At 68.8% G+C, this 57,534-nt stretch carries 50 protein-coding genes, 1 tRNA gene and 2 pseudogenes (1 of these 53 only partly in view); 40 read left to right on the top strand and 13 right to left on the bottom strand.

Features of this window, described 5'->3' with window-relative positions; genetic code table 11:
- Positions 1–799, bottom strand: the 5' portion of a protein-coding gene (locus AB8K43_RS06200) for a DUF4439 domain-containing protein (RefSeq protein ID WP_370892541.1). The gene continues 137 nt to the left of window position 1, outside the view; 799 of the gene's 936 nt are visible here — the first part of the coding sequence; it begins with the start codon at positions 797–799; its stop codon lies off the left edge, out of view.
- 89 nt (positions 800–888) lie between these two features.
- Here AB8K43_RS06200 and rimP point away from each other — a divergent pair, with 89 nt between their 5' ends.
- The 4 genes from rimP (at position 889) to infB (ending at position 5,973) form a co-directional block, all read left to right on the top strand.
- Positions 889–1,395 carry a ribosome maturation factor RimP gene (gene rimP / locus AB8K43_RS06195; protein WP_370892539.1) on the top strand — a complete coding sequence of 169 codons (507 nt, stop codon included), beginning with the start codon at positions 889–891 and terminating at the stop codon, positions 1,393–1,395.
- Between the two features lie 14 nt (positions 1,396–1,409).
- Entirely contained in the window at positions 1,410–2,498 is a 1,089-nt protein-coding gene (nusA, locus tag AB8K43_RS06190) for a transcription termination factor NusA (protein WP_370892537.1), read from the top strand.
- Positions 2,432–2,848, top strand: a complete 417-nt coding sequence (locus AB8K43_RS06185; protein ID WP_370892535.1) for a YlxR family protein — start codon at positions 2,432–2,434, stop codon at positions 2,846–2,848. Before nusA ends, AB8K43_RS06185 begins: the two co-directional genes overlap by 67 nt.
- Before the next feature lie 128 nt (positions 2,849–2,976).
- The gene (gene infB, locus AB8K43_RS06180; protein ID WP_370892533.1) at positions 2,977–5,973 is read left to right on the top strand and encodes a translation initiation factor IF-2; all 2,997 of its coding nucleotides are present in this window, start codon (positions 2,977–2,979) and stop codon (positions 5,971–5,973) included.
- A gap of 79 nt (positions 5,974–6,052) precedes the next feature.
- Here the strand turns inward: infB and AB8K43_RS06175 are convergent, their stop codons facing one another.
- The 3 genes from AB8K43_RS06175 to AB8K43_RS06165 all read right to left on the bottom strand — a co-directional run bounded on the left by AB8K43_RS06175 (position 6,053) and on the right by AB8K43_RS06165 (position 8,477).
- Positions 6,053–7,249 (bottom strand): Dyp-type peroxidase, encoded by a 1,197-nt coding sequence (locus tag AB8K43_RS06175; protein ID WP_370892531.1) that lies wholly within the window; start codon positions 7,247–7,249, stop codon positions 6,053–6,055.
- On the bottom strand, positions 7,249–7,785 hold the full coding sequence (locus AB8K43_RS06170) for a copper chaperone PCu(A)C (RefSeq protein WP_370892529.1): 537 nt from the start codon (positions 7,783–7,785) through the stop codon (positions 7,249–7,251). Before AB8K43_RS06170 ends, AB8K43_RS06175 begins: the two co-directional genes overlap by 1 nt.
- A 104-nt stretch (positions 7,786–7,889) precedes the next feature.
- Positions 7,890–8,477, bottom strand: coding sequence for a hypothetical protein (locus AB8K43_RS06165; RefSeq protein WP_370892527.1), 588 nt, complete (start codon positions 8,475–8,477; stop codon positions 7,890–7,892).
- Between the two features lie 359 nt (positions 8,478–8,836).
- Here AB8K43_RS06165 and AB8K43_RS06160 point away from each other — a divergent pair, with 359 nt between their 5' ends.
- From AB8K43_RS06160 to AB8K43_RS06135, 6 genes are all read left to right on the top strand, one after another.
- On the top strand, positions 8,837–9,097 hold the full coding sequence (locus AB8K43_RS06160) for a hypothetical protein (RefSeq protein ID WP_370892525.1): 261 nt from the start codon (positions 8,837–8,839) through the stop codon (positions 9,095–9,097).
- Between the two features lie 44 nt (positions 9,098–9,141).
- Positions 9,142–9,753: a DUF4190 domain-containing protein gene (locus AB8K43_RS06155; protein WP_370892524.1), complete on the top strand. Its 612-nt coding sequence runs from the start codon at positions 9,142–9,144 to the stop codon at positions 9,751–9,753.
- Positions 9,754–9,783: 30 nt separating this feature from the next.
- On the top strand, positions 9,784–10,239 hold the full coding sequence (gene rbfA, locus AB8K43_RS06150) for a 30S ribosome-binding factor RbfA (RefSeq protein ID WP_370892523.1): 456 nt from the start codon (positions 9,784–9,786) through the stop codon (positions 10,237–10,239).
- On the top strand, positions 10,236–11,156 hold the full coding sequence (gene truB, locus AB8K43_RS06145) for a tRNA pseudouridine(55) synthase TruB (protein WP_370892521.1): 921 nt from the start codon (positions 10,236–10,238) through the stop codon (positions 11,154–11,156). The genes rbfA and truB overlap by 4 nt, the downstream gene beginning before the upstream one ends.
- Before the next feature lie 11 nt (positions 11,157–11,167).
- On the top strand, positions 11,168–12,124 hold the full coding sequence (locus tag AB8K43_RS06140) for a bifunctional riboflavin kinase/FAD synthetase (protein ID WP_370892519.1): 957 nt from the start codon (positions 11,168–11,170) through the stop codon (positions 12,122–12,124).
- Between the two features lie 119 nt (positions 12,125–12,243).
- The gene (locus AB8K43_RS06135; protein WP_370892517.1) at positions 12,244–14,103 is read left to right on the top strand and encodes a long-chain fatty acid--CoA ligase; all 1,860 of its coding nucleotides are present in this window, start codon (positions 12,244–12,246) and stop codon (positions 14,101–14,103) included.
- On the opposite strand, the gene AB8K43_RS06130 is transcribed toward AB8K43_RS06135, so the two are convergent.
- The gene (locus tag AB8K43_RS06130; protein ID WP_370892515.1) at positions 14,100–15,545 is read right to left on the bottom strand and encodes a GNAT family N-acetyltransferase; all 1,446 of its coding nucleotides are present in this window, start codon (positions 15,543–15,545) and stop codon (positions 14,100–14,102) included. The genes AB8K43_RS06135 and AB8K43_RS06130 overlap by 4 nt on opposite strands.
- Positions 15,546–15,622: 77 nt before the next feature.
- On the opposite strand from AB8K43_RS06130, the gene AB8K43_RS06125 reads away from it, so the two are divergent.
- The gene (locus tag AB8K43_RS06125) at positions 15,623–17,584 is read left to right on the top strand and encodes a TIGR03960 family B12-binding radical SAM protein (protein WP_370892513.1); all 1,962 of its coding nucleotides are present in this window, start codon (positions 15,623–15,625) and stop codon (positions 17,582–17,584) included.
- Between the two features lie 47 nt (positions 17,585–17,631).
- Here the strand turns inward: AB8K43_RS06125 and AB8K43_RS06120 are convergent, their stop codons facing one another.
- The 3 genes from AB8K43_RS06120 to AB8K43_RS06110 form a co-directional block, all read right to left on the bottom strand.
- Positions 17,632–18,951, bottom strand: coding sequence for an FtsX-like permease family protein (locus AB8K43_RS06120; RefSeq protein ID WP_370892511.1), 1,320 nt, complete (start codon positions 18,949–18,951; stop codon positions 17,632–17,634).
- Positions 18,948–19,742 carry an ABC transporter ATP-binding protein gene (locus tag AB8K43_RS06115; protein ID WP_370892509.1) on the bottom strand — a complete coding sequence of 265 codons (795 nt, stop codon included), beginning with the start codon at positions 19,740–19,742 and terminating at the stop codon, positions 18,948–18,950. Before AB8K43_RS06115 ends, AB8K43_RS06120 begins: the two co-directional genes overlap by 4 nt.
- 136 nt (positions 19,743–19,878) lie before the next feature.
- Complete coding sequence (locus AB8K43_RS06110; RefSeq protein ID WP_370892506.1) at positions 19,879–21,246, bottom strand: transaminase; 1,368 nt, start codon at positions 21,244–21,246, stop codon at positions 19,879–19,881.
- A 127-nt stretch (positions 21,247–21,373) separates the two neighbouring features.
- Here AB8K43_RS06110 and AB8K43_RS06105 point away from each other — a divergent pair, with 127 nt between their 5' ends.
- The 8 genes from AB8K43_RS06105 to AB8K43_RS06070 all read left to right on the top strand — a co-directional run bounded on the left by AB8K43_RS06105 (position 21,374) and on the right by AB8K43_RS06070 (position 29,844).
- Complete coding sequence (locus AB8K43_RS06105; protein WP_370892504.1) at positions 21,374–22,378, top strand: DUF368 domain-containing protein; 1,005 nt, start codon at positions 21,374–21,376, stop codon at positions 22,376–22,378.
- Between the two features lie 22 nt (positions 22,379–22,400).
- The gene (locus AB8K43_RS06100; RefSeq protein WP_370892502.1) at positions 22,401–23,153 is read left to right on the top strand and encodes a TIGR03936 family radical SAM-associated protein; all 753 of its coding nucleotides are present in this window, start codon (positions 22,401–22,403) and stop codon (positions 23,151–23,153) included.
- A 164-nt stretch (positions 23,154–23,317) separates the two neighbouring features.
- Positions 23,318–25,987, top strand: coding sequence for an Rne/Rng family ribonuclease (locus AB8K43_RS06095; RefSeq protein ID WP_370892500.1), 2,670 nt, complete (start codon positions 23,318–23,320; stop codon positions 25,985–25,987).
- 154 nt (positions 25,988–26,141) lie between these two features.
- Positions 26,142–26,474 carry a 50S ribosomal protein L21 gene (rplU, locus tag AB8K43_RS06090; RefSeq protein WP_370892498.1) on the top strand — a complete coding sequence of 111 codons (333 nt, stop codon included), beginning with the start codon at positions 26,142–26,144 and terminating at the stop codon, positions 26,472–26,474.
- Positions 26,475–26,504: 30 nt separating this feature from the next.
- Entirely contained in the window at positions 26,505–26,765 is a 261-nt protein-coding gene (rpmA, locus tag AB8K43_RS06085; RefSeq protein ID WP_370892496.1) for a 50S ribosomal protein L27, read from the top strand.
- Positions 26,766–26,885: 120 nt separating this feature from the next.
- A complete protein-coding gene (gene obgE / locus AB8K43_RS06080) occupies positions 26,886–28,403 on the top strand; it encodes a GTPase ObgE (protein ID WP_370892494.1) in 1,518 nt (505 codons plus the stop codon).
- On the top strand, positions 28,404–29,531 hold the full coding sequence (proB, locus tag AB8K43_RS06075) for a glutamate 5-kinase (RefSeq protein WP_370892492.1): 1,128 nt from the start codon (positions 28,404–28,406) through the stop codon (positions 29,529–29,531).
- A 121-nt stretch (positions 29,532–29,652) separates the two neighbouring features.
- Complete coding sequence (locus tag AB8K43_RS06070; RefSeq protein WP_370892490.1) at positions 29,653–29,844, top strand: hypothetical protein; 192 nt, start codon at positions 29,653–29,655, stop codon at positions 29,842–29,844.
- Here AB8K43_RS06070 and pdxY read toward each other — a convergent pair.
- Both pdxY and AB8K43_RS06060 read right to left on the bottom strand, forming a co-directional pair.
- On the bottom strand, positions 29,841–30,704 hold the full coding sequence (pdxY, locus tag AB8K43_RS06065; RefSeq protein WP_370892488.1) for a pyridoxal kinase PdxY: 864 nt from the start codon (positions 30,702–30,704) through the stop codon (positions 29,841–29,843). The genes AB8K43_RS06070 and pdxY overlap by 4 nt on opposite strands.
- Positions 30,705–30,725: 21 nt before the next feature.
- Complete coding sequence (locus AB8K43_RS06060) at positions 30,726–31,673, bottom strand: patatin-like phospholipase family protein (RefSeq protein WP_370892486.1); 948 nt, start codon at positions 31,671–31,673, stop codon at positions 30,726–30,728.
- Positions 31,674–31,843: 170 nt separating this feature from the next.
- Between AB8K43_RS06060 and AB8K43_RS06055 the strand changes: the two genes are divergently transcribed.
- The 7 genes from AB8K43_RS06055 (at position 31,844) to AB8K43_RS06025 (ending at position 36,525) form a co-directional block, all read left to right on the top strand.
- On the top strand, positions 31,844–32,674 hold the full coding sequence (locus tag AB8K43_RS06055) for a hypothetical protein (protein ID WP_370892484.1): 831 nt from the start codon (positions 31,844–31,846) through the stop codon (positions 32,672–32,674).
- Between the two features lie 79 nt (positions 32,675–32,753).
- A complete protein-coding gene (locus tag AB8K43_RS06050; RefSeq protein WP_370892482.1) occupies positions 32,754–34,058 on the top strand; it encodes a glutamate-5-semialdehyde dehydrogenase in 1,305 nt (434 codons plus the stop codon).
- A gap of 428 nt (positions 34,059–34,486) precedes the next feature.
- Positions 34,487–34,699, top strand: coding sequence for a hypothetical protein (locus tag AB8K43_RS06045; protein ID WP_370892481.1), 213 nt, complete (start codon positions 34,487–34,489; stop codon positions 34,697–34,699).
- Between the two features lie 11 nt (positions 34,700–34,710).
- On the top strand, positions 34,711–35,295 hold the full coding sequence (gene nadD, locus AB8K43_RS06040; RefSeq protein ID WP_370892479.1) for a nicotinate-nucleotide adenylyltransferase: 585 nt from the start codon (positions 34,711–34,713) through the stop codon (positions 35,293–35,295).
- Positions 35,292–35,672: a ribosome silencing factor gene (rsfS, locus tag AB8K43_RS06035; protein WP_370892477.1), complete on the top strand. Its 381-nt coding sequence runs from the start codon at positions 35,292–35,294 to the stop codon at positions 35,670–35,672. Before nadD ends, rsfS begins: the two co-directional genes overlap by 4 nt.
- Positions 35,669–36,355 (top strand): histidine phosphatase family protein, encoded by a 687-nt coding sequence (locus AB8K43_RS06030; RefSeq protein WP_370892475.1) that lies wholly within the window; start codon positions 35,669–35,671, stop codon positions 36,353–36,355. The genes rsfS and AB8K43_RS06030 overlap by 4 nt, the downstream gene beginning before the upstream one ends.
- Positions 36,356–36,452: 97 nt before the next feature.
- Positions 36,453–36,525 (top strand) — tRNA-Ala (locus AB8K43_RS06025).
- Positions 36,526–37,132: 607 nt separating this feature from the next.
- On the opposite strand, the pseudogene AB8K43_RS06020 reads toward AB8K43_RS06025, so the two are convergent.
- Positions 37,133–38,167: pseudogene (locus tag AB8K43_RS06020) on the bottom strand (recombinase family protein); the annotation flags it as partial.
- A gap of 401 nt (positions 38,168–38,568) precedes the next feature.
- A complete protein-coding gene (locus AB8K43_RS06015; protein WP_097850926.1) occupies positions 38,569–39,174 on the bottom strand; it encodes a TetR/AcrR family transcriptional regulator in 606 nt (201 codons plus the stop codon).
- Between the two features lie 200 nt (positions 39,175–39,374).
- On the opposite strand from AB8K43_RS06015, the gene AB8K43_RS06010 reads away from it, so the two are divergent.
- Together AB8K43_RS06010 and AB8K43_RS06005 are read left to right on the top strand one after the other, a co-directional pair.
- Entirely contained in the window at positions 39,375–40,241 is an 867-nt protein-coding gene (locus AB8K43_RS06010) for a hypothetical protein (RefSeq protein WP_370892472.1), read from the top strand.
- A complete protein-coding gene (locus AB8K43_RS06005; RefSeq protein WP_370892471.1) occupies positions 40,228–41,775 on the top strand; it encodes a hypothetical protein in 1,548 nt (515 codons plus the stop codon). The genes AB8K43_RS06010 and AB8K43_RS06005 overlap by 14 nt, the downstream gene beginning before the upstream one ends.
- A 456-nt stretch (positions 41,776–42,231) precedes the next feature.
- Here the strand turns inward: AB8K43_RS06005 and AB8K43_RS06000 are convergent, their stop codons facing one another.
- Positions 42,232–43,662, bottom strand: coding sequence for a DUF222 domain-containing protein (locus AB8K43_RS06000; protein WP_370892469.1), 1,431 nt, complete (start codon positions 43,660–43,662; stop codon positions 42,232–42,234).
- Positions 43,663–43,793: 131 nt separating this feature from the next.
- Between AB8K43_RS06000 and AB8K43_RS05995 the strand changes: the two genes are divergently transcribed.
- The 12 genes and pseudogenes from AB8K43_RS05995 to AB8K43_RS05940 form a co-directional block, all read left to right on the top strand.
- The gene (locus AB8K43_RS05995; RefSeq protein WP_370892467.1) at positions 43,794–44,714 is read left to right on the top strand and encodes a Dyp-type peroxidase; all 921 of its coding nucleotides are present in this window, start codon (positions 43,794–43,796) and stop codon (positions 44,712–44,714) included.
- A 110-nt stretch (positions 44,715–44,824) separates the two neighbouring features.
- Positions 44,825–46,951: a DUF6421 family protein gene (locus tag AB8K43_RS05990; RefSeq protein ID WP_370892465.1), complete on the top strand. Its 2,127-nt coding sequence runs from the start codon at positions 44,825–44,827 to the stop codon at positions 46,949–46,951.
- Entirely contained in the window at positions 46,948–47,637 is a 690-nt protein-coding gene (locus tag AB8K43_RS05985; protein ID WP_370892463.1) for an SDR family NAD(P)-dependent oxidoreductase, read from the top strand. Before AB8K43_RS05990 ends, AB8K43_RS05985 begins: the two co-directional genes overlap by 4 nt.
- Before the next feature lie 12 nt (positions 47,638–47,649).
- Positions 47,650–48,732 carry a low specificity L-threonine aldolase gene (locus tag AB8K43_RS05980; RefSeq protein WP_370892461.1) on the top strand — a complete coding sequence of 361 codons (1,083 nt, stop codon included), beginning with the start codon at positions 47,650–47,652 and terminating at the stop codon, positions 48,730–48,732.
- A gap of 53 nt (positions 48,733–48,785) precedes the next feature.
- Positions 48,786–49,553: an ABC transporter permease gene (locus AB8K43_RS05975; RefSeq protein ID WP_370892459.1), complete on the top strand. Its 768-nt coding sequence runs from the start codon at positions 48,786–48,788 to the stop codon at positions 49,551–49,553.
- A 9-nt stretch (positions 49,554–49,562) separates the two neighbouring features.
- A complete protein-coding gene (locus AB8K43_RS05970; RefSeq protein WP_370892458.1) occupies positions 49,563–50,183 on the top strand; it encodes a hypothetical protein in 621 nt (206 codons plus the stop codon).
- Between the two features lie 37 nt (positions 50,184–50,220).
- Positions 50,221–51,740 (top strand): annotated as a pseudogene (locus AB8K43_RS05965) (gamma-aminobutyraldehyde dehydrogenase).
- The gene (locus AB8K43_RS05960) at positions 51,737–52,390 is read left to right on the top strand and encodes a lysoplasmalogenase (RefSeq protein ID WP_370892456.1); all 654 of its coding nucleotides are present in this window, start codon (positions 51,737–51,739) and stop codon (positions 52,388–52,390) included. The pseudogene AB8K43_RS05965 and the gene AB8K43_RS05960 overlap by 4 nt, the downstream one beginning before the upstream one ends.
- Entirely contained in the window at positions 52,387–53,094 is a 708-nt protein-coding gene (locus tag AB8K43_RS05955; protein WP_370892454.1) for a vancomycin high temperature exclusion protein, read from the top strand. The genes AB8K43_RS05960 and AB8K43_RS05955 overlap by 4 nt, the downstream gene beginning before the upstream one ends.
- A gap of 199 nt (positions 53,095–53,293) precedes the next feature.
- Positions 53,294–56,197 carry a leucine--tRNA ligase gene (gene leuS, locus AB8K43_RS05950; RefSeq protein ID WP_370892452.1) on the top strand — a complete coding sequence of 968 codons (2,904 nt, stop codon included), beginning with the start codon at positions 53,294–53,296 and terminating at the stop codon, positions 56,195–56,197.
- Between the two features lie 22 nt (positions 56,198–56,219).
- The gene (locus tag AB8K43_RS05945) at positions 56,220–57,077 is read left to right on the top strand and encodes a DegV family protein (protein ID WP_370892450.1); all 858 of its coding nucleotides are present in this window, start codon (positions 56,220–56,222) and stop codon (positions 57,075–57,077) included.
- Between the two features lie 103 nt (positions 57,078–57,180).
- Positions 57,181–57,534: hypothetical protein (locus tag AB8K43_RS05940; RefSeq protein WP_370892448.1), on the top strand; the 354-nt coding region annotated here is incomplete at its 3' end.

The following is a 57,534-nucleotide window of genomic DNA, read 5'->3' as shown; positions in this document are numbered from 1 at the left end:
CCTCGAAGGCCGCGGTCCGGTCGGCGTCGACATGGGAGAAGACCTGCGCGTAGGAGGCGGTGAGCCGCTCGAGCGTGGTCCGCGCTAGCGCCGTGACCTCCTCCGGCGTGGAGGCCGGCTGGTCCAGGGAGTACCCGAGGGCGGCATCGGCCCCGTCGTCGGCCGAGGCAGTGATCTGGCGAGTCTGCAGTTCGCTGAGCGCCGTCACCATCTGCTGCGCGAGCTCGCGATCAGCGGGTGCGGACCGGGCGACCACGATCGTCGCCGCCCACAGGGCCGCTCGGGTCGCTTGCAGCGCGGGTTTGGCGGGCGCCGGGTCGGACCACTCGCGGGGCTCCTCGGCGCCGACCGACCAGAGGGTCATCATCTCCTCGGACTCGGTCATCGAGGCCGCGACCAGCGAACCCGTGAGGGGCAACAGTCCGATCGGGCAGTCGCTCAGCCCAAGGCGCAAGGCCACGATCTCTTCACCGAGGGGCGGGGGATTGGCCGTCTCCCGGCGTGCGGTGTCGAGGTCTGCCGCGGTAACGCCGACCCCTTCGAGGGCATGACGCAGACCCTCGGCGCGCTCCGGCAGCAAGGTCCGCAGGTCGCCGGTCGCGGACTCGGCGCGGGTCGCGAGCGAGCCATAGGCGGCGAGCAGAGCGATCTCGGCGGACGACGGACCTCGAGTCGGGATGAAGGGCAGAGCGGGAGCGTTCTCGTCCAGCCGCACCCCGCAGCCAGTAAGGACCGCGGTGAGGCCACCGGCCGCCGCCACGAGAGCGGCGCGGCGACTCAGGTGGGGCATCTCGGGCATGGGGTCGATGATCGCATGCGTTCGGCCGGTTAGAGTGGAGGACTGTTCGCGAAGCAATGTCAATATCGGCCAGGAAGGGCGTGGGGCTCATGGCACAAAGCGCTGCCGTCGCATCGATCGTCGAGCCCGCCCTCGGGGAAACGTTCGCGCTCGAGGACGTCACGATCACGCCCGCCGGCAAGCGGCGGGTCGTTCGGGTCACCGTCGACCGGCCGGTCGACGGGGTGGTCGGGGATACTCCCGTCGCGCCCCTGACCCTCGACGAGCTCGCCGAGGGGACCCGCCGGGTGAGCGCAGCCCTCGACGACAGCGATGTGCTCGGCAACCAGCCCTATGTGTTGGAGGTGTCCTCGCCGGGAGTTTCCAGGCCGCTCACCGAACCTGCTCACTTCCGCCGAAACGTGGGGCGCTTGGTAGAGATCACCGCCGCCGAGCAGCCCACGATCACGGCTCGCATCCTCGCGACCGATGACGGGGGCGTGGATCTCGAGGTGCCAGCTACCGACAAGGCGCCAGCGCGGCCCGAACGTCGTGAGTACACCGATATCGCCCGCGGCCAGGTCCAGGTCGAGTTCAACCGGCCAGACGCCATCTAAGGAGACGATCTGACATGGATATCGACATTCAGTCCCTCAAGGCCCTCGAGCGTGAGCGAGAAATCCCGCTCGATGTGCTCATCGAAGCCATCGAGTCTGCGCTGCTTAGTGCCTACCACCGCACCGAGGGCGCGAGCCGCACCGCCCGGGTCGAACTCGACCGCAAGAGCGGTCATGTTGTCGTCTGGGCGCGCGAGGAGTACCTCGTCGAGGTTCCGGCCGAGGAGCTGCCGCCGAGCGAAGAGGTCGGCGAAGACGGCGAGGGCGAGGACGAACAAGCCGCCCGCCCGCGGTATCGCAAGGAGTACGGACCGGAGTTTGACGACACCCCGACCGGCTTCGGTCGAGTCGCAGCGGCCACCGCTCGCCAGGTGATCGTCCAGCGCCTGCGCGACCTCGAAGACGAAGCGATCCTGGGCGATTTCCGGGGGCGCGAGGGCGACATCGTCGCCGGGGTCATCCAGCAAAGCCCCAACCCGCGGCACGTGAGCGTCGACTTCGGCACGGTCGAGGGGATGCTGCCGGTCTCCGAGCAGGTGCCGGGCGAGAAGTACGTCCACGGCGAGCGGCTGCGGACCTATGTGTTGAGCGTTCGGCGGGGTCTTCGCGGACCGGAAATCAACCTCTCGCGTACCCACCCGAACCTCGTGAAGAAGCTCTTCGCGATGGAGGTCCCGGAGATCGCCGATGGCAGCGTTGAGATCGCCGCGATCGCGCGCGAGGCCGGGCACCGGACGAAGATCGCGGTGCGCAGCAAGGTCCCGGGTCTTAATGCCAAGGGCGCGTGTATCGGCCCGATGGGGGCCCGGGTGCGGGCCGTGATGACCCACCTGCAGGGCGAGAAGATCGACATCGTCGACTTCTCGGATGATCCGCAGACCTTCATCGCGGCTGCGCTCTCGCCCGCCAAGGTCCAGTCGGTCACCGTCGTCGACCCGACCTTGCGCTCGGCTCGGGTCGTCGTCCCGGACTACCAACTGTCGCTCGCGATCGGCAAGGAAGGGCAAAACGCCCGGCTCGCCGCGAAGCTCACCGGGTGGCGGATCGACATCCGCCCGGACACCGCACCGGAGCCGACTGCGCCCCAGGAAGCATCGGGGTGAGCGGTGCCGGTACCGAACCCGCTAGACTAGGAACGACCGACCGGACTGGACTCCGCGACGCGTCGTCTCCAGCAGGTCCCGAGCGGACCTGCGTGGGATGCCGGGTGACGGATAGCCGGTCGGTGTTGCTGCGAGTTGTCGCAGGGACGGATGAGGGCGGTGGACCCGCCGTGATTCCCGACCCGCGGTGTCGTCTCTTCGGACGTGGAGCATGGCTCCACCCCCGGATCGACTGTCTCGATCTCGCGGTCCGTCGCCGGGCTTTTCCTCGCGCATTGCGGTGCAATGCGGGGAGTGTGGAGCCGGTCCGGGCCTACCTCGAGGCGCTCGCGCAGCAGCGTTGTCCATGACCGTAAGCAACAACCGAAGGCGGGTTTGACGCTGATGAGCACCCGATGAGTACTCAGCGATGATCACCCTTTTGCACTAACCACGGTCCGCGCCTTCTCTTTGGCACGCGGACCAGAGAAGGAGAAACGTGGCCAAGGTCCGCGTCCACGAGCTCGCCAAGGAGCTCGGGGTATCCAGCAAGACCCTGCTTGCTCACCTGAAAGATATGGGTGAGTTTGTCAAGGCTGCCTCGTCGACGATCGAGGCACCCGTCGTCCGCCGCGTCCGGGAAAACCCCCCGACGCCGGACCCCGCAACCGCCAAGCGCGCCGCGAAGAAGGCGGCTCCGACCCCCTCGGCGCCAGCCGACCAGCCCGCGCCGACCCCGTCGGCACCGGCTCCGGCCGCCCCCGCGGCTCCCGCACCCGGCCCGGCTCGCCCGGCCGCACCGGTCCCCGGACCGGCCGCTCCGACGCCGGCACCCGCCGCGCCGAGCGCACCGGCAGCGCCCGAGCCGGCCGCAGCCGAGCCCGCGGCTCCGGCTCCCACTCCCGCTCCGGCTCCGGCCGAGCCGGCAGCTCCCGCCGCTCCGGCGGCTCAGGCTGCTCCCGGCCCGAAGCCGGCGACTCCTGGCCCGCGGCCTGCCGCGAAGCCGGCGAGCCCAGCTCCTAGCGAGCGGCAAAGCCCGGGCCCGCGCCCGGGTGGCCCGCGCCCCGGGGGACCGCGCCCCGGCAACAACCCCTTCGCCTCTCAGCAGGGGATGGGCACGCGCCGCGAGGGCGGCCCGCGCCCCGGCAACAACCCCTTCAGCACGCAGCAGGGCATGCCCCGCCCGCAGGGTGGCCGTCCGGCCCCCCGGCCGGGTGGCTCGGGCGCTGCTGGTCCGCGCCCTGGCGCCCCGCGCCCGGGTGGCAACCGCCCGTCGCCGGGCATGATGCCGTCGTCGTCGGCCGTCGCTCGCCCCGGTGAGCGTCCCGCCCGCGCGGGCGGTCGTCCCGGTGGCGGGGGCTTCCGCGGCGGTCCCAGCGGCGGTCGTCCCGGTGGCGGGGGCTTCCGCGGCGGTCCCAGCGGCGGTCGTCCCGGTGGCGGGGGCTTCCGCGGCGGTCCCAGCGGCGGTCGTCCCGGTGGCGGTGGCTTCCGCGGCGGTCCCGGCGGCGGTCGTCCCGGTGGTGGCCCCGGTGGCTACCGTGGCGGCCCCGGTGGTCGTGGCGGCACCCAAGGTGCCTTCGGTCGCGGTGGTGGCCGGAGCAAGCAGCGCAAGTCCAAGCGCGCGAAGCGCCAAGAGTTCGAGCAGATGCAGGCGCCCTCGATCGGCGGTGTCATCGTCCCCCGCGGCGACGGCTCCACCGTGGTGCAGGTGCGTCAGGGTGCCTCCCTCACCGACTTCGCCGACAAGATCAATGCCAACCCGGCGTCGCTCGTCACGGTGCTGTTCAACCTCGGTGAGATGGCCACGGCGACGCAGTCGCTCGATGAGGACACCTTCAAGTTGCTCGGCGCCGAACTCGGCTACGACATCCGGATGGTCTCCCCGGAGGAAGAGGAGCGTGAGCTCTTCGAGTCCTTCGACATCGACCTCGACATCGACGTGGCCTCCGAGGACGAAGAGGACCTCGCGGCTCGCCCGCCGGTCGTGACCGTCATGGGTCACGTCGACCACGGTAAGACCCGCCTGCTCGATGCGATCCGTAATGCCGATGTCGTCGCTGGAGAGGCCGGTGGCATCACCCAGCACATCGGTGCCTACCAGATCCACCGCGAGCACGACGGTCAAGAGCGCGCGCTGACCTTCATCGACACCCCGGGTCACGAGGCGTTCACCGCCATGCGTGCCCGCGGTGCGAAGGTCACCGACATCGCGATCCTCGTGGTCGCGGCCGATGACGGCGTCATGCCGCAGACGATCGAAGCGCTGAACCACGCCCAGGCGGCGGACGTGCCGATCGTGGTCGCGGTCAACAAGATCGACGTCGAGGGCGCTGACCCGGCGAAGGTCCGTGGCCAGTTGACCGAGTACAACCTGGTGGCTGAGGAGTACGGCGGCGACACGATGTTCGTCGACGTCTCGGCCAAGCAGGGCTTGCACATCGATGACCTCCTCGAGGCGGTGCTGCTGACCGCGGACGCCGCGCTCGACCTGCGCGCCAACCCCGACCGGGACGCGCGTGGTGTCGCGATCGAGGCCAACCTGGACAAGGGCCGCGGCGCCACGGCGACCGTGCTCGTCCAGTCCGGCACCCTGCGGGTCGGCGATGCGATCGTCACCGGGAGCGCCCACGGGCGCGTTCGGGCGCTGCTCGATGAGCATGGCGAGACCCTCGACGAGGCGGGCCCGTCCCGTCCGGTTCAGGTTCTTGGCCTGTCCAGCGTGCCCCGGGCCGGCGACACCTTCGTGGTCGCTCCGGATGACCGCACGGCTCGCCAGATCGCCGAGAAGCGAGAAGCGGCCGACCGTCAGGCCTCGCTGGCCAAGGCGCGCAAGCGGATCAGCCTGGAGGACCTCAACGAGGCCCTCGCTGCGGGCAAGGTCGACACCCTCAACCTCATCCTCAAGGGCGATGTGTCCGGTTCGGTCGAGGCGCTCGAGGATGCGTTGCTGCAAATCGATGTCGGCGACGAGGTCGACCTGCGGATCATCGACCGCGGTGTTGGCGCGATCACGCTCAACAACATCAACCTGGCGATGGCCTCGGACGCGATCATCATCGGCTACAACGTGCGGGCCGAAGGACAAAACGCCGAGGTCGCCGAGCGCGAAGGCGTCGAGATCCGGTACTACTCGGTCATCTACCAGGCGATCGAGGAGATCGAGCAGGCCCTGAAGGGCATGCTGAAGCCGGAGTTCGAAGAGGTGGAGCTCGGGACCGCCGAAATCCGCGAGATCTTCCGCTCCAGCAAGTTCGGCAATATCGCCGGTTCGCTGGTCCGCAGCGGGACGATCAACCGAGGCGCGAAGGCGCGGATCACCCGCGATGGCGTCGTCGTGAGCGAAGGTATCGAGGTCGCCGGACTTCGCCGCTTCAAGGAGGACGTCACCGAGGTCCGCGAGGGCTACGAGTGCGGTATCAACCTCGGCAGCTTCAACGATCTGCAGGTGGGCGACCTCATCGCCACCTACGAGATGCGCGAGAAGCCGCGGGTCTGATCGAACCCTGGCATGACGAAGGGGGTGTGCCCGACCGATCTGGTCGGGCACACCCCCTTCGCCTATTCGGGCCGAGGCGTTAGGACTCCACGACGCGCTGGCCGAGATACTCTCCCTCGCGCGCTCCCGGCAGGATCGCCGCGACCGCCGAACCGATCGGCGTCGTCCAGATATTCATCAGGTCGACCTCGGCGAGCCGGCGCTGCACCGGGACGAACTGACGCACCGGGTCGGCGCAGTACGCCGCGAAGAGCAGGCCCTGGTCACTCACGCTCCCCCGCTCCGGCGGCATCTCGTAGGTATACGGACGCCGCAGGAAGCGCTCATGGGCCGCGCGTGGCATCGCCCGCCTCATGTGGGAGGCCTCGTCGATCACCGGCAGACCATGCTCATCGGTCGCCGCGAGATTGGGCGGGTCCATTTCGTGCGCGCCGGTGAGGGGCGCCCCGGTATCGAGCCGGCGACCGACCGCGACCTCGCGGGACGGTCGATCGAGCGCATCCCAGGTGTCGAGGTTCATCGCGATCCGCCGCAGGACGAGAGCGCTGCCGTCGCGCCATGGACCCGAGCCGACCCACAACAGTGGATCGTCGGCCCCATCGATCCGCGGCTGAACCGTCCCATCGACCTGGCCGAAGAGGTTGCGTCCGGCCTTCCACCCCGGGACCGCAGCCGGTTCCCGGTACCCCTGCTGGACCCACCGGGGCGTGAGGATCGTCCGCACACCCGTCATGAGCTGGCGGTGGGCGTGGGCGAGCGCGACGGGGGAGTCCGAGCAGATCTGCACGATCACGTCCCCACCGCTCCACTTCCGCTCGAGTTTGTCGATGGAGAAGGGGGGCAGAGCCTTCAGCCACGGTGGGCGCAGACCCGCGAGATCGCGGCCGGCGAAGAAGCCGGGCCCGAGGGCGACGGTCACCGTGAGCCGGTGTGGGTCTCGAGCGAGCTCCGGAGCCTGGTCGGTGAGCGAACCCTGGCCGCTCGTTAACCGGGCGATGTCCTCGCTCCAGATCCGCAGCAGCCGGATGGCGGTGGGCCGATCGATCGGGCCATCCTTGACGTCCGCGGCGACCCAACTGGCGTACTGCTGCGGAGCGGTGACGATCCCGGCCTGCCGCGCGCCGTGGAACGGCACGGTGGTCGGGGCGGGGCTTGTCGCCGCCGAGGAGGTGGGGGCCACCCCCGAGCGGACGGCGGCCGCGAGGCCGATCGCGCCCGCCGAGCCCAGGCCCCCGGCGACAACAGCGCGCCGCCGGGGGCCAGAGCCCGCGGTCATCAGTGGCTCATCGAGGAGGAGGAGTCACTCGGGGAGTAGGACTCCTTCGCCCCGTCGAACTCGCGCACCGGGAAGGTCAGTTCCTCGCTCGAGCCGTCCTTGAAGCTGACGGTGATCGTGATGTCGTGACCGGGTTCGACGGCGCCCTTCAGCCCCATCAGCATGAGGTGCGCCCCGCCGGGCTCCAGGGTGAGTTCCTTGCCCGCGGGGATCACGAGGCCGTCCTTGGCTTCCTGCATGACCATCTGGCCGGCGTCGTCCTTGACCATGACGTGAGCCTCGACGGACTCGGCGACGTCACTCGATCCGCCGGTCACCACGAGGTCACTCGACCCGGTGTTCTTCAAGGTGCCGAAGGCGGCGGTCATGTCCTTGGTGGCGGCCTTGGCCCAGCCGTCGCGCAGCTGAAGAGTTCCCTGCGAGGCGGAGGTCCCGGTCGCGGTGGACGGGCCACCGGCGGGCTCAGGGTCCGAGCCGCAGGCGGAAAGGGTGAGGGCAAGCGCGGCAATGGTGGCCGCAACGGTGAGGTGTTTCATGGCTTTCTTGGTCCTTCGTGACAAGGGTGGGCCGCCGCTTAACGTCGGGACGGCCCCACGAGCAGCGTTCGGCTCGTGTGCGGGAAAAGGGCGTGGAGGATGCTCTAGAAGGCGAGCGCGGCCAGCGCGGCCGGCGGTCCTCGGGCCGCCACGACGCGGTAGCGGTCACCCGGTACGAAGGGGGAAGGGGGCACGCTGACGTGCGTGCGACGGCTCGGCACGATCAGAGCGGGCGCGCTCGGGGGCTGGATCGCCCGCACTACGGCCCAGAGGGCGGCCTCGCCTCGGGCGTACAACGCCCCGACGATGCTAGCCGCGACGAGGTGGGCGAGCACCATCGTCAACGAGGGCAGGTGGCTCATCGCCGCGGCGTGCTCCGCGCCGTGAGCGGTCATCGCGTGCCCATGCCCGTGCAAGACCATCGTCTCGCTCACCGGGGCGGTCGCCGAGGCCGTCACGTGGACCAGAGCCTGGGCGGCCAGCAACAGAGTGCTCGCGCGAAACGCCCCGATCTGGCGGCGCGTGTACCAGATCGTCGGTCCCGAAAGAATCACCGCGAGCAACACCAGAGCGCCGACATGGATCGGCGTGCCCGACGCGGCGGAGTGGGCGAATGCGCCGAGGCCCATCGAGAGCGACAGCAGCGCCAGGGTCCGCAGACCCCGCATCGCTCGTCCACTCGCGTCGATCATGGCGCCCAGCGTACGGTGCGGCGGCGCGCGTCGATCAACCGGCCGCATAGACTGCCGAGACGCGCCGCACCTCGTAGCGTCGCGCCCGCAACGATCGAGTAAGGACCAGGGGGAGGGCCGTGAGCACGTCGAACGACCGCGGCGAAGACCCGTTGGACCCCCTGCGGGACGGCCCAGCCGATCAGGACCTGCCCTATCCCGTGATCCCTGAGGTTCCGTCTGCTGCCCCACCGCCAGCGGACCCCATCAGTGGTCCGCCCGCTGCCTACCCGCCACCGCCTGTTCCTTATGACCCAGTGCGGCAAGCACCCGCGCCGGGACTGTCGTACGCGGGTGGCCCGCGGAGCGCGGATACGACGATGCCCGCGATCTCCTTGGTCGCTGGAATCATCTCCACCGTCGCATTCTGCTGCTGCCCGCCGATCGGGTCTATTGCAGCGATCATCGCCCTGGTGACCGGCATCCTGGCCGTGATGCAGGCGAAGGAGCATCCGGAACAATCCAGCGCGCGGGTGATGGCGATCATCGGCATCGTGCTCAGTGCCATCGTGGTGATCCTTAGCATCGTGGGCTTGGCGTTGTACGCCACGGGCACCATGAGCTCGATGAGGACCTGGTAACCCCCTTCCCATGACACGTCACGATTGAGAGGTCATCGACTCTGATGTCCACCCCACCACCGGATCGACCCGAGTATGACCCGCTCGGGTCCACTCCCTACCCGACCAGCTCGGACCCGTACGCGAGTGCGCCGACGAGCGATAGCACGACGGCCTACCCGCCTTCGCCCGACTATCACGCCCCCACTGCGCCGGCCTACCCGACGTACCCGCCGACCGACAGCGCGTCGGGCGGGGCGCCGGTCCCGCAGTACCCGCCGGTCAACTATCCCGGACCTGGGTATCAGACGAGTTCCCCGGGGCCCTACCCCGCGCCGACCCCCGACCCCGCGAGCGGGATGGCGATCGCCGCGTTGGTTTTTGGTCTCCTCGGGATCACCGGGGTCTGCTTCTGGGGGCTCGGCGGCCTCCTCGGCCTCGGCGGGGTGATCTGCGGCCACCTCGCGATGTCGACGATCAAAAAGAGTGGAGATGGCCGCAGCCGGGGATTGGCCCGGGCCGGCTTGGTGACCGGCTACATCTCGGTCGCCATCTCCGTCGCCGCGGCGATCGTGATGATCGCCCTGATCGCGTGGTCGGCGAACAATCCGAGCACCCCTACTGACTACGACGCATCCGCCATGTCGCTGCTGGTCCTCGCGGCCAGCCCGGCGTGATCATCCCCAACCCCCTTAAAGGAGGCTGCTATGGCCGATCCGGCCCGCGCCCGCAAGATCGCCGATCGCATCAAGGAGGTCATCGCCGCGAATCTCGAGCAGGTCATTAAGGACCCTGACCTGGGGTTCGTCACGATCACCGATGTCCGAGTGACCGGTGACCTCCAACACGCCTCGGTGTTCTACACCGTCTTCGGCGACGACGACCAACGCCAACGAAGCTCTGAGATTCTTCAGGCCCACCGCGGCAAGCTCCGGTCCTTGGTCGGCCGGCATCTCGGGATCCGGCTCACCCCCACCCTCGAGCTCATCCCCGATGCCCTCCCGGAGACCGCGTCGCACCTCGATGACCTGCTCCGCTCGGCCCGCGAGCACGATGAGCAGGTCGCCCGGGCCGCCGCGGGAGCGGCACCGGCGGGGGAGGCAGACCCGTATAAGAAGCCGGCCGACGGCGAGGACGAGCATGACGGCGCCGACGCGCGGTGAGCGACGGTCTCGTCGTCGTCGATAAACCCTCCGGCTGGAGCAGCCACGACGTCGTAGGCCGCTGTCGGCGGCTCTACGGCACCCGCAAGGTCGGCCACGCCGGGACACTCGATCCGATGGCGACCGGGGTGCTCGTCCTTGGCGTGGGCCGCGCCACCCGATTGCTCACCTTCCTCGTCGGCTGCGACAAGGCATACGACGCGACGATCCGGCTCGGGCAGAGCACCATCACCGACGATGCCGAAGGGGAGGTCACATCGGTGGCGCCGGAGGGAGGCATCGGCGCGATCACCCGGGATGCGCTCGACTCGGCGATCGCCGGACTCACTGGATCGATCGAACAGGTCCCGAGTTCGGTGAGCGCGATCAAGGTGAAGGGCGAACGCGCCTACGCCCGGGTTCGTGGCGGCGAGGACGTCTCCCTTCCGGCCCGGCCGGTGACCGTCTCTCGCTTTGAGGTGACCACGTCCAAAGAGGTGACAACCGAACACGGCCTGGCGCTGGACCTCGACGTGACCGTTGAGGTGTCCTCAGGGACCTACGTGCGCGCGCTGGCGCGCGATCTCGGCGCGGCCCTCGGCGTCGGCGGGCACCTCACGGCCCTGCGCCGCACGCGCGTCGGGGGATACACCCTCGCCGACGCCCATGACCTCACGGCGCTCACTGAGCGTGCCGCGCTCGGCGAACCCCTTCCGCTGATGCCCCTCGCGGATGCCGCCGCGGCCGCGATGACGACCCGTCCGGTGAGCGCCGACGAAGCCCGCGCGATCGGGTATGGGCAGCGCGTTCCCTCAGCCGAGGCAGGCCGAAGTGAGCCGGTCGCGGCGATCGCGCCCGATGGCACCCTGGTCGCGATCCTTGATGAATCACGTCCGCTCGCGCGGGCTCACGTCGTGTTCGCGCCCGCGAGTTCGTAGAGTGTCCTACCGTGCATCGTTGGACTGACCCCTCCGCCACCCCCGCCGAGCTGCGGCCCTGCGTGGCGACCTTCGGCAACTTCGACGGGGTCCACCGCGGCCACCGAGCGATCTTGGCGGCCCTCTTCGACGCCGCGCGGCGCCACGAGGTGCCGAGCGTGGCAGTGACCTTCGACCCGCACCCGGTTGAGGTCATGCACCCCGAGCGCGCCCCCGAACTCATCGCTCCTCAGGCCCTTCGTGATGAACTCCTCGCCGATGCCGGTGTCGATGGCCTGCTGGTCTTGCCGTTTACCCACGAGTTCGCCCAGACCGAGCCCGACGACTTCATCGTCACGACCTTCGTCACCGGCCTGCAGGTCAAGGCACTGGTGGTCGGCGCGGACACCAAGGGATTCGGCGCGGGGTATACGGGCGACGTCGATCTCATTCGCGCTCTCGGGGAACGACACGGCTTCGAGGTGATCGTGATCGACGACGTTGGGGACGGCGAACGCTGGTCGTCCTCGGCGGTGCGCACGGCCCTGCGGACCGGTGATGTCCAGGCCGCCGCCGAGATCCTCGGCCGGCCCCACCGGATGGTCGGGACGGTCGTCCACGGCTTCCACCGGGGTCGGGAGCTCGGCTATCCGACGGCCAATATGAGCCACGACAGCCTCGGGCTGGTGCCCGCCGACGGCGTGTACGCGGGATGGCTCACCCGGCTGGACCTCGCCGACGATGCCCCCGACCGACGCCTTCCTGCGGCGATCTCGGTCGGGACGAATCCCACCTTCGATGGGGAGCGTCGCACGGTCGAGTCCTATGTCCTCGACCGCGATGACCTGGACCTTTACGACGAGACGGTCGCGGTCGACTTCGTCGATCGGATCCGCGCGACCCTGCGCTTTGACTCCATCGAGGAACTCCTCGACGCGATGAGCCGCGATGTGGAGCGGGCCAGGGCCGTCTGCGGGGTGGGTTACTAACCGGTCTCATTGGGAGAGAACGGGTATCGCCCCTTCATCATCCGTGGCACCCTCGTCGACTAGTTGAGCGCACCGCGCCGCTAGACCCACGAATCGTGACCACAAAGGAGTGGCCCCCCGTGACTCTCACCCAATGGCAGACCCCCGCCGAGGAACCCGTCGTCGTCGAACGGCTCGAAGATCGGGCCGACAGCGTCGGGGACATGCTGCGCCGCCGGATCGCCAAGACCCCCGATGGCACCGCTTACCTCTTCCCCGACGCCAACGAGCAGTGGCAGTCGATGACCTGGCGGGAGGTCGGTGACCGGGTGTGGCGCCTATCCGCCGGTCTCATCGCTCTCGGCGTGCAGGCCGAGCAGCGCGTCGCGATCGCCTCCGGCACCCGCTACGAGTGGGCCCTGGCCGATCTCGCCACCAACTGTGCTGGCGCCGCGACCACGACGATCTATCCGACGACGATCCCCGATGACGTCGCCTTCATCCTCTCCGACTCCGAGAGCGTCGTGATCTTCGCCGAGGACGAGGCGCAGGTTCAAAAGCTGCTCGATATCCGCGAGGCCGTCCCGCAGGTCCGCAAGGTCGTGACCTTCGACGACACCGACCTCGGCGCCGGCTGGGTGATGACCCTCGACGAGCTCGACGCCCTCGGCGCTAAGACGCTCGCCGACGACGGTGATGTCGTCGACCGCCGGATCGAGGCGATCACCCCGGACCAACTCGCGACCTTGATCTACACCTCCGGGACCACCGGTCGGCCGAAGGGGGTTCGTCTGCTCAACGACACCTGGTCCTACCAGGGATCGGCCGTGCACGCGATCGATCTGCTCGACGAGAGCGACCTGCAGTACCTCTGGTTGCCGCTCGCGCACGTCTTCGGCAAGCAGCTGCTCACGATCCCGCTCCAGATCGGCTTCCCGACCGCGATCGATGGCCGGATCGACAAGATCGTCGACAACCTCGCCGTCGTGCGTCCCACCTTCATGGCCGCCGCGCCTCGCGTCTTCGAAAAGGTCTACGGCAAGGTCACCCTCGGCATCCAGCAGGAGGGCGGGGTGAAGGAAAAGCTCTTCAACTGGGCGACTGGCGTCGGCTCGCAGGTCGGCGATGGCGAGCTCGAAGGCCGCGAGGCCGGTGGACTGCTCGGCCTGAAGCACGGCATCGCCGACAAGCTGGTCCTGTCCAAGGTTCGCGACCGCTTCGGTGGCCGGATCCGCTTCTTCATCTCCGGCTCGGCGGCCCTCAACGCCGATGTCGCGCGGTGGTTTAACGGTGTCGGTCTGAAGATCGCCGAGGGCTATGGCCTCACCGAGACGAGCTCAGCGGCCTGCGTCAACCGGCTGAACGCCTTCCAGATCGGCAAGGTCGGCTGGCCGCTCCCGGGCACCGAGGTGAAGATCGCCGAGGACGGGGAAGTCCTCGTCAAGGGCCCGGGCGTGATGGCTGGCTACCACAACAACCCGGAGGCGACCGCCGAGGTGATGACCTCCGACGGGTACTTCCACACCGGTGACATCGGCGAGGTCGACGAGCGGGGCTTTTTGAAGATCACCGACCGCAAGAAGGATCTCTTCAAGACGAGCAATGGCAAGTACGTCGCGCCGTCGCTCATCGAGTCCAAGTTCAAGGGTCTGAACCCCTACGCCAGCCAGTTCGTCGTGATCGGCAATGGCCGCAACTTCGTCTCGGCCCTGGTGACCCTCGACGAAGAGGCGATCCAGCCATGGGCCGAAGCCAACGGGCTCGGCGGGAAGTCCTACAACGAGATCGTCTCCTCGATGCAGGCCCGCGACATGGTCCAGTCGTATATCGATCAGTTGAACGCTGACCTGAACCGCTGGGAGCAGATCAAGAAGTTCACGATCCTCGGGCGCGACCTCACGATCGAAGATGGTGAGCTCACCCCGAGCCTGAAGTTGAAGCGCAAGATCGTCGCCGACAAGTTCAAGGACGAGATCGAGGCCTTCTACGCCGGGGCTTAACCTCCGGTCGCTGGAGCGTCCGGCATCACCGTGACCGGGAGGTCATGGGTGATCGCCCACTGCTCCCACCACGCGCAGTCCTGCTCGCCGAGCCGCTCGGCGAGCAGGACTCGTAGGGTCTCCTCGTCACCCGGCTCGGCGAGGTCGAGGGCAGCAAGAGCCCGCTCGCGGAAGTGGGGCTCGAGGGTCGCGATGATCACCCATCCGTCTCGGCAGCGATAGGGAGAGTAGGTCGCGAGGATGCCCCCGAGCACCCCGCCAGCCGTCGTGATCCGATGGCGGGCCGGGCCGCCGGCATCGCGCGCCGCATCGGCGAGACCAACGAACCGGGTGGTCGCCTGGCCGGTCCGCTCGCGCAGGAGCAGGCCCGCGAGGACCGCGGCGACAGCTTGCTCGGCGCCCGCCAGGTCGGCGACCGGCACCCGCGGCATCCCCGGAGGGCGCCAGATCCCGGCATCGGCCTGGTAGGTGAGGTCGTGGCCGGGGCGCTCGGGGCTGGCCGTGTCACCGACCACCCCGACGTGGATCAGGCGCGGGTGGCGGGCGTGGATCGCGTCCCACCCAAGGCCTAACCGGCGCAAGGAGGACGGGCGGGTCGAGGTGAGGAGCACGTCGGCGTCGTCGAGGAGGGCATCGAGCGCCTCCTCACCCTCGCTGGAGCGCAGGTCGAGTTGGACGACGATGTGGCCTCGCCGCAGGTCCTCGTACCACGCCGGGTTAAAGCGCGCCACGGCGTCCCCGCCGGGCGGCTCGATCGTGGTGACCTCCGCGCCGAGACTCGCGAGGCGGGTCGCGGCCCACGGTCCGGGGAGGTTCCCCGCGACCGAAACGATGCGGGTGCCCCGAAGGGGAGCGTCGGCGGTCGCGAGCGCGCTGGGGTCGAGGCGGGGGCGCACGGCGGCGAGGGTGTGTGGGTCGAGACCGACCGCACCGTGATCCCAGAACGCTTGCGGATAGACCACCCGGCCCGCGGGCCGCCGCTCGTGCAACGCGATGGCTTGGAACGCGTCGGCCGGGATGCGCCGCGATGGGCGTCCAAGGCGCATCCGAGCAGCAGGCACGAAGCCAAACCGTCGGTAGTACGCGGGATCGCCCTCGAGGACGACATACGGCTCGGTGCGCTGGCGGGCGGCATCGAGGGCATGCGCGATCAGGGCCGATCCGACGCCGCGCCCATGCCACCGCGGTGCGACGGATAAGGGGGAGAGGACGAGGATGTCGTCGGAGCTCTCCGGTCCATCCACGTGCCCGCCGGTCAGGAGCACGTGGCCGATCACTTGACCTTCCTCCAGCGCGACGAAGGAGAGCCCGGGCCGCCACGAGGGTGAGCGGCGCAGGTCGGCGACGATCGCAGCGACGGTATCCCCTTCGTCACCGAAAGCGGCGCGGATCACCGCCTCGACGGCCTCGACGTCCGCTGCTTGCTCGATCCGCAGTTCCATATTCTCCAGGCTGCCACGGGGTGCCGCTGACGTGCAGGGTTTGGGGAGGCGGTGGGGGTCACCTACCCTTGATCGCCATGTCCGGTGAGTCGCTTTTCGCTGCCCTCGAGCCCCTCCTCGAGCGGGTCAGCAAGCCCATCCAGTATGTCGGGGGAGAGCTCAACTCCACCGTCAAGGACTGGGATTGCGGGGGCCACGCCGAAGACGGAGCCGAACTCACCGTCCGCTGGGCCCTGATGTACCCCGACGCCTATGAGGTCGGGCTGCCGAACCAGGGCGTGATGATCCTCTACGAAGTCTTAAACGAACGCGAGGACACCCTCGCCGAGCGGACCTACGCTGTCTGGCCGGACATGGAAGCCCTGATGCGCGAGCACCAGGTGCCCCAGCTGACCGTCGATGGACACCGCCGGGTGCGGGACTTCGATGTCTTTGGCCTCTCCTTTTCCACCGAGCTCGGCTACACCAACATGTTGACCGCGCTCGACCTCGCGGGCATCCCTCTGCACGCCGCCGACCGGAGCCTTGACGACCCGATCGTCATCATGGGCGGGCACGCCTCCTTCAACCCCGAACCGGTCGCGGACTTCATCGACGCCGCCATCGTCGGCGACGGGGAGGCCGCCGTGCTGATGGCAAGCGATGTCATCGGGGAGTGGAAGGAAGAAGGGCGCCCGGGCGGTCGCCACGAGGTGTTGCGCCGCCTCGCCGAGACCGGCGGGGTCTACGTGCCGGCCTTCTACGACGTCAGTTACTTGCCGGATGGGCGCATTCAGCGCGTCGCCCCGGCGGAGTCCGGCGTGCCCTGGCGAGTGGCCAAGCACACGGTCACCGACCTCGACGAGTGGCCCTATCCGAAGCAGCCGCTCGTCCCCCTCGCTGAATCCGTGCACGAGCGGATGAGCGTGGAGATCTTCCGCGGGTGCACCCGTGGGTGCCGTTTTTGCCAGGCCGGGATGATCACGAGGCCGGTCCGCGAACGCTCGATCACCGGGATCGGGGAGATGGTCGAGCGAGGGCTCGCGACGACCGGGTTCGAAGAGGTCGGGTTGCTCTCGCTGAGCTCGGCCGACCACTCCGAGATCGCCGAGATCACCAAGGGCCTCGCCGACCGGTATGAAGGGAGCCAGACCGGGCTCTCCCTGCCGAGTACCCGCGTCGACGCCTTCAATATCGACCTCGCCAATGAGCTCACCCGCAACGGTCGCCGCTCGGGGCTCACCTTCGCGCCGGAAGGGGGCAGCGAACGGATCCGCAAGGTCATCAACAAGATGGTCTCCGAGGAGGATCTGATCCGCACGGTCGCGGCCGCCTATGGCGCGGGGTGGCGCCAGGTGAAGCTCTACTTCATGTGCGGGCTGCCGACCGAGACCGACGAGGACGTGCTCCAGATCGCCGAACTCGCGAAGAAGGTCATCGAGACCGGCCGCGAGGTCGCCGGGCATCGCGATATCCGGTGCACCGTCTCGATCGGCGGGTTTGTCCCGAAGCCGCACACCCCCTTCCAGTGGGCCCCGCAACTCTCCGCAGAGGAGACCGACGCGCGCCTGGCGAAGCTGCGCGAGGCGATCCGCTCCGACAAGCGGTATGGCCGCTCGATCGGTTTCCGCTACCACGATGGCAAGCCGGGGATCGTCGAAGGGCTCCTGAGCCGCGGCGATCGACGCCTCGGCCGGGTGATCGAGGCGGTCTGGCGCGACGGAGGACGCTTCGACGGCTGGAGCGAACACTTCTCCTACGAGCGCTGGATGCGCTGCGCCGAGGACGAGCTCGCTCAGGTCGGCGTGGATGTCGACTGGTACACGACGCGCGAGCGCGAGGAGAGCGAGGTCCTGCCCTGGGACCACATCGACTCCGGGCTCGACAAGGAGTGGCTCTGGCAGGACTGGCTCGACGCGTTGGACGAGACCGAGGTCGAGGACTGCCGCTGGACCCCGTGTTTCGACTGCGGCGTCTGCCCCCAGATGGGCACAGAGATCGAGATCGGTCCGACCGGCGCCACCTTGCTGCCCCTCCCGACCGTCCGCGCCGGAGCCTGACCCCCTTCGGCTTAAGGGGGCGGCGCCGACGGGTTGGCCGGATAGCGTCAGCCGATCCGCATCGACGCGCGAACGAGCCCGCGCGAGGCCGCGAGGCCTGCGAGCATCAGGGTGACCGCGGCGATGACCCCAGCGGCGAACCGGACGATCACGAGGGGATCGTTCGCCATCCCGAGCGGCAGGATCAGCAGTGAGGCGAAGCCTCCGATGAGCAGGATGGTCCCGGCGAGCGGGAGCATCACCTCGCGTCGGCGTACGCGGAGGATCGTGCGCGGTTCGACTCCGGCGTAGGCGAGAGCGCGGTACTGCGCCCGTTGGTCGAAGACCTTGGCGGCCTGGACCGCTCCCGACGACGTGGCGGCGAGGGTCATCACGATGATGAGCGTGATCGTGGTCCCGGTCGCGAGGTCGGCCGAGAGGTGAGGCATCTGGGGAGAGTCACTGCCGGAGAGGGCGGCCGCGATCCCCGACAAGGCGGCGAGGAGGACAGCGAGTCCGATAGCGCTCGTCGCCCGCCACGCCGATTTCGGATCATCGATGACCCGACGGGCGGCCAAGAGGGTCCGGGGGCTCTGCGCCGTCGAGGCGACCATCCGTCCGAGGATCATCATGATCCACGGCCCGATCACATTGATCGACGCGATGGCGGCGACGAGGACCGCGAGGACGATGACGATCCCGAGGTGCGGGGCATTGTTGAAGGCGATCGGCCACGCGAGCAGCGCTACGATCGCGATGCCGACGCGGATGAGCCGCAGGGGCGCCGGCGTCACGCGACGGGCGACTCCGAGCGGGCTCACGACGACCTGGCGCAGGCTGCTCGCCCCGGAGACCAGGGCGAGCAGGAGGACGGTGACGAGGGCGGCGAGGATCCATGGGACGCCGATCCAGAGGTCATCGACGCTGAAGGGGCGACCGTCGAAGGGGATCTGCGCGAGCGGCACGAGTAGGGCCGCGTACGCGAGGGTCCCGAGCGCCGCGCCGGTGAGGGCCTGGCTCGCTGCTTCGGCGAGGGTCATCACCGTCACCTGACCACTCGTCGCTCCCGCGAGGCGCATCGCGGCCAGCCGTTCGTCGCGCCGGGCGATCGCGAGGCGGGCCGCGATCCCGCCGAGCGTGATGATCGGGACGGTCATGAAGACGCAGGCGAGGATGGCGAGCACCGTATAGGTCGTTGCAGCATCGACGGCGAGCGCATCGGAGGGATCGACGTGACGGGCCCGCTCCGCGAAGGCGAGGTAGCCCGCGCCAGCGACGAGGGCCGCCGCCGTCGTGACCGCGAAGGCAATGACGGCGAGCAGTGTCGGGACGCGACTGGTCGCGTGCTCGTGTCGGCGCACGAGCCACCAGATCCGCAGGGCGGTCATCGCGACACCGCCAGGGTCTGCGTCGGCCCCTGGTGCTCGGCGACGATCCGACCGTCGCGCATCATCACGGTCCGCGAGCACCAGCGGGCGACCTCGGGGTCGTGGGTGACGACGACCAGGGACGCGCCGTGGGCGCGGGTTGCCGAGACGAGTTGGCCCATGACGTGCTCTCCCGTTTCGCGATCGAGCGCGCCGGTCGGCTCGTCGGCGAAGACCACGCCGGGGTTGATCGCGAGCGCTCGGGCGATCGCGACGCGCTGCGCCTGACCGCCGGAGAGTTCACCCGGTCGCCGGTGCCCCATGCCTCCGAGGCCGAGGTCGGTCAGGATGCGCAGGGCTCGCTCACTCGCGACCCGGCGCGAGGCGCCCGCCAGCATGAGCGGCAGCGCGACGTTTTCGAGAGCGGGAAGCTCCGGCAGAAGCTGACCGGATTGGAAGACGAAACCGAAGTCGGTGCGGCGCAACCGCGTCCGGGCCCGGTCCGAGAGCGCCACCAGATGGTGGCCGCGCCAGGTGACGGTGCCCGAGGTGGGGGTGAGGATCCCGGCCAGGACGTGGAGCAGCGTCGTCTTGCCCGACCCCGACGGACCCATCACGGCCAACGAGTCGCCGGAGCAGAGGTCTAGGTCTACCCCCGCTAACGCGGCCGGGGCACCGGGTGCGGTGCCGTAATGGTGGGTGACGCCCCGGGCGAGGAGCCCCTCGGCCGCCCCACCGACGGGCGGATGCGCTTGCCTCCTGGGTTGGTCCGCGGGTGGGTTGAGTGCCTTACCGAACTGGTGCCGAGTCATTGACATAACCCAACGTTCGCGCCGGGCACCCCCTCGTGTCGTCAGTCCCTGGTCTACGAGGTCGGCGCGCGTCTACGACCAGGGTCTGACAGGCCTGCGGACCCTCGGCACCGATCAGTCCGCGAGCGAAGCGGAGTTAGCCCACGAGTCGGGTGACGGCCTCGGCGAAGACCTCCGTGTGCCGATCCACATCGCCCTGGCTGGTCGTGGGGCACATGAGCGCCATGTTGTGGAAGGGGGTCATGAGGACCCCGCGGTTCGCGGTGGCGAGGTGCATGTACGCGTCGAGCTCGGGATCGGCGGCGGCCGCCGATTCCTCCCCGGTCCGCGGCGCGGGGGAGGCGAAGCGGTACTCGGCGCGTGCCCCGAGACGGCTGATCGACCAGGGAACCCCGGTTGCCGACAGCACCTCTTCGACCCCCTTCGTGAAGGACCGAGCGAGGGTATCCATCCGGTGGAAGGCCGCCCGCGTCAGCACCTCACCGAGCGTCGCGCGAGCGGCAGCGAGCGAGAGGGCGTTGCCGGCCAAGGTTCCGCCGACGCCGCCGACATCTTCGATATCGGCCTCACCGGCCCGCGACCGCCGGGTGACCTCTTCGGCCACCGCATCGGTCAGGCCATAGGCGCCGATCGGGATGCCGCCACCGATCGACTTACCGATCACGACGACGTCGGGATCCAAGCCCCACGCGGTGGTCGCACCGCCCCAGCCGGCCGAGAAGGTATGGGTCTCATCGATCATCAGGAGCGACCCGTGGCGTCGAGCGAGATCGCTGACGCCTTGAAGGAAGCCCGGCTCGGGCAGGACGATCCCGATATTGGTCAGGGCCGGTTCGGTGAGGATCGCGGCGACATCGCCGTGGGCGAGTTCGGCCTCCACGCTCGCGAGATCGTTCCAGGTCGCCACCCGCGTGGTGAGCGCCAGGTCGACCGGCGGCGCGACATTGCCGGGGCGGCTCACCGCGACGCCGCCCGGACCGCGCACGGCGAAGGTCTCATCGACCGACCCGTGGTAGCTGTAGGCGAAGACGAGGATCTTCGAGCGTCCGGTCACAAGCCGCGCCAGGCGGACCGCCCACCGGTTGGCGTCCGTTGCGCTCAGCGAGAAGGACCAACGAGGCACCGTGAAGCGCTGCGCCAACTCGGCCCCCACCCACTCGGCGTCCTCGGTCGGGAGCATCGTGGTCATCCCGCCGAGCTCGTCGGCCCGCCGTCGGATCGCCGCCACCGTCGGGGCGGGGGAGTGGCCAGCCATCGCGCCCGTGTCACCCAACGCGAAGTCGATCAGCTCCTCGCCATCGATGGTCGTGATCCGATTGCCACGCGCCCGCTCCAGGTGAAGGGGGTAACCGCCGGACCACATCGTCATCCAGGTCATCGGGACCTGCCCGAGGAGGTGCTGCGCGGCCTCGTGTTGCGCACGGCTGCGCGGGTGCCGCTCCTCGTAGGTCCGCTGCTCCTCGGCGAGCAAGGACTGAAGTCGCGCACGGTCGATCACGGTCATGGTGGACACGCTAGAGGGCGCCGACCTGCGTCGAGGGCGTTTTCGGGGCTCTCACTCCCGTCGACGGGCGGGCGGTGTCGCGGTCTTCACTTTGAGGTAAGGCACCCCTTATCGGTAGAATCCTCGGATGCCCCCCACTACCTCCACGTCGATGACGCCTGCCCGCAGTGGGTCGACGGCACGCGAGTCGCTCGCCCAAGTTGCCCGTGGTGGGCTAATGGGGGCGGCCGACCTGGTGCCCGGAGTCTCTGGGGGGACGGTCGCGCTGGTCGTCGGGATCTATGGCCGGCTGATCGACTCCTTGCACGCGATCGCGGCGGCGGGCGTGCGCTTGATCCGAGGCGATGGGCGCGGCGCGCTCGACGCCCTGCGGCACGGGCCGGTGCTCTGGCTCGCATCGCTCGGGGTCGGCATGCTCACCGTCATCTTGCTCGCCGCCGGGCCGCTCTCCGCGGCGGTCGAGGCGTACCCCGTGCCGCTTGCTGGGCTCTTCGTGGGCCTCGTCCTCGCCGCTGTCGTGCTCTGTTGGCGCCAACTGCGAGCCCCCTCCGGCAGCCACCGGTGGATCGCGGCCGTTGCCGCGGCCGCCACCTTCGTGCTGTTGGGGCTCAGCCCTGCCGGCGGGACCAGCCTGGACCAGGCGACTCCGCTCTGGTGGTTCTTCCTCGGCGGCGCGATCGCGATTACGGCAATGATCTTGCCCGGGGTGAGCGGCTCCTTCCTCCTGGTCCTGCTCGGCCTTTACACCCCCGTCCTCGGCGCGGTCACCGAGCGCAATGTGGTCGTGCTGATGGTCTTTGCTCTCGGCTGCGCCACTGGCCTTGCGCTATCCGCGACGACCTTGCGGTGGCTCCTCGTTCGCTTCCACGACGCGGTCCTGGCCGCGATGGTCGGGCTGATGATCGGCTCGATCCGGATCCTCTGGCCGTGGCCGGGCGGCTTTGAGAGCACGGCGCTCGCCCTGCCCACCGCATCGACCTGGCTCGTTCCCACGGTCCTCGCCGGCGCCGGTTTCGTGCTCGTCCTCGGCCTGGACGCGCTCGCCTCCCGGTTGCGGGGCAAGGAGATCGACCTGGCACCGGCACCGGAAGCCGAGGAGTCGCGCACCAGCGCCGGGGTGACGAGGCCGTAGGGCCCGTACGCTAGGACCCCTTATGGCACGACAGCGCACTCCTGACGGTCCCCCTCCGCCACCCCCGGTCCAAAAACTGCGGATCCGCTACGCCAAGCGGGGGCGGCTGCGCTTCTCCTCGACCCGGGACTTCTCTCGGGCCCTGGAGCGGGCCTTGCGCCGGGCGGATATTCCGATGGCCTACTCGGCCGGATTCCACCCGCACCCGAAGATCTCCTACGCCAACGGCGCGCCCACCGGCACCGCGAGCGAGGCGGAGTACTTCGAGATCTCGGTCGCCGAGCGCGTCGAGCCCGATGATGTCCGCGCGGCGCTCGACGACGCTCTCCCTGAAGGGATCGACATCGTCACCGTCATTGAGGCGCCCCCCGGAGCGCTCGCGGACCTGCTCCAAGCGAGCCATTGGCAGATCACCCTGCCCGGCACCACGACGGAGCAGATCGAGCCGGCGATCTCCGCCTTCCTCGCCGCCGAGGAGGTGGAGGTCACCCGGATGTTCAAGCGGGGCCCGCGCACCTTCGACGCCCGCGGTGCGGTGGCGCGTCTGCGCGTCGACGAGGACGCCGAGACGGGCTGTGCGATACTCGACATGGTCGTGCGGCACACCACACCTGCCGTGCGCCCCGATGATGTCTTGAGCGCGATCGCCGCCACGGCCCCCTTCGCGCCGCCGGTCACCCCCCAGGTGACGAGGCTGGCGCAGGGACCATGGGATGACGACACCGCGACGGTCGCCGATCCACTGGCGAGCGGAATCACCATCGTCGGCCCGTAACCGGTGCCGCGCTTCGCGCGAGCTGGCCGCGGGCAACCTAGGACTTTTCGTGGTGCCGCAGCGCGGACCACGGCTCACCGCACCGGCGGCTGAGCGCGTCCTCGCTACCCAGGCGAGGGGGACGGTGTGGCGCCCAGCCGGTCGGCGCAGGAAGGTGCCAGGAGATGGCCACCGACGAGACCACCGATGAACCCACCGGCGATGAACGCAGCAGCGACCCGGGCCTGAGCCCGGACGCGCCGACTCAGGACGAGCTCCTCGCCGTCGCCGCCGCTGAGGGTCCGACCGACGCGGATTCCGCCGAGCCCGAGGAGGCCGAGGAGCCGACCGAAGAGGTCGAGGAGGCCCCGGCCACTCCGACCGCTGCGGGGATGTCCTTTGGGCTCCTCTTCCAAGCCCCGGAGCCGGTCGCTGCTCCGCCGCGTCGCCGTGAGCCGGAGCCGCAGGACGAACCGGAGGCCGAGACCACCGAGGAAGACCAGAGCGCCGAGGGCGACGAAGGGGGCGGAGGCCGCCGCCGACGCCGCCGAGGTGGCCGCGGTCGCAACAAGGGATCCGAGGCCTCCGACGGCGACTCGGGCGAGACCGCCGACACCGCCAGCGAAGAGGACAGCGAGCCGAAGAAGACCAAGGGCCGCGGCTCCAAGAAGGGCCAGAAGGCCTCGGACCGCTCGGCGGACCAACAGAGCACCGAAGAGCACGACCCGGCAGAGGACGCGGGCGACGACTCGTCCGAGGGCGGATCACGCCGTCGACGTCGGCGCCGTCGCAGTGGTTCCGGGGCCGCGGAGAGCGACGACCCGCCCGGCACCGTGACCAAGGTCCGCGAGCCGCGCAAGGACCGCGATGAGCCGCAGGCCGTCAAGGGGTCGACCCGGCTGGAGGCGAAGAAGCAGCGCCGCCGCGAGGGCCGCGAGGCCGGACGCCGCCGGACGATCATCACCGAAGCCGAGTTCCTCGCCCGGCGCGAGAGCGTCGAGCGTTCGATGATCGTGCGGGCGCTTCAGGACCGCACCCAGATCGGCGTCCTCGAAGACGACGTCCTCGTCGAGCACTACGTGTCGCGCGAAACGACCTCGACGATGGTGGGCAATGTCTACCTCGGCCGGGTCCAAAACGTCCTCCCGAGCATGGAGGCCGCCTTCGTCGACATCGGCAAGGGTCGCAACGCGGTCCTCTACGCCGGCGAGGTCAACTGGGACGCCGCGGGCCTCGGTAACGGGGAGCCGCGCCGGATCGAAAACGCCCTCAAGGGCGGCGACTCGGTCCTCGTCCAGGTCACCAAGGACCCCATTGGTCACAAGGGGGCGCGCCTCACCTCGCAGGTCTCGCTTCCCGGCCGCTACCTCGTCTACGTGCCCGAAGGCTCGATGACCGGGATCTCGCGCAAACTTCCCGAAGGGGAGCGCGCGCGCCTGAAGTCGATCCTGAAGGAGGTTGTCCCGAGCGACGCCGGCGTCATCGTGCGCACCGCGGCCGAGGGGGCGAGCGAGACCGAACTGCGTCGCGATGTCGAGCGTCTCACCCTTGCGTGGGAGAAGATTCGGGACCGCGCCGAGTCGAAAAAGGACCGCAAGGCGAGCGCCGGCGGCGCGCCGACGCTGCTTCACGCCGAGCCGGACATGACGGTGCGCGTCATCCGCGACATCTTCAATGAGGACTTTGCCTCGATGGTGGTCTCCGGCGACGCCGCCTGGCAGGAGATCAACGGCTACCTCGGCGATGTGGCGCCCGACCTTGCGAGCCGCCTCACGAAATGGACCGGCGAGAAGGACATCTTCGCGGAGCACCGGATTGATGAGCAGCTCGCCAAGGCGATGGACCGCAAGGTCTGGCTGCCAAGCGGTGGCTCCCTCGTCATCGATCGCACCGAGGCGATGACCGTGGTCGACGTCAACACCGGCAAGTTCGTCGGTTCCGGCGGCAACCTCGAAGAGACGGTCACCAAGAACAACATCGAGGCCGCCGAGGAGATCGTTCGCCAACTGCGCCTGCGCGATATCGGCGGGATCATCGTGATCGACTTCATCGACATGGTCTTGGAGTCCAACCGCGATCTCGTGGTGCGACGCCTGTTGGAGTGCCTTGGCCGCGACCGCACCAAGCACCAGGTGGCCGAGGTCACCTCGCTCGGGCTGGTCCAGATGACCCGTAAGCGCGTCGGGTCGGGCCTCATCGAGGTCTTCTCCGAGCCCTGCGAGCAGTGCCACGGGCGCGGGATCATCGTGCACACGGAGCCGGTCGCGAGCGAGGCCAACGGCGGCGGCGGTGGCACCCAGGGCGGCAGTCGATCGCGGCGTGGATCTCGCGGCTCGAAGGGGGAGCAGCAGGCCAAGGAAACCCCGCAGCCCGAAGAGAAGTCGAGCAACGGGCCGACCGCGGCGCAGATCGCTGCTGCCGCCCATGCCGCGGCGGTCAAGAGCATGAGCGATGAGGACGTCGAGGCGAGCGAAGAGGTCTCGCAAGACGCCCCGCGCGAGGTCATTCGTGAGTCGGACGGCGACGATGACCGCGCCGAGGCGCGGCCCGAATCGGACGCCGGCCCCGTGGAGGACTCGCAGCCCGCTCCGGAACCGGCGCGTGAGCCGGCGCCGAAGCGCCGTCGCGGGCACCGCCGAGCTGGCACGTCGTCGGCGCCGGTCGCCCTGGAGCCGGTCGACCTCACCGCGGCGCCGACGAGCGCGCCCGCCCTCACCACCGTCGCGGGCGAAGCCAGCGATGGCCTCGTCGCCGATCCCACCCCCGAGCCAGCGACCCCGACGCGCCGCAAGCGGGCGCGAGTTGTCGCGCCGGCCGGCCCCCCGAAGCCGCTCGACGAGGCCGACGAGTCGTAGCGCACCGCCTCGCGCCCGCCGCCCGTCCACGCGCGTTTTGCGTGGGCGGGCCGGGCGCGGGTAACCTAGACCCTTGGTGCACCCACCGAGCGGATGCCCTGCGCCCTTGAAGGTCCCAGGTCCTATCGGCCGGTCAGACAGAGTGCGTCGCACCATGAACAAGGAAGAGAGTTCCACCGTGTACGCGATTGTTCGCGCTGGCGGCCGCCAGGAGAAGGTCTCCGTCGGCGACGTCCTGCTCATTAACAAGGTCAAGGGTGAGGCTGGGGAGCGCATCGAGCTGCCCGCGCTGCTCCTCGTCGACGGCTCCTCCGTCACCAGCGACGCTGACAAGCTCGCCAAGGTGTCGGTCACGGCCGAGGTCGTCGGCCCCGCCAAGGGCCCGAAGATCACGATCATGAAGTACAAGAACAAGACCGGCTACCGCAAGCGTCAGGGCCACCGTCAGCCGCTGACCCAGGTCAAGATCACCGACATTTCGGCCTGACGCCGACCCAACACGTTAGGAACCACTGACATGGCACACAAGAAGGGTGCGTCCTCGACTCGTAACGGGCGCGACTCCAACCCCCAGTACCTCGGTGTGAAGCGCTTCGGCGGCCAGGTCGTCGGCGTCGGCGAGATCATCGTCCGCCAGCGTGGCACCCACTTCCACCCCGGCAACAACGTCGGCCGTGGCGGCGACGACACCCTCTTCGCGCTCTCCGCGGGCGCGGTGGAGTTCGGCACCAAGCGGGGCCGCAAGGTCGTCAGCATCGTCCCGGCGGACGCCAGCTGACCTCAGCAGTCCTTTACCGCGAACGGGGCAGGTCGGCGTGACGCCACCTGCCCCTTTCGCTTTCCTTTTCGAGCACCTCGAACCACCGATCGACCCGATCAAGAACGTGAGGCAACAACCATGACCAGCTTCGTCGACCGGGTCGTGCTGCACGTCGAGGCGGGCAAGGGCGGCCACGGCGTCGCCTCGGTGCACCGCGAGAAGTTCAAGCCCCTCGGCGGACCCGATGGTGGCAATGGCGGCAATGGTGGCGATGTCATCCTCGTCGTCGACCCCCAGTCGACGACCCTGCTCGACTATCACCGCAACCCGCACCGCCGGGCCAAGAACGGCGCCCCCGGCGCGGGGGATGAGAAGAACGGCGCGCAAGGGGAGGACCTGATCCTTCCGGTGCCCGAAGGCACGGTCGTCTCGACGCGCGGCGGGGAGGTCCTCGCCGACCTCGTCGGTGCGGGCGCGACCTACATCGCGGCGAAGGGGGGCCGCGGCGGCCTGGGCAACAAGGCTCTGTCCTCCCAGCGGCGCAAGGCTCCCGGCTTCGCCCTCCTCGGCGAGCCGGGTGAGAGCGCCGAGATCATCCTCGAGCTGAAGTCGCTTGCCGATGTCGCCCTCATCGGATTCCCGAGCGCTGGCAAGTCCTCGCTCGTCTCGGTCTTGTCGGCCGCGCGCCCCAAGATCGCCGATTACCCCTTCACCACCTTGGTCCCGAATCTTGGCGTCGTGACCGCGGGGGATACCCGCTACACGATCGCTGACGTCCCCGGGCTGATCCCCGGGGCCAGCCAGGGCAAGGGGCTGGGCCTGGAGTTTCTCCGGCACGTCGAGCGCTGCTCGGTGCTCGCCCATGTGATCGACTGCGCGACCCTGGAACCGGGCCGCGACCCCATGACCGACCTCGATGTGATCGAGCACGAACTCTCGGAGTACGTGGCCGATGACTCCCTCGGCGGCAAGCCACTGTCGGAGCGCACCCGGATCGTGGTGCTCAACAAGGCCGATGTGCCCGAGGCCCGCGAGCTCGCCGAGATGGTGCGACCGGACCTGGAGGAGCGCGGGCTCGAGGTCCACATCGTCTCGGCCGTCGCTCACCTCGGATTGAAGGAACTCTCGTTCGCGCTCGCCCGGCATGTCGCCGCGGCCCGCGCCGAGATCGCGATCGACGTCGTCCCGCAGCGGGTGGTCTTGCGCCCCAAGGCTGTCGACGACGCCGGCTTCATCGTCCGGCGGGAGCAGACGGGCGATGGCGAGGTCTTCCGGGTCCTCGGCGAACGCCCGACTCGGTGGGTGCGCCAGACGGACTTCGCTAATGACGAAGCCGTCGGCTATCTCGCCGACCGGCTCTCTCGGGCCGGCGTCGAAGAGGAACTCGTCAAGGCCGGTGCGGTCGCGGGCTCGACCGTGCTCATCGGCCCCGAGGACGACGCGGTCGTCTTCGACTGGGAGCCGACGCTGGTCGGCGGGGCCGAACTGCTCGGCGGGCGCGGCACCGACGGTCGTCTCGACGAGCGCACGCGACGGACCAATGCCGAGCGGCGCGAGGAGTTCCACGCCCGCAAGGACGCGCAGACCGCCGCCCGCGAGGAGCTCGCCGCCGAACGCCGCGCCGGTCGCTGGACGAGCGACGCGAAGGAGGACTAGGTGGGCGCCAGCCCTCGTGAGCGCCTGGCGGCGGCGAAGCGCGTCGTCGTTAAGGTGGGGTCCTCGTCGCTCACGAGCGTCGATGGGGGACGGTTAGACGAGGCGCGCCTCGTCGCGCTCGTCAATGCCCTCGCCGCCCGGATCGGGGGCGGCGCGCAGATCGTCCTCGTCTCCTCCGGTGCGATCGCCGCAGGGATTGCTCCCTTGGGCCTGGAGAGCCGGCCGCGCGATCTCGCGACCCAGCAGGCCGCCGCGAGCGTCGGCCAGGGGGCGCTCGTCGCCTCCTACTCACGGGCGTTCGCCCGCCACGGGCTCTCCGTCGGGCAGGTCCTGCTGACCGCCGATGACACAACGCGGCGCGGGCACTACACCAACGCTCACCGGGCCCTCACCCGCCTGCTCGAGCTCGGCATCGTCCCGATCATCAACGAAAACGACTCGGTGGCGACCCAGGAGATCCGCTTCGGGGACAACGACCGGTTAGCGGCTCTCGTCGCGCACCTCATCAGCGCCGACGCGCTTGTGCTGCTGACCGATGTCGATGCGCTCTATACCGATAAGCCCGGTCGCCCCGGCGCCGTCCGGATCGCCGAGGTCACCTCGAGCGAGGATCTCGCCGGCATCCGGGTGGATGCCCGGGGTTCGCGGGTCGGCACCGGCGGCATGGTGACCAAGGTCGAGGCCGCCTCGATCGCCAACGCCGCCGGGGTGCTCGCCGCGCTCGCGTCGAGTACCGATATCGGGGCCGTCCTTGGCGGTGAGGACGTGGGCACCGTCTTCGTCCCCTCCGGTCGGCGAAGGGGAGCGCGCACCTGGTGGCTCCAGCACGCGACGAGCGTGCGGGGCCAGGTCGTGATCGACGCGGGTGCCGTCCGGGCGCTCACCACGGGAGGTAAGTCCCTCCTCGCCGCTGGCATCACCGCCGTTCACGGGACCTTCCACGCGGGGGACGCGGTCGACGTGGTCGGCCCGGACGGTGCGGTCATCGCCCGCGGGCTGGTGAACTACAACGCGGCGGGGCTACCGCGCATGCTCGGGCGGCATTCCAAGGACCTCGCGGCGGACCTCGGCCCTCAGTACGAGCGCGAGGTCATCCACCGCGACGACCTCGTCGTCCTCGGTCGCTGACGAGTCGGCCACCGCCGGTGTGAAGGGGACCACTCCTCATCGACGGTTCTGTTCTCTCCCAACTAGTTTCGAGTGTTGTCGAGCACTGGGCTCGACGGTTCGGCAAGGGAGGAACACCACGATGAAGTCCACGATGAGGGCGTCGGTGGCGATTGTCGTCGGCGCGACGGCGGTGCTGATGGCGACGGCTCCGAGCGCGTCGGCAGCTACGGCTCGCAATGGCGTGTGTGAACTCGACGGCCATCGACCCCTCGCTGAAGCCGTGCACGCCGGGCGAGCCCTGCCCGAAGTAGAACCCGACGGGACCGCCTAGCGGACCGTCGTGGCCGTGAACTGCGGGCGCGGGTTGGCGTAGACCTCCTGAGCCTGCACGAGCTGCAACTCCCGACGACCAGATTCCAAGGTCACGGAGAGCAGGTCGAACACCGCCGAGACGGTCCGCTCGAGCGCGTCCTTGAGTGAGCCGGTCTGCAGATAGTGCGCCGTGAACAGCGCCGCCGTCACGTCACCGGACCCATTGGCCTTCAGCGGCAGATGGGGGGTCTGCACGATCCACGCCTCATCGCCGTGGGCGGCGAGCATCTCGATCGTGTCGGCAGGTCGATCCGGCCGCAGCACCGAGGTCACGAGCACCGTGGAGGGGCCCATGGCCATCACCGCGTCGACCGACGCGAGGGTCGAGTCGAGGTCCTCCGGCTCGGTTTCGGTGAGGAAGCCGAGCTCGAACTGGTTCGGAGTGATCAGGTCGGCCTGCGGCACGACCCGCTCGCGCAACAGGATCGGGATGCTCGGGGCGACGAAGCAGCCCGACTTCGCGTTGCCCATCACCGGGTCGCACGCGTAGATCGCCTGAGGATTCTCCGCCTTCACCGCAGCGACGGCATCGAGGATCACCCCACCGATCTCCTCACCGCCTTGGTATCCGGAGAGCACCGCGTCCACCTCGGCGAAGGCCCCGCGTTCGCCGACCCCGGTGATGACATCGGCGACGTCACCCGGGGGCATCAGCGGTCCGCGCCACTGCCCGTACCCCGTGTGATTGGAGAAGTTCACCGTATTGACCGGCCACACCTCGACGCCGAGGCGCTGAAGGGGGAAGACCGCTGCGCTGTTCCCGACGTGCCCATAGGCGACGGCGGACTGGATGGAAAGGATCGTCGTCACGCCCGCCATCATCCCACTGCGAAGGGGGCGTCAGCGTCCGGCTTCGTCCAGGGCCTTTTCGGTGAGCTCCCGACCGAGTTCGATCATCTCGGCGGCGCGGTGGAAGTCCATGGTCCCGCACGCGTCCACGGGGACCCGCACGAGGACATCCGGCGGGTGACCGGCGAGGCGGTAGCGGGCGACGAGGGCGCTCGTCGCATCCATCGACTTGCTGATCACGTCGGAGACCTTGAGCCCCGGTGGCAGGTCGTGGATCTCCTCGGGGAGGCCGAGCGAGACCGCAGACTCCGCGACCGCGGCCACCTCTTCGACCGCGTCGCCGGGGCTCTCGGCCTTCGTCGGAAGCCAGGCGCGAAGTCGCTGCATCACCGTGTCGGGATTGGTGCGCGGAGCGCTCGACTCCACCGGGGACTGCCGGCCCGCGCGGTCGCCGGACAAGGAGATCGCGACGGTGAAGTCGGCGCCCGCCCCGGTGATCGGCTCGACCGGGACCGGATTCAAGATGCCGCCGTCGACCAGGATTCGACCGTTGACGATGACGGGTGTGATGACGCTCGGGATCGCGATTGAGGCGCGGACCGCGACCGCGACGGGGCCGTGCTGGAACCACACCTCGCGGCGGGCGTCGATATCGCAGGCGATGGCGGTGAAGGGGATCGGCAGGTCCTCGATGCGCGCGCCCTCGAGGAGTTCGTTGACCACCCGCAGGACCGGCTTGGCCCGGATCGCGCCCGGGGCACTCAGGGTCGGGTCAAGCATCATGAAGACCGCGCGCGAGGTGAGGCTCAGCGCCCACTCGGTGTACTCCTCGAGTTTGCCCGCGGCGGTGAGACCACCGACGAGGGCTCCCATCGAGGTTCCGGCGATGGCGGCCACCTCGTGCCCGCGCTCGCGGAGCACCTGCAGCGCGCCGATATGGGCATAGCCGCGAGCTCCGCCCGAACCGAGGGCGAGGGCGACGCGACTGGGTTGGCTCACGCAGCCAGCCTACGGGCCCGGCCTTAAGGCAGCGCCACGGATCCTCACGGGCGATCCCCAGCCGGGCGTGTTCTGCTGCGCGCGGGCCGATCCTCCCCACGAAAAGGCGACACCGGCCCGACCGGCCGTTAGATGATGAGCCGGCAGGAACGACACCGAAGGGAGGGGCCATGACGAATAACGCCCCCTTCCAGCACGCAGGAGCGGCTCCGCCCCCGCCGCCGCGCCCACCACGGCGCCGACGCCCGTCGCTCGGGGGGCCGATCATGCTCCTCGTCACGGCCCTGCTCATCTCGGCCGGGATCGGCAGCGGTCACCTCCCTCCGCTCGCCCAGTGGCCCGAACGCGCCTCGGACATGGTGAGCCAGGCCGCGTCGGGCGAGGTTGGCGCGACGAGCACGCCGGCGCCCCCGCAGAGCACCGCGGGCCTCATCACACCGGCCTCCGGTTCCGGGCCGGCTCCGAAACAGGGCCTGCGCGAAGGGCAGGACTATGCCCTCTGGCGCAGCCCGAGCGGACAGCTCGTGCGGTGGAGCTGCGATGCCCCCATCCGGATCGTGGTCGCGAAGGGGGCCCCGCAAGGAACGGCCACCGCCCTTCGCTCGATCGCCGAAGAACTGGCCTCGGTGAGCGGACACCGCTTCACCGTCTCGGCGCGCTCGGAGTCCGAGCGCGGCGCGATCACCGTGCACTATGCCAAGCCCGGCGTCTCGATCGATGGGATCCGCGTCACCGGGAACGAGATGGGGCGCGGAGGCCCTCGGTTCGCCGCGGACGGTTCGATCCTGCGCGGGGTGGTCGTGATGCGCGACACCCCGGACAACCGACCCGGTCAGCGACGTGGGTACGCCGTCTTGAAGCATGAGGTCATCCACGCCATGGGCCTCGACCACGCCGATCAGTCGGCGGCCGAGGTGATGACCCCCCGCCTGCAGGTCGGGGTCATGGGCAACCTCGGGCCGGGTGACCGCTACGGACTCACCCGGGTCGGCTGCTGGTAGCCGAATGCCGTCGGGTGTGGACCGGGCGCCCACGAGACGGCTCGGCGGACTGTCAGCGCGGCGTTCTACCCTTTTGGTCATGACGACGACCGCGACGCCCCCTTCGACGACGACCGCGGCGGGCGAGGCGAGCCCGCACGAGGTCGTGCGCGAGCTCGCCACGCGGGCCCAGAGCGCCTCTCGGCGCCTGGCGCTGCTCCAGCGCGCCGAGAAGGACGCTGCCTTGCTCGCGCTCGCGGATGCGATCGACGCCGCGAGCGAGCAGATCGTCGCCGCGAACCACGAGGACCTGGCCCGCGGCGAGGCCGAGGGCTTCGCCGAGAGCATGCTCGATCGGCTGCGGCTCGACGCCGACCGGGTCGCTGCCGTCGCCGATGCCCTGCGCGATGTCGCGGCGCTCGCGGACCCCGTCGGGGAGGTGGTGCGGGGTTCGACCCTCGCCAATGGGCTCCAGATCCGACAAGTGCGGGTGCCGATGGGCGTCATCGGGATGATCTACGAGGCTCGGCCCAATGTCACCGTGGACGCCGCCGGGCTTGCCCTGAAGTCCGGCAATGCGGTCATCTTGCGCGGAGGCAGCGCGGCCGCGAGCACCAATGCCGCCCTGGTCGCGGTCATGCGAGACGCGCTGGAGGGGGAGGGCTTGCCCGCTGATGCGGTGCAGCTGCTCGAAGGGGGTCACGACGTCGTCACCGCATTGATGACCGCTCGGGGTCTGGTCGACCTGCTGATCCCGCGGGGTGGAGCGGGCCTGATCCAGGCCGTGGTCACTGGTTCGACGGTCCCGGTCATCGAGACCGGCAGCGGCAATTGCCATGTCTACGTCGATGCCGCCGCCGATCTCGACAAGGCACTCGCGATCACGCTCAACGCCAAGACCCACCGCCCGAGCGTCTGTAATGCGGCCGAATCGCTCCTGGTCCACCGCGAGATCGCCGATCGCTTCCTGCCGGCGGCGCTCGCGGCGCTCGCCGAGAAGGGGGTCCTCCTGCACGGCGATAGCGCGACGCGCGAGCGCGCGGGCGATGTGGAAGTCGATGAGGCGAGCGAGGTCCACTACGACACCGAGTTCCACGGGCTCGAGATGAGCGTGGCCGTCGTCGATGACATCGACGCTGCGCTCGAGCACGTTCGGCGCTATTCGACGAAGCACTCCGAAGCGATCGTCACCGAGGACCGCGCCGCCGCCCGCCGGTGGATGGCGGAGGTGGACGCCGCGGCGGTGCTCGTTAATGCGAGCACCCGGTTCACCGACGGCGGAGAGTTCGGCTTTGGTGCCGAGATCGGGATCTCCACCCAGAAGTTGCACGCGCGGGGACCCATGGCGCTGCCGGAACTCACGAGCACCAAGTGGATTGTCGAGGGCGACGGCCAGGTGCGCTAAGCACGCTCCACCCGCCTCGCTCAACGGGAGAAGGCCCTTCGGCAGCTGCCGAAAGGCCTTCTCCTTCGACGGGCAGCGATCTCCACGGCGACAAGTGGACATCGACGGCGCCTAACTCAACCGTCGACGGCATGCCCTGTACGGACGATGAGAGCCTCGGAGCCTACGTCGCCTGCGGGCCGATCGGCCCCTTGCAGATCCGTTATCCCCCTCGTCCAAGACCCTTGTCTAATCGTCGCGCGCCGGTGGGTGCAAGTCGGTACGCCCGGATGTCGCCAGGCGGTCGTCACGCACACGTTCATCCACAGTGAGAGCGGCGTAACCTCGCGGACACCTGATGGGCTGTGGACAACCTCGGTGGATGACGGCCCCTCAGGTGAGCCTGTGGGTGGCCCCGAACGCCCTTCGCCGCGCGATAGGCTGCCCCCATGCTGAACACGCTCGCCATCCTCGCTGCCGAGGCCGAGAACACCATCGAACTGCCCATGTCGCGGTGGGCTTTCGGCGGGATCGCGCTCGCCCTCTTCCTCGTCCTCTTCCTCATCTTGTGGTCCTTCCGCGGCACCGCGCAGAAGATCGCCGAGTCCGGGAGCACCCACCACGACCACGGCGAACACGGTCATGACGGGACGCACCACTGAAGAAACACCGCTTGGGGGTGATGGGCGGGACCTTCGACCCGATCCACCACGGGCACCTTGTCGCAGCGAGCGAGGTGGCCTCGTTGCTTGACCTGGACGAGGTGGTCTTCGTGCCGACGGGTGAGCCGTGGCAGAAGGCGAGCGATCAGGTCAGTCCGCCCGAACACCGCTACCTGATGACGGTCGTCGCGACCGCCTCGAACCCGCGTTTTACCGTCAGCCGGGTCGATATCGACCGGCCCGGTCCGACCTACACGATCGACACGCTGCGCGATCTGGCCGAATTGCGCCCCGAGAGCGAACTGTTCTTTATTACCGGCGCCGACGCGTTGGCCCAGATCTTGTCGTGGAAGGACGCCGACGAGTTGTGGGATCTCGCCCACTTCATTGGGGTCACGCGGCCTGGCTACGAACTCTCCGAGTCGGGCCTGCCTGCCGACCGGGTCTCGCTGAAAGAGGTCCCGGCGATGGCGATCAGTTCGACGGACTGCCGCGAACGGGTCGCTGCCGGCGAGCCCGTCTGGTACCTCGTGCCGGACGGCGTCGTGCAGTACATCAACAAGTACCACCTCTACCAGGAGACTCCGACCACGTGAGTGCCAGCGAACGAGCCACCCAGCTCGCCACCATCGCCGCCCAGGCCGCCGAGGAAAAACTCGCGTCGAGCATCGTCGCGCTCGATGTCAGCGACCAGATGCCCCTGACCGACATCTTCGTCATCGTCTCGGCCGACAACGAGCGTCAGGTCGCCGCGATGGTCGAAGAAATCGAGGATCGGCTGCGCGTCGAGGCCGACATCAAACCCCTTCGTCGCGAAGGGGACAAGGACGCTCGCTGGGTGTTGTTGGACTTCGGCGACATCGTCGTGCACGCCCAGCACGATGACGAGCGGGAGTATTACGAGCTGGCCCGCCTCTGGAAGGACTGCCCGGTCATCGACCTCGGCGTCAGCGGCCAGCCCGACGAGTCGTGAGCACCGCCGACGCCGCGAAGCAGGGCGAAGGGGGAGACGCAGCGGCAGCGCGTGCGCCGCGCCAGATCATCGTCATGCGGCATGGTCAGACGGTCAGCAATGCCCAGGGCATCTGGCAGGGGCATCTCGATCACGAGTTGTCTGAACTGGGCCACATCCAAGCCGCCAAGGCCGCGGCGGCTCTCGTCTCGCACCATCCTGTGCGGGTCGTCGCCAGCGATCTGCAGCGTGCCCGAGTCACCGGGCAGGACGTCGCCCACGCGTGCGGTGTCGAACTTGAGATCGACCCGCGGTGGCGGGAGATCCATGCCGGTGGATGGCAGGGCCTCACCGGCGACCAGGTCCGGGAGCGGTACCCGGAGGACATGGAGCGGCTGATCAGCGGCGAGGACTTCCGCCGCGGCGGCGACGGGGAGTCGGTCGCCGACGTTGCCCTGCGAACGGGGGAGGCCATCCGCGAGTTGGCGCACGATCTCGCTCCCGGTGAATGCGCGATCGTTGCGACCCACGGAGTCGCCGCGCGCGCCGCCGCCGCCGAGCTCGTTGGGATGGACCAGCGGCTCGCTTGGCGTGTCCTCGGCGGCCTCGGGAACGCGGCCTGGGCGGTCCTCGAAGAGGGGCGCGCCGGGTGGCGGATCGTTACCTGGAATGCCTCTGCGGGCGAACTGCACGGCCGGTTCTGACCGCAGGGCTGGCGCGATTTGGAAATCCAGGGGGTGCTCTGGGTAAACTCGCGCAGTCGCCTTCACCGGTGACATCGCTTGGCCTGGTGCCTCGCGAGGGGCTGTAGCGCAGTTGGTAGCGCACCTCCATGGCATGGAGGGGGTCAGGGGTTCGAATCCCCTCAGCTCCACCCAAAGTGTCTTACGGGAACACGCGACATCGAAAGATGTGGTGTGTTCCCGTTTGGCTTCCTTGACTTCGTCGCCGCCCTGGTGTGCTTCGCGGAAGATGGTGGCGAAGGGCTCAGCCAAGGTGGGGCGGAGTTGTTCGTCGTCGGTGATGTCCAGGCGGGTGTAGAACGCTTGGTTCGCGATCCTGCGGTCGGCGTCGCCGGAGTACTGGTAGGCGCGGTGCGCATCTGTCAGGAGCCGCAGGCTGTCGTGGAGGAACCCGCGCCCGCCCGTGTGGTGCTCGCTGTGCTCGGCCAGGCGACGGTTCACGTCCGCCAGGCCCGCGCGGATGCGGTCTTGGTGGCGCTTGAGCGTCGCGAGGTCGATCGCGTCCGCGAAGTGCGCGGCAAGCAGCTTGTCGCTCTCTGCTTCAAGCCTCGCCCGGTTGGCGGTGAGGTCGGCGAACTCTTGATCGCGTCCCGCGCTGCGCTTGTCGAATGCGGCGTCGACTTCGGCGGCGAGGTGCCGGTATTCGGCCTCGCTGATGGTGATGTTGCCGTAGGAGCTCTCGACCAGGCGCTCCGCAACCTGCACGGGCACGGCCCGTCGGGTACAGGTGGTCTTCTTCGCTGCTCTGCCGGAGCAGACGAAGTAGGCATAGGTCGTGCCGCGCGGGTTGGTGGCGAAGTCCAGCAGCATCCTCGACCCGCAGGTGCCGCAGTGCAGCAGGCCCTTCAGATGGTGAGCATGCTGCACGTGCCGGGTTGCGTGCGCGTTGCGCGCCTTCAGCAGCGATTGCACCTGATCGAACAGCGCGGGCTCCACGATGGGTGCGTGCGCGCCGGGATGCAGCGCGCCCTTGTAGCGGATCACCCCGGCGTAGTACGGGTTCGTCAACACACGGTAGAGAGCGTTCTTCCCCAGCGGCTTCGACGGACGCTTCGGCGACGGCACCGACAGCAGGCCACGCGCGGTGAGGTCACGCAGCAGCGCAGTCACAGAGGTCTCGCCGGTGGCGTACTGCTCGAACGCCCAGACGATCAGAGGCGCGCGTTCGGGATCGACCTCGACCGTGCGTACCTCGCGGCCTCGCTCGTCGGTGCGGCGCACGTTCAAGTAGCCGATGGGTGCGCGTCCGGGGGTGCCGCCCTGAGCGACCTTCTGTGTGAGCCCCTTGGTGACTTCGGCGGCCAGGTTGCGGCTGTAGAACTCAGCGATGGACGACATGATGCCGTGGACGAGCATCCCCGACGGGGTCTGGTCGATGGACTCGGTGGCGGACACGAGGGTGACCCCGGCGTTGATGAGGGCTTCGTGAATCTTCACGTCATCGGCGCGGTTGCGGGCGAGCCGGTCGAGCTTATGCACGATGCAGAAGGTGACGCGGGTCGCGGCGATGAACGCCAGCATGTCCTGCAGCCCGTCACGGTCTGCCGAGCGTGCGGACTCTCCGGCGTCGATGAACTCGCGCACGACCCGCGTCCCCAGCTCGTCGGCCTTCCGCGCGTTCGCCTCGCGCTGGGCCGGGATCGAGAAGCCTTCCTCAGTGCCGCCGCGCTCGGCCTGCTCACGCGTCGACACACGGAGGTAGGAGACGGCGAGCAGCACGGACGCATCGGCGGCCCGCTCGGACGTCGTGGTGTCGAGTGTCGCGCTGCTCATGCTGGACCTCCTTTCTGGTGGTCACGTATCCGACTCATCGGTGCTGTTTGACGGTCCCGCAAATCTTGCGGGACCGTGTTCCGGGTTCGCGATCTGACGGACGCTCTCCGGGACCGGGAGCCCGTAGGGGTCTGGCTCGCCGTTCAGCCAGGCACGGTGCCGTGCCTCGGCGATGCTGAGCACCCACTCGATGAGCTTGCCCTGATCAGGCTCGTCTCGCCGCGTCGCCCGAAGGCGCAAACGCCGATCTTCAGTCCTCATGCCAGGTAGGTGCGCAGCACTTCCCAGAACCCGGATCACCGGAGTGAATTACTGCCCTCCACCGCGCCCTCGATCCGGACGACACGCCTCTTGCAGATCAAGGACCGGACTAGTTCGTATGGAATTGTTATGCCGCCAGACTACCGCTCTTCGGCTGCCTCGGGCAGAGCGAGCTTCGGCAGATGGAGCAGACCCCGCCCAAGAGCCGCTGCGAACAGTTCCTCCGCCAGAGCATCGAACTCCGGCGCGAGGAACCGTGCTGCCGCGTCCGCGACGTCGAGGTCGGCGCCTGGCTCGTCGGCCCGCAGTCGCACCACGATCACGGCACGGATGTCGTCACACCAGTCCTGGGTTGCGGTTGCCAGCGACGGGATCGCTCCAGCGACCGCGTCAGCAAGGAGCCTGACCAGGGCTTGTCCTTCCTTGCGGGCGAACAGCCGATCCAGCGCCGCCACGATAATGGCCCGTACTTCTTCAACCTCGGAACCTTCGGGCGCGGGGCTGCCGTCGAGGAACGCGATCGTGCTCGCTCGCATGCGACTGACCGCATCCAGCGCAAGCCCCTCCTTCCCCTTGCCGGGGAAGTGGTGATACATGCTCCCGTGCCCCACCCCGGAGCGTTGCTGGAACATCTGCGGGCTCGTCGCCTCGAACCCTCGTTCTGCCAGTAGCGCGCAAGCCGCAGCGACGAGCTTCTGCTTCGAGTCATACGCCGGACGACCCGGCCCACGCCGCATCTCCACCATCGCACCCACTCCTCGCCTCACGGCCCAACCGGCAAGCTACCAATTTCGTACAGACTAGTACGGACCTTGATCTGCAAGACGCGTGGCAGGCTGACGGAGATGGTCGTCGCCTTGTTGAGTTCGCGGCCTCACCGACTCGATGTCGGACCCCGCCGATACGATTGGGTACTCAGACAGATGTTCGGGGGATGGAGTGCGTGGTGTTCAACTCGAAGTTGCGGAAGCGTGCCGTTGAGAGCTTCAACGAAGCGGTCGAGCGGTATGCCGCGTCGACTGGCAGGTTCGAGACTGCTGTCGCGGGGCTGTACAGCCTCCGCGTAGGGGCGGCGCAGCAGGTCGGGGCGGTCTCCGATCACATCAACGCCCTCGCGAACGTGCCCCGCGAGTTCAAGGTCTCGCTTGAGCGGACTACTGCGGAGATCCGCTCCTTCGAGGGCAAGCAGAGTGAGATCAAGAAGGCCGAGGCACAGGCGAAGCGGAACGCCAAGGGCTCTGCGGCAGGTGCGTCGCTCGGAGCGCTCGGCGTGGCGGTCGCGACCATGGGGCCGACTGTGGCGATGGGAGTCGCGACGACCTTTGGGGTTGCGTCCACCGGCACGGCCATTGCGAGCCTGTCCGGCGCCGCGGCGACGAGCGCGGCCCTTGCTTGGCTCGGTGGTGGCACGCTCGTGGCGGGCGGCGGAGGGATGGCGGCAGGCACCGCGCTCCTCGCATTGGCTGGGCCAGTCGGCTGGACGATCGCGGGCGGCGCGGCACTGGTCTCCGCAAGTGTCGGTACTGTCGCCGCTGTGAAGAACAAGAAGGCAGCCGAGGACTTGAACAGGGAGCGGCTTGAGGTCGAGGCAGCAATCCGGCGCTTCGATCAAACGACCGCCGAAGTCGAAGCGCTGCGGGAGTTGACCTTGACCCAAACGGAGCAGGTCGCCGAACTGAGCAGCCAAGTTCCCACTGCGGACTATCAGTCCTTCTCCGACGACGAGAAGCGGCTAGCGGCGGCGCTCGTAAATGCAAACCTCACCCTCGCACAGTTGATCAACAAGGAGATCGAAGTCGATGCCGAGGCATAGCACTACCGAGAACGCGGTCGCGCAGGGTATCGCTGCACAGGTCAACTACCTCGAGTCAACTCGAGTCGCGGAGTTCGCATCGACCTTGGAACGGATTCTCGTCAGCGAGACCGACGAACTGGCCAAGGTGGCGTCGCGTGAGGCTCGGGCAGTACTTCACCTAGACCTGGCACGAATCAACGCACAGGGGATAATCGACGCCAACCGTGGGGGCGCGACAGGGCTACACGGCTTCATCGCTGAGTACGCGGAAGCAGGAGTCACAAATGCAGAACGCGCGATAAACGGCATCCGACCTCTGACCCGCGTGCTGGCCGACAATGGGCCAGCCGACCTCAGCTCGTGGGGCGTCCCGGTGCAGATGAAGTTCTACGCCAACCCGTACAACGAGGTTCTTCAATCGGCGCACTACCGGGACATGAAGATGATGTTCCCACAGAACCACTTCGAAGTCTTCGACAGAATCATGCGAGGTGAGACCTACCTCGAAGTTGATGGCTCGGCCCTGTCCGCTAAGAAGGTCAACGCAATCCGTGAGTTCATCGAGCAGGAGAGCGCTGCGCGCGGAGAGCCATACACCAACTGGATGAGGCCCTCCAAGTTGGAGTACGCCGAGGTTCAACGGGGTGCGATCGGCGACACGTTGGATGAGAAGACCGCCGCCATGCGTCAACGAGCGGAGGACCAGCGACAGCAGGTCAGGGACGAGTCTGACACCAAGCGGGCCAGCGCGGCTCAGCAAGCTGCGCCATCCTGGGGCGAAGCGGCAAAGGTTGCGGGTACAGCAGCCGCAGTCCAGGGGGCGCTGTCGTTCGGGGTGTACGTCTACCGCCGGCACCGTGAGGGCACCAGCATCTGGGAGTTCAGCAAGGACGACTGGCGAGAGGGCGGCATTGAGACCGCCAAGGGTGGCCTCAAGGGTGGCGTCTCGGGTCTTGCGATCTACGGACTCACCCAGGTCTGTCGGATGGGTGCACCCGCCGCCGCTGCCGTTGCCTCGGGAACGATCGGGCTCGCAACCGCTGCGGCAAACCGCAGGGCCGGAAAGCTCGACGACGATGAGTTCGCCGACCTCGTGTTCTTCAACGCGATCGAGGCAACGGGCGCTGCGGTAGGAGCAGGACTCGGCCAGGTTCTCATCCCGATCCCGATCCTCGGCGCGGTCGTGGGCTCAATCGCGGCGAGCATGATCCTCGGCCAGGGCAAGAAGTTCCTGAGCGAGGCCGAGAACGACGCAATCAGAGCGCGCGAAGCTGAAATCCAGGCGTATGTAGACGGGCTCGACGCGGAACTCCAGGCCGAATACGTTCGTATCCTCGCGGAGCACGACTACTACCGCGACCTCCAGAATCGCGCCTTCGACATCACCGCGAACGTCGAACTCCAACTCCTAGGCTCGATCGAACTCGCTCGATCTATCGGCGTGCATGAGGAACAGATTCTCCACACCCTTGCCGAAGCCGATGCCTACTTCCTCGGCGCTGCTCCGTCACCAGTGGTGCCGTCTACACCGGAGGTCAGTGTTCCGGAGTAGCCGGGCCGGTAGGACCGCGTTGCCTCGCTGACGACTACTCGACCCACGAGTAGCAGCCGCTCACGCTGGACGCGTCTTTGCCCATACCGTGCCCCGGTGGACGTCGAAGTGATGAGCAATCGCGTTGACGCTGACACCATTGGCGCGGGCTGTTCGCATAGCGTCCACTTCCTCGTCAGTGAGTCGTGTTCGAGGTCGTTTCTTTGGTTCCGCCGACGCGCCGATCAGAGGGTCATCGGCCTCGCCTTCGGGCTCGGCATCCTCACGAGTGCCTTGATTCCACGCGGAAACAAGCCTCTCAACCCGATGTCGCCTGTTCCCGCAACGCTCCATTGCTTCCACAGCGCAATTGACGAAGAGGGCAGACCAGACGGTCTGCCCTCTTTGTCGTGTGTGCCCCACCTCGGCACGCCGAGATGGCCCGCCGTATTCGGGCAGGCCGTCGGGGCGTAGCAGCTAGGTGTGCCAGGTGACGGTCGTCGCGGTGATGGTGGCGGTGAGGTCGAGTTGGTGGACGCGGGTGTGGTGGCGCCGACAGAGCAGAGCGGCGTTGGTCAGGTCGGTCGGCCCGCCACGGGACCACCACGTGAGGTGGTGCGCGTCGCACCACTGTGGCGGCATGGTGCAGCCCGGGTACGTGCAGCCCTGGTCGCGGTGCCAAATCGCGAGGCGTTGGCCGGGAGTAAAGAGGCGTTTGGTTCGGCCGAGGTCCAGGCTCTGACCAGTGCCGGAGAGAACCATCGGGATGATTCCGGCGTCGCAGGCCATGCGTCGCACGACGGAGGGGGCGAGGACCTGACCGGTGGCGGTGGTCCCGGCATGGTGGGTCGGGCGCGGGTCGTACAGGGCCGCTGGAAGGGGCAGTCCGTCGTCATCGCGATGGGTGGGTAGGGCTTCGGCGAGGGCGGCGTAGCCGATGGTGACGACGACATGGGCCTTGTCAGTCGTGGGGGCCTGCCCAGGCGCGGAGACGCCGCGTTGGATGATCTCGACAAGGGCGTCGGCGCGGCGGCGGGCTGGTGGTCGGCGGTCGGGTCCGTCGGCGTCGGGTTGCGGGGCTGACAGGGCGGCGACGGCGGCATCGAGGATCGCGGCGCCTTCGGGGTCGAGCAGCAGTTTGTAGCCGGTCAGTCCGGCGGGCCCGGCCAGGTAGTAGAGGCCGCGTCCGGCGCGGGCGCGAGTGTCATCGCGCTCGATCGCGCGCGCGGGGCGAACCAGTCGGCCGGCGCGGGTGATCGCGGTCGCGAGCTGCCGCTCGGTGATCCCCGGGATCCGCTCGCTGCATGCACTGCTCGGGGAGGGGTCGTCGTCGCGAGCGGCAGTGACGATCGCGCCGAGGGTCGCGGCGAGCAGGGCGGGGTCGGCGACGGGGCTGGTCTGCTCGGCGAAGCGAGCGAGCTGGTCGGTTTTGGCCAGCGAGAGATGTCCGCTGGCGAAGACCGTGAGGATGTCGCCGAGATCGGCGGGAGCGGGTTCCTCACCCCACCCGGCGCTGGGGCCCCGCACGCCAGGATCGGTCAGTGCCACGTCGTCCGGGTCCGTTGGGACCAAACCCAGGCTCTGGCTGGCCCTGGCCAAGCGGATCACCTGAGCGGTGTGCGCTGCCGCGGGTTGCGGGGCGCGTGCCCCTTCGGCGCGGGTCATCCAGTCGTGGGTGCTGTACCCAGCGTCGCGGTCCAAGCCGCGGCCGATGCCTTCGCGCACCAATGCCACTTCCAGGACATCCAGGGCGTGCCTGGCCACCGAGAGCGTGGCCAGCGCGGAGGACACCTCGCGCTCGCCGAGGCGCCACACCTCGCGTGGATCGCAGCAGGTCAGCAGCGATTCGATCCGTGCCAAGACACCGGAGAGCTCCCTGGTGTCCTGATCCACGGCCGTCGTGCTCATAGAACAAGTGTCCTATCGAGCACCGACAACCCTCCGACACATCAGCCATCCGACAGATGGTGAGCCCGGCCCAGCGCACTCGGCGGACCGTGCGGTCGCGCCGGGCCCTGAGGCGCGCCATGATGGCAGTCATGACCACGCAGCCCGGAATCCTTGTCGTCGGCCCATCCGAGCACGCCTTCTTGACCTACCGGCTGAAGGGGGAGGAGCAGGCGGAGGGAGCGCTCAAGGCTCTCGCCGGGCTCCTCACCCAGGAACCGACCACCGCCGGAACCGCCGTGGTCGTCGGTGTCCGCCCGAGCATCTGGGCGGCGCACGCCGCGAGCGAGGACGTACCCGAAGGGGTCGAGGACTTCACCGAACCCATCGTCGGGCCGGATGGGTTCACGATGCCAGCGACCCAGACCGACCTCTGGGCGTGGATTCAAGGTGGCGACCGCAGCACGATCTTCGACGCGACGGTGGCGACCACGAAGGCGCTCGCCCCCTTCGCCACCCCGGTCGAGGAGACGATCGGGTGGGCCTATCGGGAGCACCGCGATCTCACCGGCTTCATCGACGGGACCGAGAATCCCAAGGCCGGGATCGCTCCCGCCGTCGTCGGGGTCCCGGCGGGGGAGCCGGGCGCGGGCTCGGCGGTCCTGCTCTATCAACTGTGGGCGCATGATGTCGTCGACTGGGCGGAGCAGGGGACCAAGCGCCAGGAGTACGTGATGGGTCGGACCAAGACCGACTCGATCGAGCTCGAACCCGATGTGATGCCGGCGACCTCCCACGTCTCGCGGACCACGGTGAAGGTCGACGGCGAAGAGTTCCAGATCTTCCGGCGCAATGTCGCCTACGGGACCCCGAGCGACCACGGGACGGTCTTCGTCGGTTTTTGCGCCAAGCAGTGGACCCTGGCGGAAATGTTGCGGCGGATGGCGGGCGTCGGCGACGGCGTGCGCGATGATCTCACCCGTTTTACCACCCCGCTCACCGGCGAGTACTTCGTCATTCCGGCGCTCGAGGCGCTCGTCAAGCTCTCTCCCGTCGCGGACGATGACGACTGAGTGGGGCAGTAAAATCTTCATCTGATTCAGGTTTGCTGACGGAAGAAGCGCGCTCTATCGTGGTGCCTACCTGTCTTCTTTCAGCGATCCTGATGTGAGGTGTTTCCCCAATGTCGGTCTTCCCGAAGGTCCTCGTGGACCAGGCGCACAGCAGCGCGTGGTCGCTCGAGCGCGAGCAGGCGTCCACGATGAACCCTGCCAATCCGGCCGACGCCTCGCTGGCTCGGGCCGCCGAGGTTCTGAGCGCTCGCGGCTTTGAGGTGCTCGCCCATCGCGAGGAGCCCCTTACGACCGAGGCGCTCGATGGGCACGACGTCCTCGTGATCGCCCACCCCGCCGAAGGGCGCGCCGAGCGGGTCGCCGGGTCCCTCCCGCCCGTCCTTGCCCCCGAGGAACTTGACGCCATCGAGTCCTACGTCCGCTCCGGCGGAGGCCTCGTGGTGCTGGGGGAGTGCGACCAGGACACCTATGGCAACAACGTCAACGCCCTGCTCGACCGCTTCGGCCTCACGATCGCGAGCACCCTGGTGCATGAATCCGCCGAAGGGGGTCGCCGGCACCTGGGCAACGCGACCTGGATCCTCGCCGAGCCCGGCGAGGGACTCGCCCAGGGCCTGCTCGCCGGGGTCGATGAGCTGTGCTTCTACCGCGCCGGGACCATCGACACCTCCCGCGCCCCGGAGGCTGTCGTCCTCGCGCGCACCAGCATGACGGCGCACCCGGCCAACGCTCCGCTCGCGGTTGCGCTGCCGGTCGACGCCGGCCGCCTCGTCGTGCTCGCCGACTCCGACCTCGTCGGCGACGACTCGATCGACGAACTCGACCACGTCCGCCTGTGGTCCAACCTCGTGACCTGGGCCGCCGGTGGTCGCCGCGCAAGCGCCTCGGACACCGCCGCCGCGAGCGCCGTCGCCTCGGACCCGCACTGGCTCGCGCTGAAGGCCGCGGTCGAAGAGCTGCGCCTCATGCAGTCCAAGGATGGTTCGATCGACGGCGAGGCTCATGACCTCGCCCGGGCCCGTGAGCTCGCCGAGGTGATGACGACCGAGATTGCGGCTCTCGCGCCTCACTTCCCGCACGACCTCGATTACCTGAACGCCCTTCCGGTCGACATCGCCCGATGGGTTGACGGGGGATTCGGCGTGCCGGACTTCATGGATTCGCTCGCCGCCTTCCGCCCCGACCTGCACCGCCAGGACGGCATCGAGCACCTCGTGGTCTTCCCGATGTACACCCAAAACGGCAACCCCAACCGGGTCTTCGAGGCGATCCTGCTCACCGTCCAGTGGCCGCAGTGGCTGGCCGAGGTCGAGCGCACCTACGACAACAGCGCCTTCCTCGCCGTCACCTTCATCGACTTCACGCCCGGCTATGACACCCACTCGGCGGTGCTCTTCCCCGAGACCGTGGCGGTGCGCGAGGTGCAGCAGTACACCTGGGGCGCGATCTTCTGCGATCGCGAGGCCGCCCGCTTCCGCCGCGTCGTCGACGCCGCCTCGGACGTGCTCAGCCTGGAACTGCCGCCGGACGCCGAGCGCCTCGTCGCCTCGCAAGAGCTCGCCCAGTCGACCTTCGCCATGTGGGACCTGATCCACGACCGGACCCACAGCCACGGCGACCTGCCCTTCGACCCCTTCATGATCAAGCAGCGGATGCCGTTTTGGCAGTACGCCCTTGAAGAGCTGCGCTGCGACCTCAACACCTTCAAGCAGGCCGTCGAGCTCGAAAAGCAGGGCCAGCCCTACGCGAAGTCGGTCCAGTACGCGATCCTCTTCGACCGCCTCTTCCGGTTCACGATCACCGGTGAACGCGTGCGCAACTATGACGGGCTGGGCGGGCAGCTCCTCTTCGCCTATCTCCACCGCAATGACGCCCTGCGCTGGACCGACAACCGCCTGCGCTTCGACTGGCGGCGGGTCGCCGAGGTGACGGTCGCGCTCTGCGACGAGGTCGAGCGTCTCTACCGCAGCGGCATCGACCGCTCCCGCGTCGGGCACTGGCTCGCGTCGTACGAGTTCGTCTCCTCCTATGTCGCGCCGCACCCGGCGTCGACCTGGGCGAAGGGGGCCGAGGCGCTGCCGCTCGACGGGCCGGTCAAGGGCCTGGTCGACCTCGTCCAACCCGACGAGTTCCCGCTCAACGTCTTCTACGAGGCGCTGCGCAAGAAGATGACCGATGTCATTGCGAGCACCTCCGGCATCACCGGCGCGACCGCCGAGATCGAGGCCGCGGCATGAGTGGCCTCACCGATCGCGTCGTCGTGGTGACCGGCGCGGGTGGCTCGGCGGGCCCGCCCGCGGTCCGCGCTCTCACCGACGCCGGTGCCCACGTCATCGCCGTGGACCGCGAGGTCGCGCTCGTTGCGCCGCTTGCCGGAGAGCGGGTGAGCCCGGCGGTGGTGAACCTCTTCGACCGCGGCGAAACTCTCGCCTGGGCGCAGGAACTCATCGGCCGGTACGGCCGCATCGATGGCCTGGTCCACCTGGTCGGCGGCTGGCGCGGTGGGAAGGACATCGTTGATGCCGACCCCATCGACTGGCCGGTCCTGCAGGCGCTGCTCGTCGAGACCCTCGTCAACGCGGCGACGGGCCTGCACGACGCGATCAAGGCCAGCGACGATGGGCGGCTCGTGATCATCTCCGCGACGGCGGTCGCGAACCCGACCGCGAAGAACGCCGCGTACGCCGCCGCCAAGGCTGCGGCCGAGACCTGGGTCCGGGCGTGTGGGCAGGGGTGGAAGGACACTCAGGCGGCGGCCGTCCCCCTTCGGATCAAGGCCCTGCTCACCGACGCGATGCGTGAGGCCAAGCCCGAGGCGAAGTTCGCCGGCTTCACCCACGTCGACGACCTCGCCCAGCAGATCGTCGCGCTCTGGGACGAGCCGGCCGCCGACCTTAACGGTCGCGTTCGAGACCTGACCTAGGTGGGTGGCACCATGACCCTCGTGATCGACACCGATACCCCCTTGACCTCGCTCCATGACACCTCCCAGCGCGGTTTCGCGAGCGACAACTACTCCGGGGTCCACCCGGAGGTGCTCGAGGCGATCGCCGCCGCCAATGGCGGCCACCAGGTGGCCTACGGCGAGGACGTCTACACCGAGCGGCTCCAAGAGGTCGTGCGCGAGCTCTTCGGCGAGCGAGCGCAGGCCTACCCGGTCTTTAATGGCACGGGCGCCAACGTCGTCTCGCTCCAGGCGGTCACCGACCGCTGGGAAGCCGTCATCTGCACGCAGACCGCGCACATCCACGTCGATGAGTGCGCGGCGCCGGAGCGGATGGCGGGTCTGAAGCTGCTCACCGTCCCCACCCCGGACGGCAAGCTCACCCCCGAGTTGATCGACATCGCCGCGATCCGCTTTGACGACGAGCACATGGCCCAGGCCAAGGTCGTCTCGATCACGCAGAGCACCGAGCTCGGAACCATCTACTCGGTCGATGAGATCCGCGCGATCGCCGAACATGTCCACTCCCTCGGGATGGTCCTGCACGTCGACGGGGCTCGGATGTCCAACGCCGCCGCGGCACTCGGCGTCAGCTTCAAGGAGATGATCACCGACACCGGGGTCGACATCTGCTCCTTCGGCGGGACCAAAAACGGCCTGCTCCTTGGCGAGATGGTCATCGTGGTGAACCCCGATGCGGTCAAGGGTGTGAAGTACCTCCGCAAGTCCTCGATGCAGCTCGCCTCGAAGATGCGCTTCGTTTCGGCGCAGTTCCTCGCCCTGCTGTCGGGCGACCTGTGGCATCGCGGGGCCGCGCACGCCAACGCGATGGCGGCCCGACTCGCCGAGGCGGTCGGCCAGATCGATGGCGTCGAGATCGTCCGGCCGGTGCAGGCCAATGCCGTCTTCGCGCTGCTGCCGAAGGAGGTCTCGGAGCGACTCATGCGTCGTTTCCGGTTCTACTTCTGGGACGACGCGACCGGTGAGGTCCGCTGGATGTGCACCTTCGATACGACCGAAGAGGATGTCGACGCCTTCGTCGCGGCGCTGCGCGAGGAACTGGCGCGAGGCTGAACTCCCTTCGCCCCGAAGGGAGTTCAGCCAGTGATGCGCGATAGCGTGCAGGAGTGACTCAGGCCCTCGAACTTGTGCGTGAGAACGGCTTCTTCGTTCTCGGGCTGCTCACGCTGACCGCGGGCGCGATCACCCTGCAGCGCTGGGCCAATGTCCATCTCGGCTGGCAGCCGCTCGTCGCGATCCTGCGAGCGATGCTCCAGTTGGGCGTCGTCGCGCTGATCTTGCAGGGCGTCTTATCGACGCCGTGGACGGTCGCCCTCTTCGTGGTGGTGATGTTGGCGACGGCTTCGCTGACCTCAGGTGGCCGGATCCGCGAGCTCTACCGCGGTCGTCAGGCTGCGGTCCTCGGCGTCGTGACCGCATCGCTGATCACGATCGCGTGGGTCTTCACGTTGCACCTCATGGACTGGAATGTCCGCTACCTGATCGCGGTGGCCGGGATCATCATCGGCAACTCGATGAGCGCTGCGACCCTGTCCGGTCGCAACTTCGCGCATCTGACCGCCGAGCGGGGCGACGAGATCGAGGGGTGGCTCGCGCTCGGCGCGCAGCCCGCTCGCGCCCACCGCGAGATCGGCGAGGTCGCGCTCAAAGAGATGCTGATCCCAGGCATCGACCAGACCCGCGCGACCGGCCTGGTGACCCTGCCCGGTGCCTTCGTCGGTGCGCTCATGGGCGGCGCGAGCCCGCTGGAGGCGGCGAAGTTCCAGCTGGTGGTGCTCGCCGGCATTGGCCTCGCGATGACCGTGTGCGGCATCGTCATCACCCGAATCGCGGGCCGCTCACCGACGGTCCCGCGCCCGCAGGCGGCCCAGTAGCCTGACGCAATGAACAGCGTCGTTCTGGAAGTCGTCGGGTGGGTCGGTTCGGCAATCCTTGTCGTCTCGCTCCTGCAGACCAACCTGCGCCGCCTGCGGCTGATCAACTTGATCGGCTGCGTCATCTTGGTCGCCTTCAACGCCGCGCTCGGCGTCTGGCCGATGGTGGGCCTGAATGTCGTGCTGGCCGTGATCAACCTCTACTACCTGATCCAGTTCGCCCGGCAACGCCACGACGCCACCAAATACGAGATCCTGTCCGTCGACGGCGACGACACCTATCTGCGTCACGTGGTGCGGATCCATGAGGCCGACATTCGCCGCTTCAATCCGGGGTGGGTTCACGACCCCTTCGCCGCCGACGATGCCTATCTCGTCCTCCAAGGCGATGAGACCGTCGGTGTGGTCATCGTGCGCGAGGAGGCCCCCGGCGAGGCCCAGGTCGTCTTGGACTATGTGACCGAGAGATATCGCGATCGCTCACCGGGGGAGTTCGTCTTCGGTGAGTCGGGCCCTTTCCGGGGCGGGAAGTACCGCCTGGTGCGGACCCCGGCGGGCATGGTCTCCCCGTATTACGACCGGCTCGGTTTCGCCAAGGAGGGGGACCGCTACGTCCTGCAGGTGGCCTGATCGGTCCGGCCATCAACCCTGAACTCCCGTCGGTAGGGTGAACCGACGACACCTCTACTTTTGTCCGGCCAAGGGGGCGACGGTGCACCAACTGATCGGCGGTCAGCGAACCGCGGGGACCTCGGGGGCAACCCACGAGGTCATCGACCCCTCGACCGGGGAGGTCATCGAAGCCGTCCCGCTCGCGAGCGAGGCCGATGTCGACGCGGCGGTAGCGGCCGCAACGGCGGCGCTGCCTGAGTGGTCCACCGTGCCGCCGGTCGAGCGCGCCTCGGTCCTCGCCAAGGCCGCGGTCCTGCTCGAGGAGATGGCCGAGGAGCTCGCTCAGACCGAACGCCGTCAGTGCGGTAAGCCTATCCGCTTGGCTCGGGAGTTCGATGTGCCGGGCACGATCGATAACACCGCCTTCTTCGGAGGTGCTGCGCGCCGCCTCGACGGGATGGCGAGCGCGGAGTACAGCGGCGAGCACACGAGCCAGATTCGTAGGGAACCGGTCGGCGTCGTGGGGTCCATCGCCCCGTGGAACTACCCACTGCAGATGGCCGCGTGGAAGGTGCTGCCCGCGATCGCGGCGGGCAACACGATCGTGCTCAAGCCCGCCGAGATCACCCCGCTCACCTCGCTGATGTTTGCCGAGGCCCTCCAGCGCGCGGGCGCGCCCGCTGGCGTGATCAATGTCGTGACCGGGTCGGGGCCGGTCGCCGGGGCCCATCTCCTGCGCCATCCGGACGTGGCGATGGTCTCCTTTACCGGCTCGACCGCCGTGGGCCGAACCGTCCTAGAGGCCGCAGCGACCAATGCGAAGCGGTGCACCTCGAACTCGGCGGCAAGGCCCCCTTCGTCGTCTTCGATGACGCAGATCTCGACGCCGCGATCCACGGAGCAGTCGCGGGGTCGATCATCAATTCGGGGCAGGACTGCACCGCCGCCACCCGCGCGATCGTGCACGAGAGCATCGTCGACGACTTCATCGCCGGGGTCGCCGAGCTCTACGGCAAGGTCCAGCTCGGACCGACCGACGACCCGGCGACCGACCAGGGGTCGCTCTCGTCCTTCGCCCACCGCAACAAGGTTGCGGCCATGGTGGAGCGGGCGCGCCGAAGCGCCCGGGTCGTGACCGGCGGTCATGTGCCCGGCGGTGATCTCGCCCGCGGCGCGTACTATCCGCCGACGCTGATCACCGACGTGGCGGCCGACGCCGAGATCGTGAGGGACGAGGTCTTCGGCCCGGTGCTGACCGTGCAGGCCTTCGCCACTGACGATGACGCGATCGCCCTCGCCAATGACACGGTCTACGGGCTCGCGGCCTCCGCCTGGACCCGCGACCTCTATCGCGCCGGGCGTGCCACCCGCGAGATCCGCGCGGGATGCGTCTGGGTCAACGACCACATCCCGATCATCAGCGAGATGCCGCACGGGGGCTACGGACAGTCCGGCTTCGGCAAGGACATGTCCGCGTACTCCTTCGACGAGTACACCAACATCAAGCACGTCATGACCGATATCACCGGCGTCGCCCGCAAGGACTGGCACCGCACGATTTGGGCAAACGGATGAGCCGCCGCTGGGTGCGGCCAGCGCTCTGGGCGCTCGCCGCGGGAGCCACCGTCGCCGACTGGGTCGCGGTGACCACAGATAACCGCCGCCTGGAAATCATCGCCAAGCCGACCGCGATGGGTGGCCTCACGGCCGCGACGATCGCCTCCGGAGTCACCGATCGCCCCGGAGGTCGCGCCGCCGCGCTTGGCATGGTCGGCGGCATCGGCGGCGACACCGCGCTGCTCTGGGGAGATCGCCCAGGCCTGTTCGAGGCAGGGCTGGGGTCCTTCCTGCTCGGCCACCTCGCCTACCTCGAGTCCTTCCGCCAGCGCGGGATGCGCCGAACCGCGTGGATCGTGCCTGGTGCGGCCGTCCTTGCCGCGTGCGTGGTGGCGAGCCGAGATGTCGTCCCGGCGGCGCACCGTGAAGGGGGCCTCGCCGCGTCCGGTCCGGTCGCTGCGTACATGGGCGTGATCGGCGGGATGTCCCTCGCCGCCTGGTCGACCGGCGATCCCGTCACCGGGATTGGGTCCAGTCTGTTCGTGATCAGCGACACCGTGCTCGCCCTGGATCGCTTCGTCGCTCCGGTCCCGCACTCCGGGCCCGGCGTGATGGTGCCGTACCTCCTCGGCCAGGCCCTTCTCGCCATCGGGGCGGTGCGCTCATGACGACCACCGACGAGCAGACGGAGGTGAAGGGGGCACGACGCACCCCCTTCACGCGTCGCCGGATCATCGGCGGGATCCTCGCCGTCGCCCTGCTCGTCGCCGCGGTGCTCCTCGGGCCAACCCTCTGGGTGCGCAGCGCGTCCTCGGGCGAGATCTATAGCGTTGCGAAGGCTCCAGCGCGCCCGACCGCCCTCGTGCTCGGCGCCGGCCTGAGCCGGGACGGCACACCCTCGCCCTTCCTCGCCGCGAGGCTCGATGTCGCCCAACAGCTGCTCGAGCGCGGCGCGGTGCGGGCGATCCTCGTAAGCGGCGATAACCGAACCCACGACTATGACGAGCCCACCGCCATGCGGGATTACCTGGTGGAGCACGGCGTGCCGTCGGAGAAGGTCGTGCTGGATTACGCCGGTCAAGACACCTACGACTCGTGCACCCGGGCCCACCGAATCTTTGGGGCGGAGGCGCTCACGGTCGTCTCGCAGAGCTATCACGTGCCCCGCGCCGTCGCGATCTGCCGGGCCGTCGGGCTCGACGCGATCGGGGTCGGTGACGACACCGCGAAGCGGTTCACCGCGGTGTGGGAGGCGGGAGAGTCGCGCGAGTGGCTCGCCAATATCAAGGCCGCTTGGGACGTCACCACGAGCAGGGACCCGATCCTTGGACAGAGGGAGACGACGCTCGACGACGCCTTGCGCGCCCGGTAGGCCCAGCCCGAGCGTGACCTCCAGGGCTGGGGCAGGAGGGAGGCTAGTAGGGTGACCTCATGGCCGAGCCCCAGCTCCTTAGATTGCCGCGCTGACCTTCCCGCCACCTGGCGAGTCAGACGCGGCCAACCCCTCGACGAGCGAGGGGTTTTCCTATGTCGCAGGCCTGTTGTGTTCGAGCAAGGACGAGAGAAGAACGATGAGCGAGACGCCGTACCGGTACACCGCCCGTTTGGCCGACCAGATTGAGACCGGTTGGCAGGATCGGTGGGAAGCCGAGGGGACCTTCAATGCCCCCAACCCGGCCGGACCCTGGGCCGACCCCGACGCCGTGGAGCGGGACTTCGACGGTCATCTCCTCGTCCTCGACATGTTCCCTTACCCCTCGGGTGCGGGCCTGCACGTCGGTCACCCGCTCGGGTACATCGCGACCGATGTCTTTAGCCGCTACCAGCGGATGCTCGGCAAGAACGTCTTGCACGCCATGGGCTATGACGCCTTCGGCCTGCCCGCTGAGCAGTACGCCGTGCAGACCGGCCAGCATCCGCGGATCACGACCGAGGCCAATATCGTCACGATGCGCCGCCAACTGCGCCGGATGGGTCTCGGCTTCGACGAGCGCCGCACCTTCGCGACGATCGACCCGGACTACTACCGCTGGACCCAGTGGATCTTCCTGCAGATCTACAACGCTTGGTACGACACTGAGGCCGTCCGCGCCGACGGCGGTCTCGGCAAGGCCCGCCCGATCAGCGAGCTGGTCGACCAGTTCGCCTCCGGTGAGCGCGCGACGCCGGACGGACGCGCGTGGGCCGAGCTCAGTGCCACCGAGCAGCACGATGTGCTCTCGGGCTATCGCCTCGCGTACACCCACGAGGCGCCGGTCAACTGGGCCCCGGGCCTTGGCACCGTCTTGTCCAACGAAGAGGTCACCAACGAGGGCCGCTCCGAGCGCGGCAACTTCCCGGTCTTTAAGAAGGCGCTGCGTCAATGGATGATGCGGATCACCGCCTACGCCGACCGGCTCGCCGATGACCTCGACCGCGTCGAGTGGCCCGAGAAGGTCCGCTCGATGCAGCGCAACTGGATCGGCCGTAGCCACGGCGCGCGGGTCACCTTCGCGGTCACGACGACGAAGGGGGAGCAGGAGCAGATCGAGGTCTTCACGACCCGCCCGGACACCCTCTTCGGCGCGACCTTCATGGTCCTTGCTCCCGAGCACCCGCTCGTGCCCGAACTCACGGTGTCGGGGGAGTGGCCCGAGGGCACCCGCCCGGCCTGGACCGGCGGTGCGGCGACCCCTGAAGAGGCGGTGTCGAGCTACCGGCAGGCGGCGGCCCGCAAGACCGACGTCGAGCGCCAGATCGAGGACAAGGTCAAGACCGGCGTCTTCACCGGTAGTTACGCGACGAACCCGGTCAATGGCGCGAAGGTCCCCGTTTTCATCGCCGATTACGTCCTCATGGGGTACGGCACCGGGGCGATCATGGCGGTGCCCTTCGGGGATGAGCGCGACCACGCCTTCGCGACCGACTTCGACCTGCCGATCGTCCCGACGATGCAAGCGCCGGAAGGCTTCCCCGAGGGCCGCGCCTTCACCGGCGATGGACCGGTCATCAACTCCGCTAACGACGAGGTCAGCCTCAACGGCCTCGGCAAGGACGACGCGATCGCGACGATCGTCGCCTGGCTGGAAGGCAAGGGCCTCGGCGAGGCGACCGTCAACTACAAGTTGCGCGACTGGCTCTTCTCCCGGCAGCGCTACTGGGGTGAGCCCTTCCCGATCGTCTTCGACGAGCACGGCGACGCGCACGCCCTTCCCGAGTCGATGCTGCCGGTCGAGTTGCCCGATGTCCCGGACTACTCGCCGAAGACCTTCGACCCGGACGATGACTCCTCGTCGCCCGAGCCGCCCCTGGGCCGGGTCCAGGACTGGGTCGAGGTCGAACTCGACCTCGGCGATGGACTTAAGACCTACCGCCGCGAGACGAACACGATGCCCAACTGGGCCGGTTCGTGCTGGTACTACCTGCGCTATCTCGACCCGGAGAACTCGGCGGCGCTGGTCGACCCGGGCAACGAGGTCTACTGGATGGGCCCGCGCCCGCAAGCCGTGCCCGGCGCGCCGGAGGGCGTCACCGACCCGGGTGGGGTGGATCTCTACATCGGCGGGGTCGAGCACGCGGTGCTGCACCTGCTCTATGCCCGCTTCTGGCACAAGGTCCTGCACGACCTGGGGCATTTGACGAGCGAGGAGCCCTTCCGCCGCTACTTCGCGCAGGGGTACATCCAGGCCCACGCCTACCGCGACCACCGCGGCCAGCCGGTGCCGGCCGCCGAGGTGGAAGAACACCTCGCCGAGGACGGCACCCGGTCGTGGACCTGGCAGGGCGAGGAGGTCACTCAGGAGTACGGCAAGATCGGCAAGTCGCTGAAGAACGTCGTCTCGCCCGACGAGATGTATGAGCAGTACGGCGCCGACACCTTCCGGGTCTACGAGATGTCGATGGGTCCGCTGGAGCTGTCCAAGCCGTGGGAGACCCGAGCGGTTGTCGGGAGCCAGCGCTTCCTGCAACGTCTGTGGCGCAACGTGATTGACGAGGAGACTGGCGAGGTGCGGGTCGTTGACGCGCCGCTCGATCCGGCGACCGAGCGGATCATGCACCAAACCATCGACGCGGTCGCTCGGGACTACGGGACGCTCGGCTTCAACACCGCGATCGCCCGCCTGATCGAGTTCAACAACGCCTTGACCCGACTCGACGCGGTGCCACGAGTAGCCGCGGAGGCGATCGTGCTGATGGTGGCGCCGGTCGCGCCGCACATCGCCGAGGAGCTGTGGTCGCGCCTTGGCCACGAGTCCTCGCTCACCTACGAGCGCTTCCCCGAGGTCGACCCGAGCAAGTTGGTCGAGGAGAGCGTCACGTGCGTCATCCAGATCAAGGGCAAGGTGCGCGATCGCGTCGAGGTGCCGCCCGGCATCAGCGAGGACGACCTGCGTGAGCTGGTCCTCGCCCGCGAGAAGGTCAAGGCGGCGACCGAAGGGGGGATCCGCACCGTGATCGTGCGAGCCCCCAAACTCGTCAACGTCGTCCCGGCGTAATCCGGGCGCTAGCCTCACCCTCGTGACGACCGCGCTGCTCACCGACTCGACGGCCTGCCTCGCGCCTCAATGGGCCGACGAGCACGGTGTCGCCGTGGTGCCTCTGCACGTGATCGTGGACGGGCGCAACCACGTCGAAGGGCGCGACATCAGTGCTCCCGAGGTCGCGACGGCCCTGCGGAGCAAGCAGCGCGTGACGACCTCTCGGCCGTCGCCGCAGGCGTTGCTGGCGGCGTACGAGAATTTGGCGACGCAAGGGGCCGACGAGATCGTCTCGGTCCACCTGTCGAGCGAACTCTCCGGGACCGTGGCGGCGGCGCAACTCGCTGCTGCCGAGGCGTCGGTGCCGGTCACGGTCGTGGACTCGCGCACCCTGGGGATGGCGATGGGAGCGGCGGTTCTCGATGGCGCGCGGGCAGCCGCGACGGGAGCAGCAGCCGATGACGTCGCCACGGTGGTTGAGCGCAGCTGTGTCGCGGGCTCCCTTCGGCTCTACGTCGACAACCTTGAGTATCTGCGCAGGGGTGGCCGGATTGGTTCGGCAGCCGCGCTCTTTGGCTCGGCCCTCGCGATCAAGCCGATCCTCGGGGTGATCGACGGCGAACTCGCCTTGGTCGAAAAGGTGCGGACCGCGAGCCGGGCCATGGCGCGACTGGCGGAGCTCAGCGTCGAGGCGGTGAGCGAGGTGCCGGCCTGGGCCGACGGCGTTCAGATCGCGGTCCACCACCTTGACCTCGCCGAACGCGCCGCCGATCTGCGCGACCAACTGGCGAGTCAGGTCGACGCGCCCGTGCGGATCGTCGACCTCAGCGCGGTGATCGCCGCCCACGTCGGGCCGGGAGCCATCGCGGTTGCGGTCTCGCCGGTCGAACGCACCTGATCCTGCCCCCCGTGGTCCACACCTCGCCGGAGCGAGGTTCCCTTATCCACCGCGACCGGTCCTGGCGTGAAGGGGGATATGCCCGCGCCTAGCGTCGGCGGGCATGAGCCGAGCGTCGAGCGAACCCTCCGAGCGCCTGCTGCGGATCCTGGGGGAAGCACGCAGCGATCACGACGACCTGCGCGATCCCCCTCGCGAGGAGCCGTCGCTCATCACCATCCCGCGACATCTTCGTCAAGGGCGGGTCGACGTGCGGGGCCGCGCGGTGGTGGGTTTCGCGGTCGTCGTGATGGTCGCCCTCGCTGTCCTTGGGGTCCGGTTCGTTGTGGCGGAGCGGCACAGCCAACCGGTCCCGGTGAGCAGCGACCCGGTCATGCAGGCGGGGGACCGGGCCGCCTTCACCTCGCCGTCGCCTGGTGGGTCGACCCAGGCGACGGCGACCCCGCCTCCGGCGAGC

This window comes from Janibacter sp. GXQ6167 (assembly GCF_041365945.1).
GTDB lineage: Bacteria > Actinomycetota > Actinomycetes > Actinomycetales > Dermatophilaceae > JBGFSK01.
The sequence above is the reverse complement of the archived record's forward strand: the minus strand, read 5'-3'. Positions and strand labels throughout refer to the sequence as shown.

Excerpts from the sequence above, each read along its gene's own strand:
- rimP (WP_370892539.1), top strand. The coding sequence starts at position 889 with ATGGCACAAAGCGCTGCCGTCGCATCGATCGTCGAGCCCGCCCTCGGG.
- nusA (WP_370892537.1), top strand. The coding sequence starts at position 1,410 with ATGGATATCGACATTCAGTCCCTCAAGGCCCTCGAGCGTGAGCGAGAA.
- AB8K43_RS06175 (WP_370892531.1), bottom strand. The coding sequence starts at position 7,249 with ATGACCGCGGGCTCTGGCCCCCGGCGGCGCGCTGTTGTCGCCGGGGGC.
- AB8K43_RS06170 (WP_370892529.1), bottom strand. The coding sequence starts at position 7,785 with ATGAAACACCTCACCGTTGCGGCCACCATTGCCGCGCTTGCCCTCACC.
- AB8K43_RS06165 (WP_370892527.1), bottom strand. The coding sequence starts at position 8,477 with ATGATCGACGCGAGTGGACGAGCGATGCGGGGTCTGCGGACCCTGGCG.
- AB8K43_RS06160 (WP_370892525.1), top strand. The coding sequence starts at position 8,837 with ATGCCCGCGATCTCCTTGGTCGCTGGAATCATCTCCACCGTCGCATTC.
- AB8K43_RS06155 (WP_370892524.1), top strand. The coding sequence starts at position 9,142 with ATGTCCACCCCACCACCGGATCGACCCGAGTATGACCCGCTCGGGTCC.
- rbfA (WP_370892523.1), top strand. The coding sequence starts at position 9,784 with ATGGCCGATCCGGCCCGCGCCCGCAAGATCGCCGATCGCATCAAGGAG.
- AB8K43_RS06130 (WP_370892515.1), bottom strand. The coding sequence starts at position 15,545 with ATGGAACTGCGGATCGAGCAAGCAGCGGACGTCGAGGCCGTCGAGGCG.
- AB8K43_RS06125 (WP_370892513.1), top strand. The coding sequence starts at position 15,623 with ATGTCCGGTGAGTCGCTTTTCGCTGCCCTCGAGCCCCTCCTCGAGCGG.
- AB8K43_RS06120 (WP_370892511.1), bottom strand. The coding sequence starts at position 18,951 with ATGACCGCCCTGCGGATCTGGTGGCTCGTGCGCCGACACGAGCACGCG.
- AB8K43_RS06115 (WP_370892509.1), bottom strand. The coding sequence starts at position 19,742 with ATGACTCGGCACCAGTTCGGTAAGGCACTCAACCCACCCGCGGACCAA.
- AB8K43_RS06110 (WP_370892506.1), bottom strand. The coding sequence starts at position 21,246 with ATGACCGTGATCGACCGTGCGCGACTTCAGTCCTTGCTCGCCGAGGAG.
- AB8K43_RS06105 (WP_370892504.1), top strand. The coding sequence starts at position 21,374 with ATGCCCCCCACTACCTCCACGTCGATGACGCCTGCCCGCAGTGGGTCG.
- AB8K43_RS06100 (WP_370892502.1), top strand. The coding sequence starts at position 22,401 with ATGGCACGACAGCGCACTCCTGACGGTCCCCCTCCGCCACCCCCGGTC.
- AB8K43_RS06095 (WP_370892500.1), top strand. The coding sequence starts at position 23,318 with ATGGCCACCGACGAGACCACCGATGAACCCACCGGCGATGAACGCAGC.
- rplU (WP_370892498.1), top strand. The coding sequence starts at position 26,142 with ATGAACAAGGAAGAGAGTTCCACCGTGTACGCGATTGTTCGCGCTGGC.
- rpmA (WP_370892496.1), top strand. The coding sequence starts at position 26,505 with ATGGCACACAAGAAGGGTGCGTCCTCGACTCGTAACGGGCGCGACTCC.
- obgE (WP_370892494.1), top strand. The coding sequence starts at position 26,886 with ATGACCAGCTTCGTCGACCGGGTCGTGCTGCACGTCGAGGCGGGCAAG.
- AB8K43_RS06070 (WP_370892490.1), top strand. The coding sequence starts at position 29,653 with ATGAAGTCCACGATGAGGGCGTCGGTGGCGATTGTCGTCGGCGCGACG.
- pdxY (WP_370892488.1), bottom strand. The coding sequence starts at position 30,704 with ATGGCGGGCGTGACGACGATCCTTTCCATCCAGTCCGCCGTCGCCTAT.
- AB8K43_RS06055 (WP_370892484.1), top strand. The coding sequence starts at position 31,844 with ATGACGAATAACGCCCCCTTCCAGCACGCAGGAGCGGCTCCGCCCCCG.
- AB8K43_RS06050 (WP_370892482.1), top strand. The coding sequence starts at position 32,754 with ATGACGACGACCGCGACGCCCCCTTCGACGACGACCGCGGCGGGCGAG.
- AB8K43_RS06045 (WP_370892481.1), top strand. The coding sequence starts at position 34,487 with ATGCTGAACACGCTCGCCATCCTCGCTGCCGAGGCCGAGAACACCATC.
- AB8K43_RS06015 (WP_097850926.1), bottom strand. The coding sequence starts at position 39,174 with ATGGTGGAGATGCGGCGTGGGCCGGGTCGTCCGGCGTATGACTCGAAG.
- AB8K43_RS06005 (WP_370892471.1), top strand. The coding sequence starts at position 40,228 with ATGCCGAGGCATAGCACTACCGAGAACGCGGTCGCGCAGGGTATCGCT.
- AB8K43_RS06000 (WP_370892469.1), bottom strand. The coding sequence starts at position 43,662 with ATGAGCACGACGGCCGTGGATCAGGACACCAGGGAGCTCTCCGGTGTC.
- AB8K43_RS05995 (WP_370892467.1), top strand. The coding sequence starts at position 43,794 with ATGACCACGCAGCCCGGAATCCTTGTCGTCGGCCCATCCGAGCACGCC.
- AB8K43_RS05990 (WP_370892465.1), top strand. The coding sequence starts at position 44,825 with ATGTCGGTCTTCCCGAAGGTCCTCGTGGACCAGGCGCACAGCAGCGCG.
- AB8K43_RS05985 (WP_370892463.1), top strand. The coding sequence starts at position 46,948 with ATGAGTGGCCTCACCGATCGCGTCGTCGTGGTGACCGGCGCGGGTGGC.
- AB8K43_RS05980 (WP_370892461.1), top strand. The coding sequence starts at position 47,650 with ATGACCCTCGTGATCGACACCGATACCCCCTTGACCTCGCTCCATGAC.
- AB8K43_RS05970 (WP_370892458.1), top strand. The coding sequence starts at position 49,563 with ATGAACAGCGTCGTTCTGGAAGTCGTCGGGTGGGTCGGTTCGGCAATC.
- AB8K43_RS05960 (WP_370892456.1), top strand. The coding sequence starts at position 51,737 with ATGAGCCGCCGCTGGGTGCGGCCAGCGCTCTGGGCGCTCGCCGCGGGA.
- AB8K43_RS05955 (WP_370892454.1), top strand. The coding sequence starts at position 52,387 with ATGACGACCACCGACGAGCAGACGGAGGTGAAGGGGGCACGACGCACC.
- leuS (WP_370892452.1), top strand. The coding sequence starts at position 53,294 with ATGAGCGAGACGCCGTACCGGTACACCGCCCGTTTGGCCGACCAGATT.